Origin of the sequence: Streptococcus sp. SC1 (genome assembly GCF_030272855.1) — a bacterium.
Classification (GTDB): Bacteria; Bacillota; Bacilli; order Lactobacillales; family Streptococcaceae; genus Streptococcus.
The window spans coordinates 1-57671 of the sequence record NZ_JAQCMU010000002.1 but is presented as its reverse complement, the minus strand read 5'-3'; the positions used below and the strand labels follow the sequence as shown (position 1 = coordinate 57671).

Below are 57671 nucleotides of genomic sequence, written 5' to 3'. Positions count from 1 at the left end.
TAGGTTTTAAGACCGTTGGATTTCTGGGTGGCAAAATAGTCTATGGGCATCTCATAAGGCACTACTTCAACCACTGATTTCTCCCTTCTATTTTTAAACTGGTAAAGAGTCAGTAAAAACATGAAAATGAAGGAAAAAAGTAAAGGGAACAAACCTCGTACAGTCAAATTCTCCGTTAATGCATACAAGGCATAAGATAAACCAGCACTTGGTAGAAAAATCATTGGAAAAGGCACACTTTTCCCTACAAAAAGCTTATTTCGCTTAATATCATAAAGCACAGTCCTTTGGACATTTCCTTGATCTGCTCCAAATTCGATAAAATCAGACAACTTCCTAGTAACTACCAATGCTGACTTTGGTTCTTCATGCAGCTCATCTTCAATGACCTCCAACTGACCAAAAGCGTCCAGTTTCCACAAATCTTCCTTAGGCAGATGTGGTATTTTCCCTTCAAGATGTTCTTGAATAAATTGCTGGAATTGACAGTTCTTCCGCTTACTTCCAATTAATTTCAAAGTCACTTTTTGACTTCCGCCGTTTTTAGTCAAGGCTTCCCCTACAATAAATAAAGGCCATTCATAATTCCCACGATAAGCGTGTCTATTCTTGCCGAAGTAAAATGTAACCGAAGAAAGAGGAAAGCGATAGTATTTAAAATTTCGGAAAACAAGCAAGTATTGACCATCAAGCTGAATTTTTCCCATGAAAGCAAAGGCCATCCAACCTACTGTGAACAATAAAGCAACTGTTCCTAAGAAATAGAAAAGATTTGCTGACCGATTTTCTTCTAGAAAGATATTAAAAAAACTGGTCACCACCATTAAACTAAATAGACTAAGCAATCCTAGTGCTGATCTTTTATAGATAACAATCGATGGTTTTTTTATCAATTCGCATCCTCCTCTACCGCCTCGGCAAACACCACTTTCCCCTGCTCATACTTCCGCACGGCTAACAACCAGCGGATGGGGTTGTTTTGGAATAAGAGTAAGTAAGAAACAGCAGGAAAGAGACCTCCTAAAGGCGAGAAAACGATTTGTATATCAAAAGGCTCTTGCTTATTGAATGAGTCAATAATACCTGGGATGACAGCAGCAAATATTAGTATAGTAGCCATAAAAACTAGTAGCATAACAATCATAAAAGCCAACATTTTCGCAAACGTCGCTTTTTTATCGCTGAAATTGTCCCAGATCAAATTTGAATAAACTGCTTTTTCAAATTGTTGTTTTGTTGCGCCTCGAACTTGCTTCACTTCTTTGTATAAGGCGACTTCCATCATCCATACAAATCCAAATATAATAAATGAAAGACAAAGAATAAAAATAGGAACCATCGCACTATTATAACGAAAGCCTGAGAAAATTGGTATAGCAAGAAATCCTCCAAGCAAACCTAACAAAGAGAATATTGCAATTAAAGGAGCAATCGACCTATTCGACCTTCTTGCACCTTCTGTATCTAAGAGGGCACTTTTGTTCGCCACTAAGGCTTCTTTTGTCCTCGTATTATAGTAGATAGCCTCGTCACCGCTCTGTCCGATAAAAATTATTTTTCTCATTTCTCTTCTTTTTTAATAATTTACAACTAAGGCTTCTTCATTCTTTAGCAGCTTCGTCTTTATCTTCGTACATACTGAACCAAGCGGAACATCATGAAGGCAAATAGAATTCCTGCAACGATCCAAATCGTTCGTAAAGCGTAAAATTGGAGCAGATAGGTCGAAATAATGGCTCCGATGACAAAGCTTCCTAACAAAGCAACAAAGAAAATGCCCTCTTTCAAGTATGGTTTTTCCTGCGTTCGCACAAAATTTCCAAAAGCCACCATCGTTTTCTTGATATTTCCTGTCATAAAAGAATTGTTGTAGACTATACCATCTACTTCGCCAAAAGCTGTCGCAACGACTCCCATACAGAAAGCAATCGGAGGAACGATCAGCATATTTGGCACAGTACTTGGCATAAAACCTACCAGAGTACAAATGAGCACCATTGGTGAAATGCTACTTACTCGCCATATTGACTGCTCAAAAAAAGGACGGAAAACTGTTATCAGAAAAATTCCCAGCATAAAGGCTAGCATGGTAGCTAGTTTGACTTCAATCTCTCCAGTCTTGTGATGAATCAGCTCAACGGACAAAAAGACGACGTTTCCTGTCTGGCCCGCAACCAATGTACCCCCGCGCTCCATGAAAGTGTAAGCATCCACGAAACCTGCGCAAAAGGTCAGCAAACAAGCAAAAAACTTTGATCGAGAATGGAATTCCCTTTTGACGAACTTTCTCATAATTTACCCAAAAAGCCCAGTGTAACACCAGACTTCCTTTCTATCCTTCTCTAGCTTCCTCCAAAATCTTTTCAATCTTTGTGGTAATCAAATCAATTGCAACTTTGTTCGAAGCGCCCTCTGGAATGATGACATCCGCATAACGCTTGGTCGGCTCGATAAACTGATGGTACATAGGCTTAACGACACCCAGATACTGCTCAATGACACTATCCAAACTGCGCCCACGCTCTTCCATATCCCGCTTAATCCGACGAATAATCCGCACATCATCATCAGTGTCGACAAAAATCTTGATGTCCATCAAATCGCGGAGGCGTTGGTCTTCCAATACCAAAATTCCCTCTACAATGAAGACATCCTGCGGTTCTTGACGATAGGTTTTATTACTGCGCGTGTGCTCTGTATAGTCATAGGTCGGGATGTCCACTGGACGGCCAGCCAAAAGCTCCTTGATCTGCTCAATCATGAGGTCTGTATCAAAAGCAAAAGGATGGTCATAGTTGGTCTTGACCCGCTCCTCAAAGGTCAAATGCGACTGATCCTTGTAGTAAGAATCATGCTCAATCATGGAAATCTTTTCGTTTGGAAAATTATCTAAAATCGCCCGAGAAACACTGGTTTTTCCCCCACCAGAGCCACCTGTAACACCGATAATAATAGGTCTGTTTTGCATTGTTTTCTCCATTACTTGTTATCTTATCTATTTTACCTCAATTCATGATATAATGAAAGGGTGAATCAAGAAAAATTCAGGAAAATCATTTTAAAGGAGAAAGTATGTTACGACTCGGTATTATCGGTACAGGAACCATTTCCCACGAGTTTATCAAGGCAGCCCAACTGAGTGGCGAGTATCAGTTAACAGCTGTTTACTCGCGCACCTTGAGTTCCGCGGAGCGTTTTGCGCAAGCTTATAAAAACGTCGCACTCTACACCGATATGATTGAATTCTTATCTGCCGACCTAGATGTGGTTTACATCGCCAGTCCCAATAGCCTCCACTTCAACCATGCCAAGGTAGCCATTTTGGCTCGAAAACACGTCATTGTTGAAAAGCCGGCTGTATCAAGGCCTGAAGAATGGCAAGAATTGGTCAAGCTGGCAGCTGAACATCAGGTTTATATCTTTGAGGCAGCCAGAAACTACCATGAAGCAGCCTTTGCAGTCATTCGTGACTTCCTAAAAGACAAGAAAATCTGGGGAGCCAATTTCACTTATGCAAAATACTCCTCCAAGATGGGAGCCCTGCTGAGTGGACAAGAGCCCAATGTTTTTTCTGCTAAATTCTCAGGCGGTGCTCTAATGGATCTGGGAATTTATACGCTTTATGCAGCTGTCCGTCTGTTTGGTGCTCCACAAAGCGTTTGCTATACAGCTCAACAACTGCCAAATAGCGTTGACCTCAACGGTTCAGGCAGTCTGATTTATCCTGATTTTCAGGTTCGTATCCAAACTGGAAAAAATATTCATAGCCAGTTGCCAGCTGAAATCTATACGGACCAAGGCACTCTGACCCTAGATGGTATCGAGTTTATCCGCTCTGCCATTTTCCAAAAGCTGACTGGAGAGACGGAAAGTCTAGCTATCCACCAAGCAGAGCACCAAATGCTGGAAGAGGTTCAGGCTTTTGCTCGTGTGCTTAAAGGCGACCAGGAAGAGCTTTATAGCGACTACCTGCAGGCTACTACTACTGTGCATGAGTGTCTGTTTGCCATGAGAAAAGATGCTGGCATTAGATTTGAGGTTGATCATGATTAAAGAAACATTTCCAACAGTCTGGCAGGAACAGCTAAATCAGCTCGGTTTTGCTGAACTAACTGCCATCCAAGAAAAGATATTCCAGCCCATTTCTCAGGGAGAAACGGTGCTAGGCATCAGTCCGACCGGTACGGGCAAGACATTGGCCTATCTCTTTCCTAGTTTATTGAAATTAAAGCCTGAAAAAGCGCAGCAGCTTTTGATTTTAGCTCCAAATACAGAGCTGGCGGGACAGATTTTTGATGTTTGTAAATCTTGGGCGGAGCCTTTGGGCTTGAGCAGCCAACTCCTCCTCTCTGGTAATAGCCAGAAAAGGCAGATTGAGCGACTCAAGAAAGGTCCTGAGATACTGATTGGTACACCTGGTCGGATTTTTGAGCTCATTAAGCTCAAGAAAATCAAGATGATGAATGTTGACACTATTATTCTGGATGAATTTGACCAGCTTCTTAGTGATTCCCAGTATGCGTTTGTTGATAAGATTCTGCATTATGCACCGCGTGACCACCAGCTGATTTACATGAGTGCTACGGCAAAGTTCGACCAAGAGAAGATCGCCGAAAATACCTTGCGCATCAGCATTGACGACCAGACTTTGGACAATATCCAGCACTTCTATATGCAGGTGGAGAAACGTGATAAGGTTGAACTCTTGCGCAAACTATCCAATGTAGAAGAATTTCGTGGACTAGTTTTTTTCAACAGCTTGTCAGATTTGGGCAGCGCCGAAGAAAAGCTTCAGTATCGAGGAGCTAGTGCGGTCTCTCTAGCCAGCGATGTCAATGTAAAATTCCGCAAGATCATTCTTGAGAAATTTAAAGATTACGGTATCACACTCTTGCTGGCGACTGACATAGTTGCACGTGGCATTGATATTGATTCTCTAGAGTGCGTGGTCAACTACGAAGTGCCGCGCGATTTGGAAACCTACACCCACCGTTCTGGCCGAACAGGTCGCATGGGCAAGGAAGGCTATGTCATCACCTTCATCAGCCACCCAGAAGAATTAAAAGCTCTCAAAAAATATGCCTCTGTTCGAGAAATTATCCTGAAAAAACAAGAACTGTATGTGTGTCCTTAAGCAAGAATTATGGTCATCAATATTTTTATTTGATGGTAGCAAAGCAAAAAGCATTGGAAATATTAAATTTCCAATGCTTTTTTTAATTTCTGCTGTAGTAAATCTGATGTGGTTGAAGCTGATTTTCTAGTAGTTCATCAACTGTCACCAAAGTATAGCCGTTGTTCTTCAGATAGTCAAGGACGCTTGGCAGAGCATCGATGGACGTCTGATGGATATCGTGCATGAGGATAATAGATCCTGGCTGGGTCTTCACGATCTCCTGCATAATAGCCTTTGTATTACGCGTTTTCCAGTCGAGACTGTCCACGCTCCACATAATAAAGGACTGATCGACAGCATTTTGAACCGTAGAGTTGATGGCTCCGTAAGGCGGTCTTGTGATCATAGGTCGGATACCAGTCGCCTTATAAATGGCTTCCTGAGTGTCTAAGATTTCCTTTTTGGATTGATTCAGAGGTAACTTGGTCAAATCTGGATGGCTCCATGTATGGATGCCGAGTTGATGGCCTTCATCAAGGACACGTTTAGCCAGTTCTGGATTGGCAGCAACATTTTGTCCCACCATAAAGAAGGTTGCTTTAGCATTGTAGCGTTTCAGAATTTCCAAGGCCTGAGGAGTCGTTTTACTGTCGGGACCGTCATCAAAGGTCAGGGCAACCATTTTCTCATGCCGCTTGGTTTCATACTGCTGATAAGCTTCCAAATCAGCTCCCTGCAAATATTCTGGACGGATTAGGTCATAAAAACTAGACAGAGGCACTGTCAAGCTCGTCACACCGTTGATTTCTTTGGTCAGACGAATGGAAAATAAACTTTCCTCATAGTGAAAATTCCACTGGCTCAGCTCTATTTCACGGAGGGCGTTTAAAGCTGCTGTTTGCTGACTTTCCTCCACCTGTCTAAAGGTTAGCTGACTGGTCAACTCCTTCAGGAAAATTTCTTTGGCAGCTTCTGGATTTTGAAACAGCTTGTCTAAAGTGACCGCTGCCCCTTCTTGATTGATATAAGTCGAGGCTACTTCTCTTGCCTCCTCAGACTTGATGTCTCTTTTTGAGATGCTGTAATCTTTTCGCTGAATGACTACTTCCTTGGTATTGGCCAGACTAGTTGACTTTTCTTCCGTGTAGTAAAAGGTCAAAGCCGTCAAGTTTTCCTTTTGCTTCTTATCATCTGAAATGCTCTGACTGTCCTGCAACATTTTATCTTTGACACTTTGAAGAGGCTGTCCATTCATAAGAGGATAAAAAGCTGCCACATAATGGCTGCCAATCCTACCGGCCTGCTTCTCAGCATTGTCAGCATGTCTTTGCTCTTCCTTGGCAATCACTTCTGTAATCTTTTTCTGGAATTCCTGCTCCTGAAACATTTCATAGATTCGCAGTCCACCAAAAATAAGAAATCCTAAGAGAAGCAGATTCAGAAGACTGAGAACCAGTCTGTATTTTCGTCTACGCTTCCTTTTATGTTGTCTTTTCATTTATTATCCCCTAAGCTATTGTCATAAAATGATTCTAATGTTAAAAAACTTGTATCTTACAAGTGCTAAAATACAAGTTTAATTATTTTTAAAGACTTTTTTCTCGAATCACTTCAACCTTGTAGCCATCAGGATCTTTGATAAAATAATAATTCGATGGATTTCCAGGCAGCCCTTTTGGCTCAGTCACTTCATAGCCCTTAGCAGCATGCTCAGCGTGCAAACCTTCCAAATCAGGCGTGCTAAGAGCAATATGAGCAAAGCCATCACCGATTACATAAGGTCCGTGGTCATAATTATAAGTCAATTCAAGCTCATAATCATCGCCATCCAAACCAAGATAAACAATGGTAAAAGCATGCTCTGGAAAGTCCTTGCGGCGCAATTCCTTAAAACCAAACGCATCTTCATAAAAGGCAATCGAAGCCTCTAAATTTTCCACTCGTAAACAAGTATGCAACATTTTTGATATCATAGTTTTACCTCTCTCATTTCTTTCTTTTATTATACCGCAAAAGCAGTCAAATTTGAAATAATATGAAAAGTTTTTCAGCTTTTGCTAATTCGTTTTCTAATATCTGACCTAAGGGGAACTTTGATTTCAAAGATGGTTCCACGCGGTTTGTTGTCTTTGACTGTAATGGTTCCTTTTAAGGCGTCTACAATTTGTTTTGCCAAGGATAGGCCTAGTCCAAAACCACCCTTTTGACGAGTCCGAGCCTTGTCCACCCGATAAAAACGATCGAAGACTTTTTTCTTATCATCGCCCGCAATCCCTGGACCATTGTCAGAGATCCGCAAGGTCAAGCTCCGATCATTGGCGGAAGCCACGAAATAGATCTCTCCATCTTCTTCCGTGTATTTGATGGCATTATCAAAAAGGATGGTCATAACCTGCTTAAGCAAGACCTTGTCTGTCGTGATTGATTTTGAAACAAGATTTTTGAAATCAAAGACCTTGTCGCTCTCCTCTGCAATAATAGCATAGTTAGAAAAAGCTGTCGTGAAGAAGTCTGGGGTGACTTCACCGTATTCTGGCTTGATACCGTCATCGCGCCGAGCTAGGTTAAGTAAGTTGGTCGTCAACAGACGCATATTTCGCACTTCCTCTAAACTAGATGCGATGCTCTCACTAGACTCCATAATCGTGGCCTCAGGCTTACGGAAGAGAGATTCCAGACGATTTTGCAGCACAGCTAGAGGCGTCCGCAATTCGTGGCTGGCATTCTCAACAAAAGACTTCTGCTTTTGCATGCTGTCCAAAAGAGGCTTGACACTCATCCGCGCCAGATAGATACTAGCAATCAAAGAAATACCCCAGAAGCTAATCATGACAATGGCAATCAGCTTTTCATGCTTTTCGCTAGTCTGCTCCAGCTGGCTGATACTGGTCATGACAACCGCGTATTTGACATTTTCAATTTCATCATCTGGATCAATATCAAACATATAGGCCCGATAACTCTCGACCTGTCCGTAGCTATTGGTCAGCTGAATTTGCTTGATTTGATTAAGAAATCGTTTATTAAATTTAATCGCATCAAAGTTCAAAAAGCTATTTTTTGCCGATACATTCTGATAATCATCATTCAAAAGAATAGCTGAAGTATTGGCGCTAACATTTACCCTACCCGGTTCCTCAATCTTGATATCATGAGCTTGCACAGACTCTGAATCTCTGTTCTCTGAATCCTTATTCTCTGGCTCTTGGTATTGCCGGCCTGTCGTCCGATAGGCTAGATTGGCTACCCAGGCGGGATTTTGACTGAGACTTTTGAGATTATCATCAACTGTCGTGTAAAGGCTAGAGCGCATGACTTGGATAATAATGAGCGTCATGGCCGAGAAAATCAGGGTGAATACACCAAAATAGCGAATGAAATAAGAAAAATCATCCGCATATAAGGTTTTTTTGAGTTTATTCAGCATTCTTTAAAATGTAACCGACACTGCGAAGGGTTTGAAGATTATTCGCAAAAGCCGTTCCTTTCAATTTTTTCCGAATCTTAGATACGTAGACTTCCACCACAGAAATCGTCGTATCGCTGTCAAAGCCCCATAAACGATCGAAGATCTGAGTCTTAGGCAAAATAACATTTTGATTCTGAAGGAAGTATACCAACAAATCAAACTCTTTACCCAGTAGCTCAACTTCCTTTCCATCTACCAAGGTCGAATTGGTCGAAAGATTGACCATCACATCGCCATAGGAAAGGGTGTTTTCATTAAACTTACCAGAGCGTTTAAGCAAGGCCTGAATCCGCATCTTCAGCTCTTCCAGATAAAAAGGCTTAGTCAAGTAATCGTCAGCACCGAGTTCAAAACCATGGCCTTTATCATCGATGCTTTCCTTGGCAGTCATGATGAGGACAGGAGTGGTTACCCCTTTTTCACGCAATTCTTTGAGTACTTGGAAGCCGTCCTTTTCAGGAAGCATCAAGTCCAGTAGAATCAGGTCATACACGCCGCTTTCTGCCTCGTATAGTCCTTCTTCGCCATCAAAGACCTGCATGACATCTGCAAAATCATCTAAAAAATCAAATACTGAATTTGACAGACCAAGGTCATCCTCCACTAATAGAATCTTAATCATCCTGTTCCTCCCTTTCTAGAAAAAGCTTATGCTGTGTAGTTTAAATAGAGACATGGTAAACACTCTCATTCTATCTTCACTTATCTTTTTCTATTATATCATGACTTGTCGAAAATGCTTTAAGAATTTGTTGTATTCGAGTTATTTTCGCTATTCTTATCATCTTTTGTTGTGCCATCAGCGTTTGATGGCTTCTTTTTTGATTGATTTCCTTCTTGGGGTCCCCCTGGCTGACCATTTCCTTGTGGTGGCTGACCTCCGCCTCCAGGACCGCCTTGGCCATCTTGACCGTTTTGTCCCCCCATCTGTGGTGGCATACCATTTTCATTTCCCTGTCCCTGACCTTGAGGAGGTTGACCACCTTGACCTGGCATCCTGCCATCTTGCTTGTTTTGCTGAGGCATAGTGGCTTGCACTGAACTCTGTTGCGGGCTTTTCTGGGTCAAAGCACCAATTCCATAGCCACCAATCGCTCCGACAGTTAAGGAAGCACTAGCTACTGCTGTCATCCACCATTTGGTACTCTTTTTAACTACAATCATTTTTTCCATATCCATTTTAAAGTTTTCCTCTTTCTAAATTTTATGTTTTCATGGATTTTAACACTATGAAGCAATATAAATTTTGATTACACAAGTTCACATCTTTTCACGTGCTAGAGTTATTATAGGGAGTTTTGCTTAAACGAGACTGAATTTTTTCTTAAAGAAGGCTGAAATTATGGGATTCTAAGCAACAAAAAAGACCAGACTTTATAATCTGATCTTTTCATTAGGCTAAACTGATGCCTTGATTGCATTTTCCACCGCTGCTTTTTCACGGGCAATCAAGTCAACACGCGCTGCGATTTCCTTAATTCCCATGCTGATATTACGGCTGATAGCCATATCGTCCAGCTGTGGCTCAAAGAAGGCCTTGTATTCTGCTAGTCTTTCTTCTGTCTTGAAAGCATTAGCTGGATAAATGACGAATTTGTCGAAGCTCATGTCGCCACCCAGAGCAGCCTTAATCCAATCCCAATTCTCACGCGCCCAAGTCCAAGAAGTAGCTTGAGTAAATTGGTGATTCAAGAGAGGGAAATACCAACTCATGGCCAAATCTTGTGGTTTCACAATATCCTTGTTTTTCAAAGATTCCAAGATACGAGCAAGTGTCTCTGCGTCCTTAGTGTAAGCCAAAGCAGATGCCAATTGGCGTTTGAAACTGCCGTCAACTGTTGAAACATAATCATTCAAGTATTGGTCAGCCAATTCTTTGCTCTCATAATGCTTGATTTGATTGATGAGAATATGCAAGCGAATAGCTGCAGGCAATTTCTCCAAGTTCTCTTGATGAGCAGCAAAAATGCGACTTGCTTCTTGACTTGCTGCTTGATCGTCAGCTGCAATCAGACTTCCTACAACAATCTGACGAACCAAATCATCTTCATCACTTTCGCCTTCTTTTGCCTCAAAGCCTAGGCGGTCAAAGTTGAATTTGCTAAGTTTAACTACCAATTCATGATAGGCTGTCTCGCACTCGCTTCCTTCGTCCACAAACAGCTTGAGACCATTTAGAACGGCTTTGATTCCTGAGACAACCAAATAAGAGGTTTCTTCTGTTAGTTTTTCAATAACTGGAACCAAATCAGCAAATGAAATGCTGCCTGCTTCAGCCAAAAGACGGCGCTCTTGCACCACCTGAAGCTTGCTGGTGCTATCCAAGTCTGTAATGGTATCTAAAATCTGCTCAAGCAAGACACCTTGATAGTCCGTGATATAGTGGGCTGTATTTTCAGTATTAAAGCGCAGGGCACCTTGGTTTTGAGCAGCCAAGGCAGAATAATTTGGAATTTCCAGGGTTTCTGTTTCCAGCGTATCTGGCAAACCTTTCCAGTTGCTATTTAAAGGCAAGACCCAAGTGCGTTTCTTATCTTCGTGCTCTCCGATAAAGAATTGTTTTTGAGAGAGTTTGAGGGTATCGTTTTCTACTGTAGCTATCAAAACAGGGTAGCCTGGCTGTTCCAACCAAGAATCCATAAAGGCTGCTACATCGCGACCAGAAGCAGCTCCCAAGGCGTTCCAAAGGTCACGACCGATAGTATTTCCATACTGGTGTTTAGCAAAGTAAGCATTCAAGCCTTTGGCAAAGGCCACATCTCCCAACCAACGACGAAGCATGTGCATAAGGCGGCTTCCCTTGGCGTAAACGATAGCCGGATCAAACAAAGTATTGATTTCGTCGGGGTGCTTCACCTCTACATGGACAGACTGAACTCCGTCTGTCGCATCGCGCTTAAGGGCCAAAGGCACACCTGTGGTTTGGAAATTCTCAAAGATATTCCAGCTTGGTTCAATCGCATTGACACAGACATACTCCATCATGTTGGCAAAACTTTCGTTGAGCCAAAGGTCATCCCACCACTTCATAGTGACCAAGTTCCCAAACCATTGGTGAGCCAACTCATGAGCAACGACAAGTGCTACATCTTGACGGCTGGATACCGTAGAATTTTCATCTACTAAGAGATAAATCTCACGGTAGGTCACCAGACCCCAGTTTTCCATAGCACCAGATGAAAAGTCTGGCAAGGCAACATGCAGTGACTGAGGAATCGGATAGTTGACACCGTAATATTCTTCGTAAAATTCAATAGAGCGAACCGCAATGTCCAAAGCAAATTCTAAGTTGCTAGCTGGGTGAGCCTTAGTTGCATAAACACCAACCAAAGTACCGTTTTTAGTTTTAGCAGTAATACCTTGCATATCACCAGCAGCAAAGGCCAAAAGATAGGAAGACATGCGAGGTGTTCTTTCAAACTTCCAAATGCCAGTCGCTTTCCGGTTTTCAACGTCGATTTCAGGCATGTTAGACAAGGCAAGTTCACCTTCTGCTTGGTCAAATTTCAAGGCCAGATCAAAAGTTGCCTTAGCTTCTGGCTCATCCACGCTAGGAAAGGCTTCACGAGCAAAATGGCTCTCAAACTGCGTAGAAATGATCTCTTTTTTCACTCCATCTACTGTATAGTAAGATGGGTAAATCCCTGTCATATTATCTGTAATCTTACCTGTATAGGTCAAGGTTACTTCCACAGGGCCTGCTGCTTCCAACTCAACATAAAGAGCTTCATTGTCATTATCAAGAGTGAAGGGACGAGCTTGTCCATCTACTTCTACGGCCTCAATCGTCAAATCCTTTTGGTGCAAGGAAATTTTCTCAGCTTTAGCTTCACCGGTAATGGTAACTTTCCCTGAGAAAGTCTTATCCGCACGATTTAAATCCAAAAAGAGATCATAGTGCTCTGGAACAAAAGTATCAATAAAATGTGCAACTGCTTGCATGTTTTTCTCCTCATCTAATTGAAGGGGCTGGTATTAAACCAACCTCCATTCAAAATTCATCTCTTACTATTCTACCATATTTAGTGACTTTATACTCATTCCAACTGACCCAAAATTGATTTTTGACTTCAAACATAAAGTAATCATTTTAAAGCCATCCTGTCATTAGCTTTTCTTCTCCTCAAAACAAAAAAGACAAGCTTAGCCTGTCTCTTTAACATATATTATAATTCAATAATTTTACCCGTTTCAAAGTAAACGACCCATTCGCAGATGTTTTTGGCATAATCGCCGATACGTTCCAAGAAAGAAATAACCTGGAAATAATCACGGCCTGTAACGATGGCTTCAGGATTTTTCTTGATTTCTTCCGTAGCCAGATCACGAATGCTATCAAAATAATGGTTGATTTTTTCATCCATGGCTGCTACTTCATAGGCTTGATCTACAGAACCATTCAGGTAGAGATCAAGGGCAGCTTCAACGAAATTTTTCACATCGCGACCCATCTTTTTAATTTCTTCCTCGACAGCTGGAATACGCTGCTCGCCCTTCATACGAATGGCTGCTTTTGCAATGGATACCGCATGGTCTCCCATACGCTCTAAGTCTGAAACAGCCTTGAGAACAGTCAAGACAGTGCGAAGGTCTTGAGAAACAGGTTGTTGGAGGGCAATCATTTCAAATGATTTCTTTTCCAATTTCACTTCATATTCATTTACTTCTGCATCATCTTCGATGACTTCCTTTGCCAAGTCACGGTCATGCGTGACAAAAGCACGCACCGTGCGGTTGATTTGTGAGAGCACTTCTTGTCCCATTGCATAGAACTGATTGTGCAATTTCTCCAAATCTTCTTCAAATTGTGATCGTAACATCATTCAACTCCTTATCCAAATTTTCCTGTAATATAATCTTCTGTTTCCTTATTTTGTGGGTTGAGGAACATCTCCTTAGTATCATTAAACTCCATCAAATCACCACCTAAGAAGAAGCCTGTTTTATCCGAAAGCCGAGAAGCCTGCTGCATGGAGCGCGTCACCAAGAGCATGGTATAGGTGTCCTTAAGTCCATAGAGAGTTTCCTCAATTTTACCCGCAGAGATTGGATCTAGCGCTGACGTTGGCTCATCCAAGAGGATAATTTTCGGACTGGTAGCCAAAACGCGTGCTACACAAATCCGCTGCTGTTGACCACCAGAGAGACCAATAGCGGAATCATGTAAACGGTCTTTCACTTCATCCCAGATAGAAGCCCCAATCAAGGATCGCTCTACCGCTTCATCTAAAACCTGTTTATCCTTGACACCGTTGATGCGCAGTCCATAGACAACATTTTCATAAATGGTCATTGGGAAGGGATTAGGCTGCTGGAAAACCATGCCAATCTCTTTGCGCAACTCCACCGTATCTGTCCGAGGGCTGTAGATATTGTGGCCGTTATAGATGACTGTGCCTGTCGTAGTGACTTCAGGATTCAAATCTCCCATGCGGTTGATAGCCTTAAGCAAGGTAGATTTCCCTGAACCGGACGGTCCAATCAAGGCAGTGATTTCATTAGGCATAAAGTCCAAGGAGACACTATTGAGTGCTTTCTTTTTATTATAATAAACCGACAAGTCCTTGACTTGCAAAATAGGTTCTGTCATAAGTTCATTCCTTTAGTTTCTTCACCTCTAACCAAAATGACCAGAAACATAGTCATTGGTCGACTGCAGTTTGGCATTTTGGAAGATATTGGCAGTCTTGTCGTACTCAATCAAATCTCCCAGATAAAAGAAGCCGGTGTAGTCACTGGCCCGGGCAGCCTGCTGCATATTGTGCGTCACGATGATAATCGTATAGTCCTTTTTGAGCTCAAACATGGTTTCTTCTAGCTGCATGGTCGCAATCGGATCCAGCGCAGAAGCCGGCTCGTCCATAAGCAAGATATCAGGCTTGACCGAAATAGCTCGGGCAATACAGAGCCTTTGCTGCTGGCCGCCTGACAAGGTCAAGGCTGATTTATGAAGATCGTCCTTGACTTGGTCCCAAAGCGCGGCTTGCTTGAGCGAAGTTTCAACAAGCTCATCCAAGATCTTTTTATCTTTTACACCTGCACGTTCATGGGCAAAGGTAATGTTACGATATATAGACTTGGCAAATGGATTGGGCCGTTGAAAGACCATGCCGATGTGCTTACGCATTTCGTAAACGTTGATATCAGGACGATTGACGTCTATTCCTTGGTAAAGAATTTGCCCTGTTACCTTAGCAATATCAATCGTATCATTCATACGATTAAGACTGCGGAGATAGGTCGATTTCCCTGAGCCAGACGGACCAATCAGAGCTGTGATTTTATTCTTTTCAAACTGCATATCAATGCCCTTGATGGATTCTTTTTTACCGTAGTAAACATGTAAATCCTTGGTCGAAAGGGCTACCTTTTCTTCAGGAAAAGTAATGATATGTTTTTCATTCCAATTATATTCTGTCATTGCTTCTCCTTTATGCAGAGGTTAGTTTCTTGTGCAAGTAGGAACCGAGTTTGCGGGCTCCAAAGTTGAAAATCAAGATGAAAATCAGAAGCACCGCTGCTGATCCTGCTGACACCACAGTGCCATCAGGAATGGTTCCTTCACTATTGACCTTCCAGATATGGACAGCAAGAGTCTCCGCCTGCCGAAAAATCGAAATCGGGCTGGTAATGCTAAAAATGTTCCAGTTAGACCAATCCAGAGCTGGCGCAGATTGACCCGCAGTGTAAATCAGGGCAGCTGCTTCACCGAAAATCCGACCAGAAGCAAGGACAATCCCTGTCACAATCCCTGGCAGAGCCTCTGGAATAACCACATGCAGTACCGTTTCCCAGCGGGAAATTCCCAGAGCCAGTCCTGCTTCACGCTGTGTATGGTGAACGTGGCGTAAGCTATCCTCGACGTTACGAGTCATCTGAGGCAAATTGAAGACAGTCAGCGCCAAGGCACCAGAGATGATAGAAAAACCATACTCAAACTGGACAACGAAAATCAAATAGCCAAAGAGTCCGACTACTACCGAAGGCAGTGAAGACAGAATTTCAATACAGGTACGGACAAAGTTGGTCACTGGTCCTTTCTTAGCATACTCTGACAGATAAACCCCAGCACCCATAGAGAGAGGAACAGAGATAATCAAAGTAATCACCAATAAGAAGAAGGAATTGTAGAGCTGAATCCCAATACCACCTCCAGCCTGATAGGAAGAAGATTTTCCAGTCAGGAAAGACCAAGAAATATGCGGCAAGCCTCTTACCAGAATATAAAGAATCAGAGAGGCAAGGATGGCAACAATGATACCAGCTATCGTGTAGAGGATACCAGTCGCCAATTTATCTAATTTCTTAGCGTGCATAGTTTTTCTTACCTCTTTCTTTTGTAATCAGTTTAATGACACTGTTAAAGGCCAAGCTCATCATCAAGAGCACCAAAGCCAGAGACCAGAGAACGTTATTGTCTACTGTTCCCATAACGGTATTTCCGATCCCCATGGTTAAGACAGAGGTTAGTGTAGCTGCTGGCGTTGTCAGAGAGGTTGGGACCACTGCAGAGTTACCAACAACCATCTGAATAGCCAGGGCTTCACCGAAGGCACGTGCCATTCCAAAGACCACTGCTGTAAAAATACCTGAGCGAGCAGCCTTGAGTGTTACCCGCCAAATGGTCTGCCAGCGCGTTGCGCCCATAGCTAGACTAGCTTCACGGTAGTGACGCGGCACAGCACGAAGACTGTCCGTCGTCATAAAGGTTACTGTCGGCAAAATCATGACAAAGAGCACAAAAATACCAGACAAAATCCCAAATCCGGTACCACCAAAAACAGTCCGAACAAAGGGAACAACAACCTGCAAGCCGATAAATCCGTACACAACAGACGGAATCCCGACCAAGAGCTCGATCGCAGGCTGAAGAATCTTAGCTCCTTTAGGCGATACTTCAGTCATAAAGACGGCTGCTCCAATAGCAAAGGGAGTTGCAATCAATGCTGACAGGATCGTAACAATGAAAGACCCCAATATCATCGGCAGGGCACCGAATTCCTTACCTGACGGATTCCAAGTGGAGCCAAATAAAAATTCAAACACATTGACTCCGTTGACAAAGAAGGTCGACAGCCCTTTTTGTGCTACGAAGATTAAAATCATGGCTACAATCAGGACGATTAAAGACAGGCAGGCAAAGGTGATATATTTACCAAATTTTTCCAGACGAGAGTTTTTCGAAGGGGATAGTAATTTTTTTGCTAATTCTTCATTTCTCATTTGCTATCTCCTTTTAAGCTCGTAACATTTCCATCAGCATCCTTGCTAACCTGCATTTCCTTGATGGAAATATAGCCCATTCCTGAGACGATTCCATCCTGAACCTCATCTGACAGCATGTAGTCCAAAAACTCTGCTGCAAGACCAGTCGGCTTACCCAATGTATACATATGCTCATAAGACCAGAGTGGCCAAGCATTGGTCGCAACATTCTTAGTCGTAGGCTCGTAGCCATTGAGCTTCAAAGTCTTGACAGAATCATCCACATAAGCAAAGGCCAGATAAGAGATGGCTCCCGGTGTTTGAGAAACAATGGACTTAACCATCCCATTTGAATCCTGCTCCTGACTTTGAACGGCTGATTTACCATTCATGATGACACTGTCAAAAGTAGCTCGGGAACCAGAGCTTGCCGCACGGTTGATGATGGAAATCTCTAGATTTTTCCCGCCCAGCTGCTTCCAGTTGGTCACTTCACCAGTAAAAATCTTCTGCAGCTGCTCTGCCGTTAAATTATTGACGGATACTTCTTTATTGACAATCACGGCAATTCCAGCAACTGCTACTTTGTGGTCAACAAGGGCTGAAGCATTAATCCCTTCTTTTTCCTCAGCAAACACATCTGAGTTGCCAATTTCGACCGCACCAGACTGAACCTGAGACAAACCCGTACCTGATCCGCCACCTTGAACATTGACCGTTTTTCCAATATTGGCTGAACCAAACTCATCTGCTGCTGCTTCAACGAGCGGCTGAAGGGCTGTCGAACCAACGGCAGTCATGGACTCCCCTCGGTCAATCCAGCTGGAGCAAGCAGAGAGGCTGACTGCAGCTAGAACTAGAACCGCTGACAAAATCAGCTTATATTTTTTCTTTACCATTTTTCTCCTCGAAATCTTGAGAATAATAGTGAGATGTCTATCGTAAGAATCTGAAAATCCCACTATATCCACTATAACATAGAAAGAGGGCTTTGCCTAGTCTTTTGAACGAAAGCGAAGCCCCTTTGGGAAATAATTTTTTAAGGTATTTCCAGTAACTTTTGCAAACCCCAGACCGTTGCCTTGGGCAAGCACTTGATACCAGCCATTTGGATAGTTTTGAGAGAGTTGAACGGTCTCTCCTGCTACATATTTGCTAAAGGCCTCATCATCAATCTCAAGGACTGAGACGACTTCACTAGGCCTCAAGGCTAAACCTAAGGCAAAGCTCGGTTCAAAGCGATTTTTCTTAAATTCTCCTAGATGCAGGCCATTGCGAGCAATTTTTAGTTTGGAGATATCTGGCAGTCCAGCTGGCAGCAGATATAGATTGTCCCCAAAAGTATCTAAATGTCCTTCTAGCTCAATTTTCAGATGCTTTTTCTGGAAATCTTGCCAGAGTTTTCTCTGCTCTGGCGTCAATTTATTTTTGGTTGCCTTGATTTTTTTAGCAGACTGACTGCCTGTAAAGCGAAATTTCGCTACAAATTGTCCTTCTCCTTTGAAATGGTGGGGATACATACGAGCTGTTTCTGGGAAATCAATCCCTGCCACCATGCCATTGATCTTAGGTATTTCAAGCAATTCCAAGGGGAAATTCTCTAAAAGCCAAGCAACAATTTCTTCATTTTCTTCTGGCGCCCAAGTGCAAGTTGAATAAACCAACTGCCTGCCTGTCGCCAACATCTTGACAGCGTCCTCTAGAATTTCTCGCTGGAGACGCGCACACTGAGCCGGATATTCCAGACTCCAATACTGAGTAGCATCTGGCTGCTTGCGGAACATCCCTTCGCCAGAGCAAGGAGCATCCAGAACAATGAGATCAAAATAGCCCTGAAAGACCTTAGCCAATCGATCCGCAGATTCATTGGTGACAAGGACATTTCGCGCTCCAAACCGCTCAATATTTTCCACCAAAATTTTACTGCGTTTGGCATTGATTTCGTTAGAAACAAGCACTCCTGTATTTTCTAGATAAGAGAGTAGATGGGTAGATTTCCCACCTGGTGCAGCCGCTAAGTCCAAAACTTTCATGCCCTTTTGCGGTGCTGCAACCTGAGCGACCATTTGCGCAGCTGGCTCCTGGGAATAAACTAACCCCGTGACATGTTCCATCGACTTCCCAGACACTTTTCCGTAATGTCCCCAATCTGTGTTCGGGATAGCATTCACAAAATCTTTCTGATTCTCTTTTAAAGGATTGCTGCGAAAAGCTGAAATCGGATCTTGATCAAAAGTCGCAAAAAAAGCCTCTGCTTCCTGACCCAAGAGCTCCTCATACTTTTCCTTAAAACCTACTGGAAAGTCCATACTAGCCTTTTCCCTTTCGTAAATACTCTTGTAATTCGTCTAATTTACACTTTGGTGCAATCATAATCGGCTCTTGAGTCTGAAAATTTGGCTGATTGCCATCTAGAGTCTGAATGACGAAGCCCAGTTTGTCAGCCATCACATAGGCCGCCGCATAGTCCCAAGGCCAATTATAAGAGAAATAGGCAACTAAACCACCAGCCAAGGTCTTAGCAAAACTAATCCCAGCACTGCCATAGACACGCACTCCCAAGCAATCACGAGCTAAATCAGCTAGTCCCCAGTGATTATGCTCCAGCATACTAGCATTTGAAGCCATAAGATATTGCTGTAAGGGCTTATCGGTAAAAACAGTCAACTTTCTGTCATTGCAGTACACATCAAAAGCCCCGCCTCCATGAAAAAGCTGGTCTCTTGTCACATCGTAAATTAAGCCGAATTTGCCCTCCCCATTTTCAAAATATGCCAACATAATAGCAAAATCAGCCCGCTGTGTAATGAAATTATTGGTGCCATCAATGGGATCAATCACCCAGACATTACCATCCGCAATGTAGTGTCGCAGGTCATTTTCCTCAGCCAAAATCGCATCGTCAGGATACTGAGTTAAAATTTTCCTGACCAAGTCATCCTGGATGATCTGATCCATTTGAGTCACCAAGTCAGTCGGACTGCTCTTTTGTAGGACATCCAAGTCATCATAGAGATGCTCCCTTAAAAAAGCGCCTGCCTGATAAACCATTTCTTTCGCAAAATGAAATTTATTTTCCAAGAGAAATCATTCCTTTCCCTTTCCTTTTTGCCTCCTGAACAGCCCGATAAAGAGAATAGCCACTGACCGTCTCAAACTCACGGCCGAGTCGCTTCTCTTCTCCCTTGCTGGGAACAACTTTCTTGAAGACTGCATAAGACTGGAGCAGTTTCTCCGCTTGAATCTTCTGTTCATAGGCTTGCTCTACATCATTAAAAAAAGAAAGCACTGAAGCAAGCTCTTCAGTGCTCCACGATAAGTCTAGTGGGTAACTATAATTTTTTTCCATATTTAAATATCAGCACGCATAGTTGCGGCTCTGAGTTCTTCTTTCCGATAGCCTCTAGGCAAGAAGGCACGGATTTCGTCTTCATTAAAGCCGATTTGCATTCGTTTACCATCAAGGATAATTGGGCGACGCAAAAGACTAGGATTTTCCTCAATCAGCTTAATGAGCGTTGAAATCGATAAATCCTCTACATCTAAATCTAGTTTTTGAAAAATTTTTGAGCGGGTTGAGATGATGTCATCAGTGCCATTTTCTGTCAATGAAAGAATGTGTTGCAATTCTGGAGCAGACAGAGGACTCGTCATGATATTATGCTCCGTAAATGGAACTTCATGACCAATCAACCAAGCACGCGCCTTGCGACAGGAAGTGCAGCTAGGCGATAAAAAAAGTGTAATCATGCTGTTCTCTTCTTATTTTTATATAGTAACTAACTCTATTATACTAAATTTTATCTCTCTTGACTAGATATTTTTAAGAATCGGCTCGAAATACTAAGAAAAATATTAAAAACTGACATTTATTCCGAACGTTCCCAATTTCTTGCCACTTCTTCATCACTCTTTAATTGAGTCACTAGCTCCTCGATACCATCAAATTTGACCATATCACGAATCTTATCCAGCCAGATAATTCGAATCGTATCGCCATAGATTTCCTCCGCAAAGTCAAATAGATTGGCCTCAAACCGAAGTTCATCTCCTTCAAAGGTCACATTTTTGCCAACGCTAGCCATGCCACGAAAAATCTTGCCATTTTGCTCAACATCTACCACATAGACACCATCTGCTGGCAAAACCACGCGATCCAATGGTGCTAGATTGGCCGTTGGATAGCCAATGGTGCGCCCTCTAGCATTGCCATGAACCACAATTCCTCGAGTAGAGAGAGAATAGCCTAATAGCTGATGCGCCTTGGCAACATCCCCATTTTGAATGGTCTCTCTAATCCGAGTAGAAGAGATTTTTTCCTCATCTTGATTGACCGATGAGACAATGACAATCTGACCATCGAAATAGTCTGCAAGCTCCTCTGCCTTTCTCTTGTCAGATCCAAAATGGTAATCAAAACCTGCCACAACTGCCTTTGCTTTAAGCGCAGCAACGTACTTATCAAAAAATTCTCGGGCTGTATTTTTAGAAAAATGGCTAGTAAAGTCAATCAAGTAAAGGTAGTCCACACCTAAATTTTCTAAGTGAGCAGCTCGTTCCTCCGGATGATTCAAATGCAACATCAACTCTGGCTGATAACGGACAAAAGCTAATTTTGGTGACTCAGGAAAAGTCAGTACCGCAATCTTCAGTCCTTTCTCATCTGCAATTTTCCTTGCTTCCTTAAAAAGTGTCTGATGTCCCTTATGCAGGCCGTCAAAATAGCCCAAGACCAAGACCGTATCTTCTTCCTGCTTTATCTCTAATTCATTATTAATTCGTCTTATTTTCATCATTTTTCTATTTTACTATGTATCCGCTTTTTTTACAACAAATTAAATCTAAGAAAAAGAACTTTTAACACTCCAAGAAAACATCTTTTTTTAAAAGTAAAACTTCAATAATTTTAGTAAATCTTTACTTAATAAAATGATCACCTAATATTTACTAAAATCCTCTTTGTTATTTACTTGTTTTTGAGGTATAATAGCCCATATAAGACAATAGGAGAAAAAAATGGCTACGATTAAGGATATTGCCCAGGCTGCTGGGGTCTCTCCTACTACAGTTTCCCGCGTACTCAACTACGACCCAGCCATGTCAGTCAGTGATGGCACTCGTAAAAAGATTTTTGACATTGCTGAGCAGCTAAACTATAAAAAATCAAGAAAAACGAAGTCAAGTAAGTCACAGGCCTATCGTATCGGGCTCATTGAATGGTACACTGAGCAGGAAGAGCTTGATGACCTTTACTACTACTCCATTCGTTTGGGCATTGAAAAAAAGGCCCAAGAATTGGGTTATGAGATTCTCAGAGTGTTTCAAAACGATTCTCTTGAGCTATTGAAAGACATTGATGGCTTGATTGCCATCGGCAAATTCAGCCCAGCTCAAATCCAGCAGCTGGAGCAATACAGCAGCCACTTAGTTTTTGTCGACAGTGATACGCTTAATGCAGGCCACAGCTGTGTGACGGTTGATTTTGAGAATGCTGTAAGGAAGGTTCTTGAGCACTTCATGAACGCTGGTTTTGACCAGATTGGCATGATTGCTGGGCAGGAAAGAACCTCTGACCAAACTAGCCTTATCAGTGACCCTCGTTTGGCAAGCTTTCAGCAATATCTATCTGATAAAGGAAGCTTCCAAGCTGACTTGGTTAAGGTAGGCAGCTTTTCTTCGGGATCAGGCTATCAAATGATGACAGAGATTATCAATAAACACAAAGACCAGCTCCCACCCGCCTTCTTCATCTCTAGCGATGCTTTAGCAATTGGTGCCTTGCGGGCTTTGCAAGAACACGGAATTCAGGTTCCCCAAGATGTCAGCATTATTTCCTTTAATGATACCTCTATCGCTAAATACATCTACCCCAGTCTCAGTACGGTCACCGTTTTTACAGAAGAAATGGGCAAGCAGGCTCTGCACATTCTGAATCAAATTTTAACATCCGAAGAGGATTCCATCCCCTATATGGTCAAACTTTCTACCAAGCTGACCATTCGAGAAAGCAGTATTTAACAGAGAAAGAACGAATGAAAACCTACGAACAATTATTTACCATTCTCAGCCAAGCTGACGATTATGTAAACGGAGAAAGTCTGGCTCAGACACTGGGCATTTCCAGGACCTCCATTTGGAAAGCTATTCAACGCTTGGAAAGAGAAGGAATCCAGATTGATTCCGTCAAAAATCGCGGCTATAAGCTCAAAGCAGGGGATTTACTAATCCCAGAAATCATTGAAAAAGAGGCACCCATCAAAGTTTCCTTCAACCCCAACTGCCAATCTACTCAGATGGATGCCAAAGCAGGTCTGGAGGCGGGTGGCGAAGCAAATACCCTCTATCTAGCTGCTGCTCAATCCGCTGGTCGCGGTCGCTTCGGCCGAAACTTTTTCTCTCCAAAACAAGGCGGCTTTTACATGTCCCTCCATCTCAAGCCCAACCTGGCTTTCGATCAAATCCCTGCCTATACTCTCCTGACGGCCGGAGCCATCTATCAAGCTGTAAAAAATTTAACCCTCATAGACATAGATATCAAGTGGGTCAATGATATTTACTACAAGAATAGAAAAATTGCAGGCATTTTAACCGAGGCTACTACTTCAGTCGAGACAGGCTTAGTCACAGATATTATTATCGGGGTCGGGTTTAATTTTTGCGTTAATGATTTTCCAGAAGAATTGGAATCTAAGGCTGGATCACTCTTTACAGAGCGAGCTCCTATCAGCAGAAATGAGCTGATTGCTGAAATCTGGAGATGTTTCTACGAAAGCGATCCCCAAGACCTACTCTATCTTTACAAAAAGCACTCTCTAGTCCTCGGTCGCCAAGTGAGCTTCCAGCAAAATAATCAAACCTATAAGGGAATTGCTAGCGATATCTCGGACAGTGGCCAACTTCTAGTCCAGTTGGAGAACGGCCAAAATATCTGGCTCAACAGCGGGGAAATTTCACTAACTAGCTGGTAGTTTGTACAAAATTACATTCAAAAAGCACTTGATGTTCCATTCAAGCGCTTTTCTTTATAGACGACTGCTTTTCTTCCAGTATGATGTCGCTATTTAATCCCCAATGCAATCCGAGCATAACGACTCATCTTTTCTACTGTCCAAGCGGGGTACCAAACCAATTTGACTTCTGTCTTAGTAACCTCTGGAACATCTGACATAGCATCATAGATCTGGTCAGTCAGAAGATCCGCCAGAGGGCATCCCATAGTGGTCAAGGTCATATCGATTTCCGTTTCTCCAGTGGTCTCATCAAAACGGATCTCATAAATCAAGCCGAGATTGACAATATCAATTCCCAGCTCTGGGTCGATGACCTGCTCCAAGCTCTCCAAAATACGCGTTTTAATCTTTTCAACTTCTTCAGGGCTGTATTTTTTTTCTGACATGCATATCCTCCTTATAGATATAGCAGAAAGTTCAAGTTAGCTCGAGGGGGCTTTTGTTTTCAGCTAGGATTGCCTACTTGACACTTCCTACTGAAAGATTCCTGCCCCTTCTTGCTCTTCAGTTCTTAATCTTCGATAAAGTCTCTGAGTGGTTTGCTGCGGCTTGGGTGGCGAAGTTTACGTAGGGCCTTGGCTTCAATCTGGCGAATCCGCTCACGAGTCACATTGAAGACCTTGCCGACATCTTCCAGCGTCCGCATTTTTCCATCGTCCAGACCAAAGCGCAGACGCAAGACATTTTCCTCGCGGTCTGTCAGCGTATCCAAGACCTCATCCAGCTGCTCACGAAGAACGACACGAGTTGTATAGTCGACTGGATTCTCAATCACTTCGTCTTCGATAAAGTCACCCAAATGACTGTCATCTTCCTCACCGATAGGGGTCTCCAGAGAAACCGGCTCCTGAGCAATCTTGAGAATCTCACGAACCTTATCCGGTGTCATATCCATACGCTCAGCAATTTGCTCTGGTGTTGGGTCTTGACCCAATTCCTGCAAGAGATTGCGTTGCTCGCGGACCAGCTTGTTAATGGTTTCCACCATGTGGACTGGAATCCGAATAGTCCGAGCTTGGTCAGCAATCGCACGGGTAATGGCCTGACGAATCCACCAAGTCGCATAAGTTGAGAACTTAAATCCTTTGGTGTAATCAAACTTATCAACGGCCTTCATCAGCCCCATGTTTCCTTCTTGAATCAAATCAAGGAACTGCATACCACGGCCGACATAGCGCTTAGCAATGGAAACAACTAGACGAAGGTTGGCCTCAGCCAGACGCCGCTTGGCTTCCAAGTCTCCCTGCTCTACCAAGATAGCCAGCTCCTGCTCTTCTTCATTGCTAAGAAGCGGCACAACCCCGATTTCCTTCAGATACATGCGAACTGGGTCATTGACCTTGGCTGAATTGCTACCCAAGAGCTCTTCATCGGTCAGTTCTACTTCTTCCTCTTCAGTATTCAAGACACGCGCGCTGGGATTTCCTTCCTTATCCGTGATAGAAATGCCCGCATCCTGAATGCGTTGCAGCAAATCCTCAATCCCATCAGCGTCCAAAGTGAAAGGAATGACCAGCTGGTCATTGATTTCATCGTCTGTCGCTACACCTGTCTGCTTGTGATTGCGGATGAATTCTGCAATTTGAACGTCTAATGTTGTTACTTCTTTTTGTTTTGTAGCCATACCTACTCCATTCTTCTTTTTTGTGCGATTAAGCGCTCCACTTCTAATATAGCGGCATTCTCATCTCCAGTATGCAAAGCTTCTCGAATCTTTTTGCTAATCAGCTGATTATTCTTACGAAGCAATTCGCGTTCTCTGGTCAGCTCAACTTCTGCTAACTCTCCGTCTTCCATCTCCTCTGGCAAATCTTCCTCCAACATCCGATACCAAAGTTGCTGGACTCTTTCCGGTAAGCTAGATAAATCCTGCGAAGTCACTTCACCATTGGTCAGTAAAAGCTCGTATAACTCCTGCAGTTCCGCCGTATCAAAGGCAAAATCTGTGCGAAGCCGATAGCTATTTAAAACCAGCGGATTGTGTACCATACGATAAAGGATATGGATTTCTGCCTTTATCAACCGTGATAGCTGTTTAGACAGTGGAAGATCTACCAGTACAGGTCTTCTTAGAGATTCTGACTGCTGTCCGCTTCGACTACTTCGTTCAGCCAAACGACTATTGTTAACCGTATTCTCTACCTGCTGGTAATCAAAATCTGGCAGTAACTCAGCCAACATATAAATATAGGAATTCTGAGCTGTAATAGACTGCGTTTGAGCAATGATTGGTGCCATTCGCTCCACGAATTCAATCTGAGCCTGCAAATTTTCAATATTATCCGGTTTGAGATAACGCAAAAGGAACTCTACATCACTAATTCGCGTTTTAGTCAGAAATTGTTTCAATTCCTCGGCAGAATTTTTAGCAATAAATTCGTCTGGATCCATATTGTCAGGAAAGGAGACAATCTCTACCGACATATCCCGTAGCTCCTCTAAAGCTTTGGCTGTCGCAGCCTGACCAGCCCTATCTCCATCATAAGTCAGAATTATTTTCTTGCAATACCTACGCAGATGCTGGACATGCTCAGACGTCAGAGCTGTTCCCATAGATGCGACTGCATTTTCAACTCCAGCCCGATAAGCCGCGATCACGTCCATAAAGCCTTCCATCAGATAGACTTCATGGCTCTTCTTGATAACCGGCTTGGCCTTATCCAGATGATAAAGCTCATAGCTTTTATTAAAAATAGGGGTGCTGCGACTATTCTTATACTTGGCAGTCTGTGAACCAGCCTCCGAATCTTGCCAGATCCGACCAGAAAAGGCGACAACCTGACCCTTGTCGTTGGTCAAGGGATACATAATCCGGTTCTGAAAAGCATCATAGACCAGATTATTCTCTGCTAGATTAAAAAGTCCTGAGTTCATGATGGTAGACTCATCAAACTTAGCAGCCATGCTCTTATGAAGATAGTTGCCTTCATTGGGAGCCAGGCCGATTTGAAAATGCTTAATGACTTCATCCGTCAGCCCACGCTTGTAGAGATAAGCGCGTGCTTCTTCTCCTATCTTGGTCGTCATCAGAACTGCATGGTAGAACTTCGCTGCTTCTGTATGAATATCATAGAGCGCCTGATGCGGATGAGACTGTCTCGGTCGATCAGCGCTCGCTCTCTCCATCCCTAAGGAAATGCCCGCTCTGTCTGCGACAATCTGCACAGCATCCATAAAGGATACGCCTCGATAATCCTCAATAAACTTGAAAACATCTCCCGACTTGCCACAGCCAAAACAGTGATAAAACTGCTTGTCCTCTACAACGTTGAAGGAAGGCGTCTTTTCACCATGAAAGGGACAAAGTCCCAGAAAGTTTCTGCCAGCCTTGGTTAAGGCTACCGTTTCTCCTATGACATCGACGATATTGACACTATTTTTTATTTCAGAAATCATTTCTTTATCCAATAGACAATACCTCCAATTCATCACAGAATATCACTCTATATTTTATAATAATTTGACGCAAATGTAAAACATTTGATAGGCAAGTAACTTGAAATAATTGCTTCTTTAAGCTATAATATAATCTCAAATATTAAATTATTTTTTGAAAGGAAAAGAAAATGTTAAAGGATCTTAAAGAATTTTTGCTACGCGGTAACGTGATTGACTTGGCAGTCGGGGTTATCATTGCGAACGCTTTCGGAGCAATCGTCAACTCATTGATTACTGACGTTATCACTCCTCTCTTCCTCAACCCAATTTTGAAAGCTGCACAATTAGAGCAAATTTCTCAATTGAAATGGAACGGGGTAGCTTATGGTAACTTCTTGAGCGCCGTGATTAACTTCTTGGTAGTCGGTACCGTTCTCTTCTTCATCGTGAAGTCTGCTGAAAAAGCACAAAGCCTTGCTAAAAAGAACGAAGAAGCTGCTGAAGAAGCACCAGCTGGACCAACAGAACTTGAAGTTCTGCAAGAAATCAAGAGCTTGCTTGAAAAACAAAACTAGTATCCAAACAGCACTGAAAAAATCAGTGCTGTTTTTATTATGTGCTTCCCATTCAAAAGAAAAAAACAGCCAAATCGGCTGTTTTCTCATTCTATTGATTAGAATTTTTTACGTTTACGAGCTGCTTCTGATTTACGTTTGCGTTTTACAGAAGGTTTTTCATAGAATTCACGTTTGCGTGTTTCTTGAAGAGTACCAGCTTTAGTAACCGCACGTTTGAAACGACGAAGAGCATCGTCAAGAGATTCATTCTTACGTACTACTGTTTTTGACATTTTTTTCACTCCCTTCAAGTCCAAAATCTATATAATGATACCATACATAGAAAGCCGTGTCAAGTATTTTATGTCATTCGTATGTGTCTGGATTTTTGAGGTTTCAAAAAATATTGCTAGCGGAAATACTTAACTATCAGGCTTTATCCAATTTTTGAAAAGTTACAAAAACCAACTGTCTCAAAAAACAGTTGGTTTTTACCTTACAAGGTCTTTCGTTTTTTTGCTTCTTTCGAGAGGGAAATGTTCTTAATCTTTTCATAGCGTAAGAAGCGTTGGATGAGGCGCTGGTCGCTTACATCTGGTTTCAAATCAACCACATAGTCCAACTTGATAAACTTATTGTCAACTGACTGGACAGAGGTCAACTCAAAGCTTTTGCAGGCTGTTTCAAAGATTGCCTCAAAAAGAACTTCATAGTCTAATTCAGCAGGAATCTGAATTTGAACATAACGTCTGGTTTGGCTAACCGAACTAAAGCCCATCTTTTCAAAGAGCAACCAAAAGAAGGAAATGAGGAGTGTGAAAAAAACTCCTAGAGCTAAGAAACCCATTCCTGTCGTAATCCCAATCGCTGTCGCCATGAAGATGGCCAAAAGTTCCTTGGAACCTCCTGCAGCTGATCGGAAACGAATCAAACTGAATGTTCCTGCTACAGCGACACTGGTTCCCAGATTTCCATTTACCAAGAAAATGATAATGGAGATAATGGCCGGCAAGAGAGACAGTGTGATGACAAACCCCTTGGTGTAAATAGTTTGGTGCTTATAAACCTTGGCCAAAATGATTCCCAAAATCAAGCCCGTCACGAGGGAGGCTATTAGGGCTAGAGGGTTGACTTTGATTTCAGCCGAAGAATAGATACTGTTAAATAGTTGTGTAATCATTGTTTCTCTCCTTAAACCTTGACGGCTTGAGGAACCAATTCTTTAGATTTTAGGTAGGCTTTGCCGTATTTTGAGAAGGACTGATCTTCAAGGCCGTATTTGTTCAAAATTTCAGACATCCACTGAGGATATTCCCCTGGAATCTTGATTTCCATAATTACCATATCGTCCTCTAATAGAGGATAGCCGTGGCGTCCTGAGGTCAGGTCTACATCATAATCACGGAAGCGGATATTGGAATCAACCGTCACACGAACTTTTTTGTCCTCCAAGCCTTTCATCGAGTAACGGTCGTAGCTAATTACCATTTTAGCTTTTAAGCCTGCATAACGCTCCTGCAACAGCTCCACTTCTGTCTTGACCCGCTCATCAGAAATAGTCTGGTCTGCAAATCCTTTCTCAATATAATTAACTACCGAAGTCAGATTTGAAACTAGCCGATACTTGAAGCCAACGTCCTCCGACTTTTTCTTGATTTCCAAAAATACCTGACTATCCTTTGTCGGCTCCGCTGCATAAGTCCGCATCCGTAGCTTTTCACGGCCGCCTCTTCTAGCAATCGAGTCTTGGATCATTTGAAAATCATCATTGTCAAAATAGACATTTGAAATGGTCGAAGTTGCGTAATCATCCGGAATGAGGTAAGCATGCATTTCAGCTTCTAAACGAGCCAAGGTCGCACGGTCTAAAATGTACTTTGTTTCAACACGTCGGAAGTTCGTTTGGATTTGTTTTTGTTTCATTTGTATGCTCCTCTTTCTACAAATGTAGTTTTTGGTTTTAAAAGAAAGAGAGCCCTTGCTCTACTACTCTCATACTTTCCGGACAGTATTTTCAAAACTTTATTCTACACTTGTAGTTTTTAAAAGTCAAGAGGAAAATTACTAAAATTTAAAAAAACTTTAAAATTAACCTCAATTTATGAGTTGAAGACTAGATTCTACAAAAAATAAAGATAAAAAAATTCTACCAATCGCTGCTTCTATCAAGAAACCTCAATTGGTAGAATCTTTTATCTAATCGTCATCGTCATCATCATCGTCGTCATCGTCTCTGTCATCATCACGATCTTTATCCTTACTCTTTGAGGAGCTAGTTTGAGCAGGAGGTTGGACAGGTGCTGTACTAGTGTTTGTATTTGAATTTGTCACAGTATTGGTCGCAGGAGTCGGCGAGCTAACACTTCCCGTCTGACCTGCATTCCCATTCCCACTTCCACTATCAGCTGGAGTCGCTGCAGAAGACGATGATGGCGGAACTTCTTTTTCAACTGTCACTGTCTTTTCGACATGGTATGCTGCTTGGATTGGACGACTTTTCCAGTCTTGGCATTGACAAGCATCTTATGCGCCGTCTGTCCATGTGAAAAGAGAATCTTATAATTGCCTTTCTCACGTGAAATCTGCACATCCTTAATGTCCTTTTCAGCAAGAGAAAGTTCCTTCAAAACTGTTTCTAAAACCTGACGCTGACTAAGTCCTTCCGCTTTCTTCGACTCTGAGACAAGTTTACTATCTTGTGCGACTGGATTTTCTAAGGCAAAGACCGAGCTAGTCAAGAGTAAAAGTAGAGGAACTGCTACTACGAAAGAAGCAGACAGAAACTTTTTCGGCAGGCGGCTGTCCATGATACCAATAATCCGTCGCTTAAGATTAAACTTATCCAAGTAAAAACAAGTTGTCAAAGCAATCGGAGTCTTCTTACTCCGATCAATCATCGTCAGAATAGTCTCACCATAAAAAGTGCGATAAGCTGTGTCTTTTCTACTCAAAACATCGTAGTCGCAGTACATTTCTCCTGCTTCCTGAGTTTCCCGACAAGCAAAACGAACCACTGGATTAAACCAATGTAGGCTCTTGGCAAGAATCGCGAAAAGATTAATCAAGACATCATAGTGCTGATAATGGGTCAACTCATGCTGAAAAATCAGCTGCAGCTCCTCCTCCGTGTAGTCCAGCTCCGGTAGCACAATAAAAACATCCCTGAATCCCAGCAACATTGGACTCTGTGTCATAGGATAGTGGAGCAGACGAATCTTACTTTTAACGCCCATCTTTTCTTTGATCAAATGCAACTGGAACAAAGTCTCTTCGTCCTCAACCTCTGTCCCCCAACGTTGCAACATCTTTTTGAAACGAATATAAGAATAAGCATATTTGCCTAGGTTAAATGCACAACCAAGCAGCCAAATGACAAAGAATATTTCAAACTAAGGTAGGCCTAGAAAAGCCTCCCAGAGATTTGCCTGGCTAGCTTTTTCAGCTACTTGAGAAACAGTCTGCCCTCCACTTGTCTGGCCAGCTCTAACAGCTGTCTGAACAGTCGCCCCAGTACTCAGCCGAATCAAACCAGAGCCAAATTGAGGACGAATTGGGAATAGAAAGCTCAGCAAGATTAAAAACCAGATAAAATACTTGACCTTGACTGAAATCCTGGTCTTAAGGGCTGCAAAAAGAAGGCTCAAAAACAGAACCAAGATCGAGGTTGAGAAACTGGTTAAGAGGAAAGACAAAAGGAACTGTTTCATGGGTACTACCTCATCTTACTCTTTCTGATTCAGTAAATTACGCAACTCATCCAGTTCATTTTCTGAAAAAGAATTAGATGAAAAGAGAGTCTTGACAAATCCTCCTATGGAATGTCCATTGTAGCGCTTCAAAAAGTCTGACGTCTCTACTTCTAAGTATTCCTCTTCAGAAATTAAAGCTGTATACTGTCTTTCACGCCCCTTTCGAACACTTTCTAAAAACCCCTTTTCCGTCAAGCGAGCCAGAACTGTCAACAAAGTCTGAGGCTTCCAATGGTTATCTTCGCCCAGCTTTTCCATGATTTGGGCTGAAGTCGTTGGATTTGGCAAGTGCCAAATAATCTTTAAGATAGCAAATTCACCATCTGGTAAACGTTTAATTGAATGATTCATTATATTTCCATACTTTCTAAAGTCTTCTTCTGATTTTATTCTACACATGTCTAATAAAAAAGTCAATCATTATGTAAAAAAAGAGCGGGAAATCACTATTTCCCGCTCCTTTTTAGAAAAACAAACTCAGCAAAGTCAACATCGCTAGTCCGCCCTGCTTGAACAAAATTTTCGGATCGCTAGTCACTGCACCGTAAGCAGCTACCAAGATGATATAAACCATAAAAATCCCCAGCCAGACTGGATTAGGCTGCACAAAGGTCGCAATTAAAACCAAAATACCCAGCAGAGCATTATAAACTCCTTGGTTTTTAAAAAGGGTATTGACCGACTTCTGCTCCAACTCCTCTTGAGACATACCAAAGACCCGTGCTGTCGCTGCAGAAGTCGTTGCGATGGTCTCCAAGTACATAATATAAAAAAATTCCAAGGCAACCAAACTTGCCAAAATCAGTGTAAAAACAGACATTTTCTTCTCCTTATAGAAATTTATGACGAAAAAAAGTATAACATAGTGCAAGAAAAAGCGCTAAAATTTAGTTCCAATAAAATGGACGAAGTGTATTAAAATGTTTTAGATTGCATTTTTAAAATAGGCGTAGCAAAACTCAGCATTTTCCGACTAGATGTGATACAATCTTTTTTGAAAAATGGAGGTAAGTTATGTTAACCTATGATTTAATTGTCATCGGCTTTGGTAAGGCCGGTAAAACATTGGCAGCCAAAATGGCGGCTCAAGGAAAAAAAGTTGCTTTGATTGAGCGAAGCAAGGCTATGTACGGGGGAACCTGTATCAATATCGCCTGCATCCCAACCAAGACCCTGCTTGTTGCAGCTGAAAAAGGCCTGGCTTTCGACCAAGTCATGGCTGAGAAGAATGCTGTAACCAGCCGTCTCAACGGGAAGAACTACGCAGCAATCAGTGGAGCTGGTGTTGACATCATCGATGCGGAAGCTCATTTCCTTTCCAATAAGGTCATCGAAATCACAGCTGGCGATGAGAAAGAGGAACTGACTGCTGAGACTATTGTCATCAATACTGGTGCTGTTTCCAATGTCCTGCCGATTCCAGGACTGACTGAAACCGAACATGTCTATGACTCAACTGGCATCCAAAATCTGAAAGAACTTCCTAAACGCTTGGGAGTTCTGGGTGGCGGTAACATCGGCCTAGAGTTTGCTGGGCTCTACAACAAATTGGGCAGCCAGGTGACTGTGCTAGATGCTGCTCCTGTCTTTCTCCCTCGAGTAGAGCCTTCTATCGCTGCTCTAGCTAAGCAATACATGGAAGAAGACGGAATCCAACTCCTGCAAAATGTGCAAACCAAGCAGATTAAAAATGATGGTGACGAAGTTGTGGTTGTGACAGAGGATGGAGAATTCCGCTTTGATGCCCTGCTCTATGCTACTGGCCGCAAGCCAAATGTTGAGCCACTGCAGTTGGAAAATACAGATATCGAGCTGACAGAGCGCGGAGCTATCAAGGTCAACAAGCACTTGGAAACATCTGTACCTGGTGTATTTGCAGCTGGCGATGTCAATGGCGGTCTGCAGTTCACTTATATCTCACTGGATGACTTCCGTATCCTTTATAGCTATCTGGCTGGCGATGGTAGCTACACACTGGAAGACCGTAAAAACGTCCCTACCAGCATGTTTATTACACCGCCTTTGGCTCAAATCGGATTGACTGAAAAGGAAGCCCAAGAGCAAGGACTGCCGATTGCAGTTAAGGAGATTCCTGTCGCAGCAATGCCTCGCGGACATGTCAATGCTGACTTACGCGGTGCCTTCAAGGCCGTTGTCAACACTGAAACCAAGGAAATCGTCGGGGCAACTATTTTCTCAGCGGGAGCTCAGGAAATTATCAATATCCTGACTGTAGCCATGGATAATAAGATTCCTTACACTTACTTGAGCAAGCAAATCTTCACCCACCCGACTTTGGCTGAAAACCTCAATGATTTATTTGCTATTTAATTTGAAGCCCCCGACGGGGCTTTTACAATCCCTACGAAATTTAACTACATTTCAACCTCTTTTTGTGGTACAATAATGCTAGTTTATTTTAAAAAGATTGAGGAAAATTATGTCTGAACTGTATGATATTACGATTGTCGGCGGCGGTCCAGTTGGCTTATTCGCTGCATTTTACGCTCATTTGCGCCAAGCCAAGGTTAAAATCATCGATTCCCTGCCTCAGCTGGGTGGCCAGCCAGCCATTCTCTATCCAGAGAAGAAGATTCTGGATGTACCGGGCTTTACTAATTTGACTGGCGAAGAGTTGTCTCAGCGTCTGATTGAGCAGCTGGAGACTTTCCAGACTGAGATTTGCCTCAATGAAACAGTGCTGGATATCGTCAAATCTGATGAAGGCTTCACCATCACGACTTCTCAAGCCCAGCATCAGACCAAAACCATTATCATCGCCATGGGAGGCGGCGCCTTCAAACCTAGGGCTTTGGAGCTAGACGATGCTGAATCTTACAGTAACCTCCACTATCACGTTTCAAACATCAGCCAGTACGCTGGTAAAAAAGTTGTTGTTCTGGGAGGCGGCGATTCGGCTGTTGACTGGGCACTAGCTTTTGAAAAGATTGCAGAAACCAGCCTAGTCCACCGTCGGGATAACTTCCGAGCTTTGGAGCATAGTGTGGAAGAACTCAAGGCTTCTAGTGTTGAAATTAAGACACCCTTTGTACCTCATCTATTAATCGGCGAAAATGGCAAGATTACCCACTTGGAAATCAGCCAAGTCAAGGGAGAGGATAGTCAGCTTTTGCCTCTGGATCATCTCTTTGTCAACTACGGTTTTAAATCCTCTGTCGGCAATCTCAAAGATTGGGGCTTGGAGCTTAACCGTCACAAGATTTTGGTCAATAGCAAGCAAGAAACTTCCGTGCCAGGTATCTATGCAGCTGGAGACTGCTGTAGCTACGAGGGGAAGATTGATTTGATTGCGACCGGGCTAGGTGAGGCACCTACTGCTGTCAACAATGCCATTAACCATATTTATCCTGAGCAAAAAGTCCAACCCAAACATTCTACAAGCCTATAAAAAAACAGCTGCCGAGCTCAAGCTCAGCAGCTTTTATAATTCATCTGCAATTTTATTGATTTTTCTCAAGCGATGATTGACACCGCTCTTAGTTAGAGGTCGGCTCAGACTATCAGCTAGCTGCTGGATGGAGTAGTCCGGATGCTGGATACGAAGTTGAGCAACCTCCTGCAGGTCTACAGGTAAACTCTCAATGCCAATATTATCATTGATTTTGGCAATATTGTTGATGGTTTTCATACTTGCTGTAACTGTGCGAGCGATGTTCGCTGTCTCCGCATTATTGGCGCGATTGAGATCATTGCGCGCTTCCCGCATAAGCTTAAGAGACTCAAACTCAGCCATGGCTTCCATAGCACCGATGACAATGAGAAAATCCATGATATCCTCAGCCCGCTGCAGATAAGTGACAGCCCCCTTCTTACGCTCGATGGTCTTGGCATCCAGTAGGAAACGACGCATCAAGGCAGCCAAATCCTCAGCATGATCCAGATAAACGGATAAGATTTCTAGCTGGTACTTGCCTGAGTCTGGCTCCCGCATGCTGCCATTCGAGAGAAAGGCTCCCCGAAGATAGGAACGACTGGCTTCATCATCTGATAAAATGGCCTGGTCAATCCCGGCCTCGATACCAAAAAAGGAGTCAGCCAAGTGCAGGTCAGATAGGATTTCTTCCACTTTTTGATCTAGAAATACTGTATAAACGCGATTCTTGCGCAGATTAGTCTTCTGATGGTGGCGGATTTCTGATTTGACCTGATAAAGGTCCGACAGCAATTCATAGAGATGGCGAGCAATCTTGGCATTTTCTGTTGAAATGGATAAGGTGAGGCCGGTCGAAGAAATTCCTAAACTACCAGCCATCTTGATCATGGCAGCCAACTCGTTTTTGTCTTTTACAGATAAGCTTAAAAGCTCTTCTTTTACTTTTACTGTGAAGCTCATTTGCGCACCTGTATAATCTGCATCAATTCATCCACAAGTAACTCTCCATCATGGAAAGCTCCGCCATTTTCCAATCGAAGGAAATTCGATGAAATGACACGCGGAACTTGCTCTTGCAGCCCTCGAAAATTATGCTCAACTTGAACCAGATATTCATCAAATTTATTGCTATTCATATACTCGCGCGGAACTGGCTCGATATTGACCAAGACAGTATCAATGAACTTTTTGCCCAGATGACGATGCAATACTTGAACGTGGTCGCTATCTGAAAAGTGCTCGGTTTCGCCACGTTGAGTCATAATATTGCAAACATAGGCTACTTCTGCCTTAGTATCTAAAATAGCTTGTCCGATTTCTTCAATTACGAGGTTTGGCAAGATGGAGGTGAAGAGAGAACCCGGTCCCAGCACCACCATATCGCTATCCAAAATGCTCTGGACCACCTTTCTACTAGCAACAGGCTTTTCATCATCATAGGTATTGGTCACATAGACCCGCTCAATCATACCAGCCTTACTAGCTAGATTGCTCTCACCGACAACTTCTGTTCCATCTGTAAACACAGCATGCAGAGTCAGCGGAGTATCGCTTGAAGGGTAGATTTTACCTGTTGTATGGAAGAACTTGGTCAGAAGCTGCATGGCATTATAGGTCGAACCCTGCATTTCGGAAATGCCTGCAATAATCAGATTCCCAAGGGGATGACCTGCTAGAACGCCGTCTCCTTTGGCAAAGCGATACTGGAAGACCTTCTCATAAAACTTTGGCATATCAGACATAGCCACCAAAACATTTCGCAAGTCACCCGGCGGCGTCAGCTGCTGGATGTTCTTACGCAGCTCACCAGAACTGCCGCCATCATCTGCAACTGTGACAATGGCTGTGATCTCCACATCCTTTTTCCGCAGGCTGTTTAAAATAACTGAAATTCCTGTACCGCCGCCGATAACTGTAATTCTCGGTTTTCTCATGAGCGGTTCACCGTTTCCTTCCGGCGATTTTTGTCACGATGACTGGCATTGACTGGCCAGTTTTTCGCTAAATCATCCGCCAAACGCTGTGCAAAAGCCACACTGCGGTGCTGTCCGCCCGTGCAGCCAACTGCGATAGTCAGCACAGACTTTCCTTCCTTTTGATAGCCGGGCAAAATCGGCTCAATCAGGCCCAGCAAATGCTGGTAAAACTCTTCTGACTCCGCATGGTTCATGACATAATCAAAGACATCCTTGTCCAATCCTGTCTGATTGCGCAGCTCAGGTTTATAGTAGGGATTAGGCAAAAAACGTACATCAAAAACCAAGTCCGCATCCAGAGGCAAACCGTATTTGAAACCAAAACTCATAACCTCGATGCGGAAACTGTGCAGATCAGCCTGGTTTGAAAATTGTTCAGAGATGGTCTTTCTGAGCTCCCGTGGTGTCAGTTCCGTCGTATCTACAACATTTTGACTGAGATTTTTCAGAGGAGCTAAAAGTTCGCGCTCCAGTTTAATACCATCTAAAATTCGCCCGTCGGCGGCCAAGGGATGACTGCGTCTAGTTTCCTTATAGCGAGCCACCAACTCCTTGTCGGCCGCATCCAAAAATAGAATTTTAAAATCAATTTCCGTGCTTCTTTCTAGCTCATCCAGAATATCCTGAATCTCCAAAAAGAAGGAGCGACTCCTCATATCAACAACCAGAGCCAACTTATCATTGTCCTTTGTTCCTTCGACCAACTGCAAAAACTTTGGTACTAGGGTCGGCGGCATGTTATCAATGGTAAAATAACCCAAATCCTCAAAAGACTGGATAGCGACAGTCTTTCCGGCACCGCTCATTCCTGTCACAATCACTAATTGAATCTTGTGTTCAGCCATTCTTTCTCCCTTCGTCTAACATTTTATTTCTAAAAAAGGACGGGAAACTTCTCCCGGTCCCAATCATTTATTCTACGATCTCAGCAATGACTTCGATTTCGATTTTTACATCACGAGGCAAGCGAGCCACTTCTACTGCCGAACGAGCTGGAAACTCGCTTTTAAAGGCCGTTTTGTAGACCTCATTAAATGGCACAAAATCATTGATATCACTTAGGAAACAGGTTGCCTTGATCACATGGTCAAAATCTGTTCCAGCTGCTTCCAAAATAGCTCCTACATTTTTTAAAACTTGCTGGGTCTGCTCTTCAATCGTTGCACCTACAATTTCTCCCGTCTCTGGTGACAAAGGAATCTGACCACTTGCAAATAAAAGGTTGCCAACGATTTTTCCTTGGACATAAGGTCCGATTGCTGCTGGTGCTTTATCTGTTTGTACTATTTTTGCCATTGTATTCTCCTCATTTCTTTTATCTTACTTATTATATCATAAAGTCAAAAGACTGACTATTCTTGTCCTCCTTCCCATTGACTTTTAGGAAATTTTTCTTTATGATAGTAAATGCATAATTCAAAACACTTGTTTTGGACTGGTTCGCAAACTTCCCAGTATAAAAAACTAAGTACCCTTATATTCTAAAGTAATGTAATTGCGCATAGTTTTTTCTGGTGTCCTGCCACTTTGGCAGAACTAACTGAGAGGTTGAGACGGAGGTTTCAGCCTTATTTTATTTCTCAAAAGGAGGACCTATGAAAAGAAAAGTTATTATTGACTGCGACCCTGGCATAGACGACAGCCTAGCCCTACTCTATGCCCTGCAACACCCTGACTTAGAGGTCGTTGCTTTGACCATAGTCGCTGGAAATGTCCCAGTGGAACTTGGTCTTGAAAATGCCTTTAAGATCCTAGAAAGGCTGAATAGGCTGGATATTCCAGTTTATGTAGGAGCCGACAAGCCCTTGGTTCGTGACTTTCTCTCCGCCCAGGATACCCACGGTATGGATGGACTAGGGGAAAGTGGGATAACAAGAAATAGTTCCACCCAAGCCCAGCCACAAGCAGCTTATGATTTTCTAGCTGACTATTTCCAGAAAAATAGTGATACTTCCATCATTGCACTAGGACCTTTGACCAATATTGCCTTGGCTCTTAGGAAAAATCCTACACTTGGGCAACATCTAGACCGATTTGTCAGCATGGGCGGCAATTACAAATCGCACGGCAACTGTTCGCCCGTAGCTGAGTACAACTACTGGTGCGATCCACATGCAGCCCAAGAAACCTACGAAAAACTTGGAAAAAAGATTGAAATGGTCGGTCTAGATGTCACGCGAAAGATTGTCTTGACACCCAATCTATTGGAATATATGCGTTTTATCAATCCTGAAGTCGCTGACTTTGTCGGAAAAATCACTCGTTTTTACTGGGATTTTCATTGGGAGTATGAACATATCATCGGTTGTGTCATCAACGATCCCTTGGCCGTTGCCCATTTCCTGCATGAGGACCTTTGCCAAGGCTTTGACTCCTTCGTCGATCTTGCAACGGAAGGTATTGCCGTGGGACAAACACTAGTTGATGCCTATCATTTTTATGGTAAGCAAGCCAATGCTAAGGTGCTGACCCAAGTAAACACCCACCTCTTCTTTCAGGATTTTCTCTCCGTGATACTCAACACGTCAAAGGAAATTATCTGCCAAGATCTGGAAACTTTAAATTTAGGATAAAATTATGAAAAAAACAACACCATTTACCATCACATTTACAGCTATCTGCATCGCTCTAAACTATATCGGGGCCAACATCGCACTTTTTCTAAAACTTCCTGTTTATTTGGATACTTTTGGAACGATATTGGCCAGCCTCATTTTAGGACCTATTTGGGGAGTAGGAACAGCGGTTGCCAGTGCTCTTATTAGCGCTTTTACAACAGACATTTCTGCTATTTATTTCTCTCCAGTAGCCATTCTTTTGGCTCTGCTTGTCTCAGTCTTTTTCACTTCTGCTTCAAAACCAAGACTAAACCTTCTCTGGAAAACGGTTCTAGTTTCACTACCAGCTACTGCTTTGGCCTCTCTGATTACCGTCATTGTCTTCAAAGGAATTACCCCAAGCGGCTCTAGTATTATCGTTCAAGGTTTACACGGTTTAGGCTTAGATTTGGTCACCAGCACCATCATCGTCCAAGCGCTAACCGACTATGCAGACCGCCTCATCGTTATCGGAGTCAGTCTGGTCTTCATTCCACAACTCAAAAAAGTCAGCCCAAGAATCTTTGCAAAATCCAACAATGCATAAATCAAAAGAACTACTCAGAAACAGTGATTTCGAGTAGTTCTTTTTAGTTTAACATTTGTCTTTTATCCGTCTTTAATGTTAAGTTATAAAAAAGGAGTAGGCAGACCCTTCTAGAGTCCAATCCTACTCCCGAGCTACATTTGAGATTAGTTTCGTCCTTTGAGAACAGCCTCAATGATAGCCATTCTGACAAAGACGCCATTTGTCATTTGTTCTACAATCCGAGATTTTGGAGCTTCAACCAAATGGTCTGCAATTTCTACATCGCGATTGACAGGCGCTGGGTGCATCAGGATAGCGGTATCCTTCATACGATCATAGCGCTCTTGCGTCAAACCATGAAGTTTATGATAATTTTCCTTAGAGAAAATAGAGTTGTAGTCATGGCGCTCATGCTGTACGCGCAGGAACATCATCACGTCCACTTGGTCAATCACTTCATCAATGGTTACGAACTTACCATAGTCAGCAAACTCCGCACTTCTCCACTCATCTGGACCAGCAAAGAAGAGCTCGGCACCAAGACGTTTCAAGATTTGCATATTAGACTTGGCTACACGAGAGTGATCAAGGTCACCAGCGATAGCTACTTTCAAACCATCAAAATGACCGAATTCTTGGTAAATTGTCATCAAGTCAAGCAAACTTTGACTCGGATGCTGACCAGAACCATCACCACCATTTACGATAGAAGTTGTAATTGTTGGGCTTTCGATCAATTCTTTATAGTAATCCACCTCAGGGTGACGGATGACACAGACATCTACACCGAGAGCTGACATAGTCAAAATCGTGTCATACAAAGTTTCTCCCTTGTTGACTGAGCTTGTCTTGACATCAAAGTCAAGCAGGTCGCATCCAAGTTTTAATTCTGCTACTTCAAAAGCCTTGTGAGTCCGAGTTGAAGATTCAAAGAAGAGATTTGCAACGATATGCTGCTCATCATAATGAACCTTTGCGCCGTTTTTAAATTCAATCCCGCGCTTGATCAAAGCCATTACTTCTTCGTTCGTGAGGTGTTCCATAGATACAAGATTTTTAAGTGCGATTTGATTTGATGACATGATGTTATACTCCTTTTTTATTAAAAACTTTGGACAAATGTAGCAATCTCGTCAGCCTAATTTTTAGGTTCTGGCAGGATGAGGTAGAGGGCAATTCCGAGAACAGTTGACAAGGCAACTCCTGAAACTTGCAGACCTGATAGTTGCAGGGTCAGACCACCGATACCAGATACCAGAACGACACTAGCAATCAGCAGGTTCTTTTTGTTGTCAAAATTGGTTTGCGCTTCAATCAGAATTTTCAAACCACTGGAAGCAATTACCCCGAAGAGGGCGATGGAAATGCCTCCCAAAACTGGACTTGGAATCGATTGGAGCAGGGCGGATACTTTCCCAACAAAACTCATGATAATCGCCAATATAGCAGCACCAGCAATCACATAAACGCTGTAGATTTTATTGAGCGCCATAACCCCGATATTCTCACCGTAGCTGGTCACTGGCGGAGCACCAAAGATACCCGCGATGACCTGAGCCAGACCATCCCCAGCCAAAGTCTTATCCAAACCAGGCTCTTTAAAGAAATCCTTGCCTGTCAAGCTATTCAGAACCATCACATGCCCAAAGTGCTCTGTCATCGTTACAAAGGCGATCGGTGCCATTGTTAGAATTGCACTTGGATACAATTTAAAATCATAATCTATAAACGGAAGATTCATCGGCGGAACGTGGAACCAAGAAGCTTTTGTCACGTTGGCAAAAGAGATAATCTCCTGACCTGTCACCGCTCCGACAATCAGAGCGAAGATATAGCCAACAATCAAGCCCAGCAGTACTGGAATAATACCAACGATTTTCTTACCGTAGATGTTAAAGAGAATGACACAGAGGAGGGTTACCACCCCGATAGCAAAGTAGGTGATGTCGTAGACCTTCTGGTCTCCAACGGTCTTATACATCACATCGCCAACGGCTGTGCCCGCCAGACTCAGACCAATCACCATGATGATCGGCCCCACCACTACTGGCGGCAAAATCTTATCAATCCAGGCGTTTCCTGCGAATTTCACGATGAGGGCTACGATGAAGTAGACCAAACCTCCCGTGATAGCACCTTGCGCAACCGCAGCAATCCCATCTGTCTTCATTAGAATTTGCATGGCAGCGATATAAGCAAAGCTGGAGCCCATATAAGCAGGGATTTTGTACTTGGTCACTGTCAAGTGAGCCAGCGTTCCCAAACCACTTGAAAACAGGGCTACCGCTGGGTCAATTCCCACCAGAATCGGAACCAACACTGTCGCCCCAAACATGGCGAATAAATGCTGGAATGAAAGTCCTAAGAGTAAGCCAGGATTTGGCATATCATGGACATCGTATTTAACTTCTTGAATCATCTTGTCTCCTCCTCTACAATCAGAACTCGGTCCTGACCATCTTTTTCAGTCATTTCAACAATAATCTCTTCGCGGCGGCTCGTTGGAATATTTTTGCCAACATAGTCTGATCGAATCGGTAGCTCACGGTGCCCACGGTCCACTAGAACGGCAAGACTGACGCGTGATGGCCGCCCATTGCTGACAAGATTATCAATGGCTGCACGGATGGTCCGACCTGTATAGAGCACATCGTCAACGAGAATCACTTCACGATCAGTAATGTCAACTGGAATCACTGTCGTGTCTTCCTTGACCTTGATGTCGTCTCGGAAGGGCTTTGTATCCACTTCGCAAACTGGAATCTCAATTTTCTCTAGCTGAGCCAGTCTTTGCTGGATCCGCTTGGCAATGAAAACCCCTCTGGTCTTAATGCCTGCCAAAACGATTTGGCTTAAATCCTTGTTGCGCTCGATGATTTCATAGGTGATTCGCGTGATGGCACGATTCATAGTGATCTCATCGACAACTTCCTTTGTCTTCATCTAAACCTCCTAAAAACATTAAAAAAGCCTCCTTTTGCAAGGAGACCTCAGAAAATAGAGACAGGCTGAAACAAGACGCACTTGTCACACTCCACCCATCATTTTTACTTTGCTCCTTGCCTATCTCTCTGGATAGAATTAAAGGACTATTTAATTGTTTATAACTATACCACAATTTCAATTCCATTTCAAGAAAAAAATGAACTTTTTTCATGAGAAATTACTAGCTTTTTTAACAAAATAAAAAACAGAGAACATCTGTTTTCTATTTCCTACTATAGTACTCTAAGCTTTCTTCTTTGAAAATGAGATAGATTTGATTCCGTAGAAAACATAACCAAAGACTAGATAAGCCACAAAGATAATCAAGCACATCTTGATAACATAAGGCCAACCGTGCTTATAGACATTAAGGAAAAAGTAGGGAAAGGGTTTATCCTTAGCATTCGGAATATCAATTTTCAAGAAAAAACCGTTAATAAGAGCAAAAATCATGTAAATCAGCGGAACACTTGTCCAAGAAATGGGATCAAACCAACGATACTGCCGAGTTTTATCAAATACAAGAGTATCAAAGAAAAACATGAGAGGCACAATGTAATGGCAAAGGAAATTTTCCAAACGATAAAAATCTGTCGCAATCGGAGCTAGGAGCAGGTGATAGACGACGCAGGTAATCATGATACACATGGTCACACCGCCCTTCACGCGCAACAGCTTGGAACTCTCCCAATTATTGTCCGTCCACATTCTAAAAATGAGATAGGCGGTGAATAATAGAACCAGAAGATTAGACAAGACCGTGTAGTACATCAGCATTCCCACGCCAAGTTTAGCAATTTCCAGATAGACTCCTACAAAAGCCAAAACCAGAAGAAGAAGGCGATAAGCAAGAATTACTTTTTTATTCATAGCGCTTCTCAGATTTTCTTGACAAATTCCGACTTGAGCTTCATAGCGCCAAATCCGTCAATCTTACAGTCAATATTGTGGTCGCCTTCAACGATGCGGATATTTTTCACGCGCGTTCCTTGTTTGAGGTCCTTAGGAGCACCCTTGACTTTCAAGTCCTTGATTAAGGTAACTGTATCCCCATCGGCCAACTGGTTTCCGTTCGCATCAATAGCCACTGGACCAGCTTCTCCTGCCGCAACTTCTGCTGGATCCCATTCGTAGGCACATTCTGGGCAAACTAAAAGAACACCATCTTCATAAACGTATTCTGAGTTACATTTTGGGCAATTTGGCAAATTATTCATTAAATCATTTCTCCTTATAGATGGACAGACATTCAGAAAAAGAACAGAACCTGAATGACATCCATATTTTACCGTCTTATTATACGATATTTTATCTTATTTGACAAATGTGTAAAAAAATCACTTGTTTTCAAAAAACTTTCTTGACTTTTATGACAAAACAATGTACTATTCTAGTGTATATACAGTAGATAAAAGGAGTTTATTATGAAACCAACATCTAAAAATCAGTTTATGACCTTAACTGCTTTTTTGACAGCCCTAGCCATCGTCATCCCGCTGGTCATGCCGATTAAGATTGTCATCCCGCCTGCTTCCTTCACTCTAGCCAGCCACGTTGCAATCTTTCTGGCCATGTTCATCTCACCACTCATGACAGTCATTGTCGTTCTCGGCTCTACCATCGGATTTTTCATGTCCGGCCTTCCTTTCATCATCACCCTGAGAGCCCTGTCTCATCTGCTCTTCGGGACTATCGGCGCTCTTTACCTGCAAAAGCATCCTGGTATATTGGACAATCAGAAAACGGCCTGGATCTTTAATTTCGTGCTGGCCTTGATTCATGCCTTTGGTGAGGTAGTGGTCTGCATTCTCTTTTACACAACAACAGCCTATCCGGCTAATGCCTTCTATATCCTCTTCGGTTTAGTTGGATTTGGTACAATTGTCCATAGTATGGTGGACTTTGTCATTGCCAAATTTGTCTATCAGGCTCTGAAAAAGATTCGTTAAACCTTGAATCTTCTAGAGATTTGATTTACAATGAAGTTATGACAAAAAAACGAAGAAATGATCTATTAGAGCTTTTAAAAGAAGCTCGCCAACCTTTAAACGGACAATTTTTGGCGGAACAATTTCATGTCACTCGCCAGATTATCGTTCAGGATATTGCCCTGCTGCGAGCCGATGGCACTCCCATTATCAGTACCAATAGGGGCTATCTCTATAAAGAAAGTAATCAACCTGCTCATTTTCACCGTCTTTTTAAACTCAAGCATAAGGCGGACGATATCGAAGCCGAACTTTTGGCTATCGTTGATAATGGCGGACGGGTGAAAAATATCATGATTGAGCATCCTGTCTATGGGGAAATCCAAACCTATCTGAAATTAACCTGCCGTCGTGATGTGCAGCAATTTTTAGAGCAAGTCTCAGAGAGCGATTTTCGTGCCTTATCCGAGCTGACAAATGGAATTCACTATCATTTAATCGAGGCAGATTCTCAGCAGGACTTAGACTATATCGAGGAAGCCTTAGCGACACTGGGCTTTCTGCAAGAATAGGCACGGCGCAAATGTTCTAGATTGAACCAGTTTTGAAGGAAATTCAAGGCTGGTTTTTATATTTTGAATGAACAAGAAACTTTGTCAACTTCCTAGAAATAAGGTAAAATAAGAGAAAGAAATCTGTGGGGGGACAGAATGACAGCAAAAGCTAAATACCAAGTCATCATGGATAGAATTATCAGGGATATTGACAAGGGAAGACTTACTACGGGGCAAAAGATTCCTTCCGTCCGCAAGCTGGCAGACCGCTACCATTGTAGCAAAGATACTGCTCAGAAGGCCTTGATTGAGCTTCGTTATCAGAAGTACATTTATGCCGTGCCTAAGAGCGGCTACTATGTCTTGGAAAATGACCAAAATAAAAAGGAAGATATGGAGCTGGCTGTGACAGACGACCGCCACCAAGCCTACGAAGACTTCCGCCTGTGTGTCAATGAAACACTGATTGGTCGAGAAAACTATCTTTTCAACTACTATTCCCAACAAGAAGGACTGGAGGAGCTGCGACAGTCAGTCCAGCGCTTGCTTTTGGACTCTGCCGTCTACACTTCTGCAGACAATCTGATTCTGACTTCTGGTACCCAACAAGCCCTCTATATTCTCTCTCAGATTGATTTCCCAAATGGCAAAGAGACCATTCTGGTTGAGCAGCCCACTTACCACCGAATCAATAATTTACTTCTAAATCAGAAACTGTCTTATGAGACCATTGAGCGTAAACCGACTGGGATTGACCTGAAAGAGTTAGAGAGGATTTTTAAAACAAGGCGGATTAAGTTTTTCTATACGATTCCCCGTTTCCACTATCCACTAGGACATTCCTATAGCCGTCAGGAAAAGGAAGAAATCCTTGCCCTTGCTGAGCGTTATGATGTTTATATTGTTGAAGACGACTATCTGGCCGACTTTGATAGCAAGCGAGAACTGCCTTTTTACTATCTAGATGACAGCCAACAAGTTCTCTATATCAAGTCTTTTTCCACCAGCCTTTTTCCCGCCCTGCGCATCACTGCTTTGGCTCTGCCACCACAGATTCGAGAAACCTTTCTTTCCTATAAAAAAGCGGTTGACTACGACAGCAACCTCATCATGCAAAAAGCTCTTTCCCTCTATATTGACAATCTGATGTTTGAAAAAAATCGTCTGGCATTATTGAACCAACTGGAAGTTGAAAAGAATAAGACACAATTCCTCTTGGACGACCTTCATTTCCCTCTACCCCACCAGTTAACAACCGATGGCGTGATTTTTGACCTTCAATCCCTCCCATCAGTCAGCTCCCTCAAACATAGCAAGCTTCCGCTGGACTTTTTTGAAAGTAGCTACATTCAGACCTGCCCCTACCACTATGCTAAGCTAGGGTTTGATGATTTAAAGGAAAATCTGGAAAAATTGAGAGACTATCTAAAAAAGTTGTAGGCATATTGTCCTACAACTTTTGTTTGAATTTCTCCTTGTTTATCAAGCATCTAACATCCCAGCCTGTAACTGGTACATTTTCTTATACGTCCCATTTTGTGCTAGAAGCTCTTCATGGCTACCAGACTCAATAATGCGCCCTTTATCTAAAACGTAGATGCAATTGGCATCCTGAATCGTGGACAACCGATGGGCGATGGCAATAGTGGTTCGACCTTGCCGCATTTTCCGGAGAGAATGCTGGATCAGCTCCTCAGTTTCCGAATCGATATTGGCAGTGGCCTCGTCTAAAATCAAGATTTTAGGCTTGGTTGCGATGGTTCTGGCAAAAGCCAAAAGCTGTCGTTGGCCACTAGAGAAGGTGGACCCGCGTTCAGTAACCGGACTATCATAGCCCTGAGCTAGATGGCTGATAAAGTCATGGGCATCGACAAAGCGAGCTGCTTCTTCGACCTCTGCTTGCGATAGATTTTCCTGATACATGCGGATATTGGAGGCAATGGTGCCGTGGTAGAGAAAGGGATCCTGCAAGACAAGACCGATATTGCGGCGTAACTCTGCTTGACTATAGTCTCTGATGTCTCTGCCATCGATAAGAATCTTCCCTATCTCAAATTCATAAAAACGCAGGAAAAGGTTAATAATGGAGGATTTGCCCGAACCCGTTGATCCGACAAAGGCAATCGTCTCACCTTGCTTGACGCTAAAAGAGATATCCTTTAAAATCTCTCTCTTTCCGTCATAGGAAAAGCTCACGTGCTGAAAGTCAATATTTCCTGCCTGAATCTCAGGTCCCTCTTCAGCTTGTTCAGGCTCAAAGTCTCGACGATCCATGAGTTCAAAGACGCGCTCCGCAGCCACCATAGACGTCTGAAGAACAGAGTAATTTTGCATGACATCAATCAAGGGATTGAAAAGCTGATTGACATACTGGATAAAGGCATACATGACACCTGCAGTTACTCCAGCTACTTGCCAACTCAAGCCAAAATAAGTCAGAATAAGAGCATAAGCCAAGATTTTCAGCAAGGACATAGCTGGGCGCAGAAAGAGACTGTTCACATTCAGATAGCGATTGCTAAAGTCTAGGTGTTCCCCATTGATTGCTTCAAATTCCTCGATTAGCCGCTTTTCCTGACTAAAAGCTTGAATGATCCGCATCCCTTCAATGCTCTCAGAAAGTTTGACATTGAGGTCGCTCAGTCTGGCTCGAACTTGCTTGAGCAGGCGATTGGACAGCCGCTGATACAGGATAATCGAGCCAAGCATGATAGGCAAAAAGAGGACAATCAGCAGAGTCAGCCGCCAATTCAGAGCCAGCATAGTTGCAATTGTGACCACCAAGATAAGCATGGAGCTGAGGAAGTTCGAAAAAATACTGCTAAACATATCAGCCACTGACTGGGTATCGTTGGTCAAGCGGGAAACAATAGCTCCTCCTGCAGTCTGATCAAAATACGCCATCCCTAATTGCTGCATATTCGCAAAAGTCTCCTGACGGAGATCGCGGACAATGCTATAAGCCACTCGTGCAAAAGCATACTGCCCCAGAAAAGTAAGGAGCACCCGCAAAAGAAAGAGACCATAGTAAATTGCCAGCAGATAGAGACCACTTTGGGCTGCCTCTCGGCTGACAAACTGGTCAATATAAGAACGAGCCAAAAGTGGCAAGGCCGTTGTCACCAGAGTTGTCGCAAAAATAAAGACTAGAGCCAGTAGACTAATCCATTTGTAGCGCCACATATAACCTAGGAGGCGTCCAAAAGTTGATTGTTTTGTCATTTTGCAGACTCCTCCTTGAAACGTTCATATAGTTGTTGATTTTGATAGGTTTGAGCATACCAGCCCTGTGCTGCCAGAAGTTCTTGGTGGCTACCTCGTTCCTTAATACGGCCATTCTCCAGCACTAGGATCAAATCTGCATGGACAATGGCTGACAGACGATGGGCAGTGATAATGGTCGTCTTGTCAGCTCGTTCCTGCTTGAGATTTTCTAAAATCATATGTTCGGTCTTGGCATCCACTGCCGACAAGGAATCATCCAAAATCAAAATTTCTGGATTGGTGATGAGGGCTCTACTCATAGCCAAACGCTGCTTTTGACCGCCAGAAAGCGAGACGCCACGCTCACCAAGCAGCGTATCCAAACCATCTGGCATAGCCTTAATATCCTCATAAACACCACACAGCTGGGCTGCTCGGATGACTTGCTCTTCTGATAGTTCTGGATTGGCAAAGCGGATATTGTCCCGAATGGACAGGGCAAAGAGTATCTGATCCTGAGGCACATAACCAATCAGACCACGCAGATCCTTAAGAGCATACTCTCGGATATCGTGGCCATTCAGATAAATTACTCCTTCCTGAATATCCTGCTCCCGAAGCAAGAGGCGCAACAAGGTGGTCTTCCCAGATCCAGTCGGTCCGACAATCCCCAAGGTCTGCCCTTTTTCTAATGTAAAGTGAATATCCTTCAAAGTGGCTTCATTCTCATAAGCAAAGTAATCTATCTCATAGTCCAGTCGGCCATTTTGAATACTAGCAAGTGGCTGCTTGGCTTCCTCTACATCCGACTCCTCAGCCAGCAAGTTCTCAATCCGTTCATAGGAAACGGCTCCCCGCTGGCTGATATTCACTAGATAACCCATCGCCTGCAGCGGCCAAACCAGCATATCCAGATAAGTCATAAAGGTAACCAGCTCACCGACTGTAAATTGACCTTGAGAGATAAATATTCCCCCAAAAATCAGGGTTAAAACATATGATAAGCCAACAAAAATCAGCACCATCGGGTCAAACAGGGAATTGTACTTGGCAGCCAAGATGTTCTTTTGGTAGACTTCTTGATTGATAGCTGCAAAGGACTGAGTCTCTGCATTCTGATAGCCAAAAGACTTGGTCACTTTAATCCCCGCTACGCTCTCCTGAACTTTGTTGTTGAGATCAGAAAAAGCCTCCTGAGCCGCTTTAAAGCTCTCGTGATTCTTCCGACCAATCAAGCTGGTCCCCCAAGACAGAAAGGGCAGAGGGAGAATAGCAATCAGAGTCAACCGCCAGTCCAAGACCAAAAACATGGTGATGAGGGTCACCAAGGCCGTAATAGAAGCATCTACCGCTGACATAACACCACCACCAGCCACGCTGACTACCGCATTGATATCATTGGTCGCATGAGCCATAAGGTCACCCGTTCGGTATTTTTGATAAAATCTTGGCGACATCCGTGTAAAATGCTCAAAAAGCCGAAAGCGTAAGATGCGTCCCAGATTATTTGCTGTACCAAAGATATAGAGCCGCCAGACATACCGCAAACCATACATAATAAAAGCGGACAAAATCAAAAGAAGAAGATTATAAATAAGTTCTTCAGTAGTCAGACTTTGCCTAGCAATTCTATCTATGACCTGCCCAATGACTCGTGGCGGAATCAGATTAAAAACACTGACCAGAGACAAGGCCAAGATGCCGATCATATAGCGCCGCTTCTCCAGTTTAAAAAACCAGTCCAGTTTTCTGATAAGATTCATTCCGTTTCCTCATTCCAAACAAAGGACGGACAGCCCTTAATCCGACTGTCCGTTTCTCACTATCTCTATTATACGCCATTTCAGATAAAAATGAAACTCAGGCAAACTATGCTCATTTTTTCTTAGTTAGAGCAAAACTGGTGTCCAGCAAATCAAAAAGTTGCTGGTCCGACAAGGTTCCATCCAAAGGCAAGCTAAGCCAGTATTTTTTATTCATATGAAAGGCGGGATAAATTCCCTTTTGCTGAATAAGTTCCGCAACTCGGTCACTCTTGACATTTAGGACCTCAATCAGACCACTGCGCTCCTTTTCAAACTTAGTCCAATCGGTCGTCAAAAAAGCTCCGTACCATTTCTTGCTATCCTGATGGCGAAAAACAGCGGCTCTATTAGTGCTTTTCCGAGAAGAATTCTCCCAAAGATACTCCAACTGCCCCTGATAAGTAGTCGCCACATAGCTACTCAGTCGCTGACTTTGCTCATAAAGAAAGCCTACTTCCTCAAAGCAATGCTGCCGAATATCCAGCAAAACCTCCTGACAGGCCGCCCTGACTTGTCCGACAAATTCTCCAGCCATACTTTCCATCTTGACTTGTCGATATTCATCACCTGTATCCAAGTCAAGCACCTGAAAATCCAGCTTTCTATCGGAAATCAGCACATCTATCTGGAAGTCACCAGCCATGATCTCAGTCGAATAACTGTATCCTGCACCAGACCTGACAAAACCATAATCCAGCAAACTTTCTTCCTTCAGCCTGTATTTTTCAAATAAATCCAGCATGAGCTTTCCTGCTAAAATACTACTTTGGTGCCGTGCAATTGATCAACACCCAAAGTGTTAGCAATCTCAGCACGATTTTCTAGGTTAATCCCACCACCAGGTAAAATCTCTATCCGCCCTGCCGCATGCTCAATCAACTCATCCAGCCAAGCCAAATGCTCTAGAATAGACTCTGACGCTGACCCGCCATGAGTCAAAATCCGCTTAACACCGTGTTCAACCAGCCAGTCTAGCTCTCCGAACTGATATTCAGCAGGAATAGCGTCAAAAGCCATATGGAAGACTACATCCAGCCCCTGAGCCGCTTCAAGCAGCCGCTCCATCTTAGGATAATCAATCTCATTATTTTCCGATAAGACACCAAAAACGAGGCCATGGCTCCCTGCCTCACGTGCCTTCTGAATGTCCGAGAGCATTATCTCGATTTCCATATCTGAATAGACAAAATTTCCACCACGAGGACGAATCATGGTCATCACAGTCGCATTATAAGGCTTGACCATTCGTACTGCAGCCTCGATGACACCGTAGCTAGGCGTTGTTCCACCAACTGTTAGATTATCACACAGCTCAACCCGCTTCGCTCCGGCCTCTAAAGCCTTGTCTAGCAAGGTAACATTCTCTGCACAAAACTCATAAATCATGGTACTACCTCTTATTTACTATATTGATTTTCTACTTTTTATTATATCACAAAATTTCCTTTAGCATACACCTCTAGCATATTTGCCACTGTATTTTCTCAATCATTTTATATTCATAGGCTTGCAAAAAATCCTATTCTTCAAGCTTATAAGGCTTATTTTCAACTATTTCCATTGCGCTCATCTTCCAAGCCTTTTCAACTATAGAAATGGTGACTTACGGATGTCTTTTGTTCAAGATTGTGCTAAAATAGACTTAACCTATGAAAACAAGGAGCTTTTATGAAATACCCTAATCTTTTAGATCGTTTCCTGACCTATGTCAAAGTTAACACACGCTCAGACGAGACATCTACTACTACACCCAGTACCCAAAGTCAGGTGGACTTTGCTAACAATGTCCTCATTCCTGAGATGAAGCGAGTTGGCTTGGAAAATGTCTACTACCTGCCAAATGGCTTTGCGATTGGAACTCTGCCAGCCAACGACCCTAGCTTTACCCGCAAGATTGGCTTTATTTCCCACATGGATACGGCAGACTTCAACGCAGAAAACATCCAGCCACAGGTCATTGAGAATTATGATGGCGGTGTGATACCGCTTGGGCAATCTGGCTTTAACTTAGATCCTGCAGACTTCGCCAGTCTCCATAAATACAAGGGCCAAACTCTGATTACGACTGACGGAACAACCCTTTTGGGAGCAGACGACAAGTCAGGTATTGCTGAAATCATGACTGCTATCGAATACCTGTCTGCCCACCCAGAGATCAAGCATGGAGAAATCCGAGTGGGCTTTGGTCCAGACGAGGAAATCGGTATCGGAGCTGATAAGTTTGACGCGGAAGACTTCGATGTGGACTTTGCCTACACAGTGGATGGCGGACCTCTAGGTGAGCTCCAGTACGAAACCTTTAGCGCTGCTGGCGCAGAATTGACCTTCCAAGGTCGCAATGTCCATCCAGGAACTGCTAAGGACCAGATGGTCAATGCACTTCAGCTGGCTATTGACTTCCACAACCAGCTGCCAGAAGACGACCGACCAGAGAAGACCGATGGCTACCAAGGCTTCTACCACCTGATGAACTTGACCGGTACTGTCGAAGAAGCTCAAGCCAGCTACATTATTCGTGACTTTGAGACAGAGGCTTTTGAAAATCGCAAAGCTGCTATGCAGGCTATCGCTGATAAGATGAACCAAGAGCTAGGCAGCGAGCGTGTTATTTTGACCCTTAAAGACCAGTATTACAACATGAAGCAGGTCATAGAAAAAGACATGACACCTATCCATATCGCCAAAGCAGTCATGGAAAGTCTGGACATCCAGCCTGTCATCGAGCCTATCCGTGGCGGAACTGATGGCTCTAAAATTTCCTTTATGGGCATTCCGACACCTAACCTCTTTGCCGGCGGCGAAAACATGCACGGCCGCTTCGAATATGTCAGCCTAGAAACCATGGAACGCGCTGTCGATACCATCATTGGCATCGTCTCTTATCAAGAATAAATAAAAAACAGAAATTCATAACGAATTTCTGTTTTTTTATGACTTTAAAAACTAAGAGCCAAGCTAATACCAACTGCTCCAAGAGCAAAAAAGGAGAAGACCAATTGGTCCTCTCCAAAGTTTGGCATGTATCAGGCCGTTATACTCGACAAAAACTGTATTGACAGATTCAATTAAGCTTCTGTACCGTTAATGACTTCTATAATCTTCTCAATAATCTCATTATCTAGATACTGTTCGAACTGAGGTAAGTATTCATAATAGTTCTTATAAGTATCGGCCTGACCTGCCAGAATTAAAGCTCTGAAGCCTTGGTAGGCAACTTCAAAATTCCCTATTTTGACACCATTTTCTAACAATTCAAATGGAATCCAATAGTCATAAACCCTGTTCCAGCTGAAAAGACTATCCGGATTCAATTCTAAATCCTTAGCCATATAAGCATAAGCAAAAGCAATGTGATGCTGCCCTGCCTCTCTATATAATTTAGCTAATTGAGACCATGCTTCAGCGCGATTAGGGTTAATCTGGATGGCTTTTTCCAAATACTCCCGTCCTTCAAGAGCTTTCCCTTCATTTTCATAAATTTGCGCTATTTCTAGACAAGAATAATAAGCTTCCTCTGACCATCCATCCGTCATAACTGCACGTTTTTTGAACCAAGACAAGGCCTCCTGGTATAAACCTGCATCACGATAAGATCTCGCGCAATAAAAGGTATATCTAGGCTCTAAATCAGGGTCTTGATTATTATAAACAGCATTTGCAAGTACAGTTGCATCATGATAATATTTATCATCGTCTAGACTTCGTGCGCCTCTTGTTCTTGCAATGACTGAATAAGGTCCTACAAGATTTCCATAACTGGCACCTTCAGGCAATTCAATAAATTCATGCACGACTCCTCGCCAATAAATTTCTGGATTATTTTTAACAAGAGCTACACGACGAAATGAAAGAACTCCACTCTCATCTGAAAAATTGAGATAATAGGCATCTGCTTCAAGATCAGTAGAGATTTTTAAACTACCTTCAACGAAATCATCTGCATCAAAGATTAGAATATAGTCTCCCTTTCCTCTTGCATAATTTAGGGCTAAATTTCTATTATGTGCAAAGTTTTGCCATTCATCTTTGTGCAATTCTCCTGGAATCCCCACCTCACTAAAAAAGTTCAAGATGAGGTTTTCCGTTCCATCTGTGGAGCCAGTGTCAGAAATGACCCAGTAGTCAAATGTGATTGAATTGACCAAATTTTGGAGTGTTTCCAAAATTATATGGGCTTCATTTTTTACAATCATATTCAATACAATTGATGACATTCAATTCCTCCAAAACATTAATACAACAAAACTAGAGGCTAGTAGAATTTTAATAATCCTAATAGCCTCTGTTTTACTCTAAACTTGATATTGCTTAAATTTTATAAATAGAATATCTTAGAGTTCTTCTTCTTTTCGCTTAGAAACACCTAAGGCAGCTAGAAGTGCAGCTGATAGAAGTCCTGCGCCTACCAGACCTACTTCATGGTTGCTATTATCACCAGTCTTAGGAAGGGTTCCTGACTTAGCTACTACTTTGGTTGTTCCTGCAGGTTTTGTTGGCTTAGCTGGAACTGTTGGAGCTGTTGGAACTACTGGTTTTATTGGATTAGTAGGGCCAGTTGGACCTGTAGGACCGGTTGGACCAGTTGGGCCTGTAGGACCGGTTGGACCTGTAGGACCAGTTGGACCGGTTGGGCCGGTTGGACCAGTTGGACCTGTAGGACCAGTTGGACCGGTTGGGCCGGTTGGACCTGTAGGACCAGTTGGACCTGTAGGACCAGTTGGACCTGTAGGACCAGTTGGACCTGTAGGGCCGGTTGGGCCGGTTGGACCTGTAGGGCCGGTTGGACCTGTAGGACCGGTTGGACCGGTTGGGCCGGTTGGACCGGTTACACCCTTGCCATCTTTACCGTCCTTACCGTCCTTACCATCTTTACCATCTTTTCCGTCTTTGCCGTCCTTACCATCTTTACCATTTCTGATAATTGTAGAAGATGTTACTTCATCAGAATCAACCTTACCATTGTTATTCTTATCAATTCCAACAAGAATAGTAACACTACCATCTTCATTTTCAACGAGCGTTACAAGTGAGCTTTGACCATCTTTACCGTCTTTGCCGTCCTTGCCATCTTTACCGTCTTTTCCATCTTTAACGATTGTAGCAGAGGTTACTTCATCTGGATCAAGCTTACCATTACCATTTGTATCAAAACCAATCTTAATGGTGTGTGTTCCATTTTGGTTGTCAACTACTTCTGCTAATGGTGTCTTACCATCTTTACCGTCTTTCACGATAGTTGTTGAAGTCACTTCGCTTGGATCAAGTTTACCGTCACCGTTCTTATCGAGTCCAACTTTAACAGTATGAGTACCGTCGTTGTTGTTAACTACTTCAGTTAATGATGATTTACCATCTTTTCCATCTGCACCAGTTGCACCTGTCGCTCCTGTAGCACCAGTTGCGCCATCTTTCACGATAGTCGTTGAAGTTACTTCACTTGGATCAAGCTTACCGTCGCCGTTCTTATCGAGACCGACCTTAACAGTGTGCGTACCATCGTTGTTGTTAACTACTTCAGTTAATGATGATTTACCATCTTCACCCTTAGCTCCTGTGGCACCTGTTGCCCCAGCTTTGCCATCCTTACCATCTTTGATGATAGTTGAAGATGTCACTTCGTCTGGATCAAGCTGACCGTTGCCGTTCTTATCAAGTCCGACTTGAACAGTGTGAGTGCCATCGTTATTGTCTACAACCTTAGCCAATGATGGTTTACCATCCGCTCCTGTTGCACCGTCTTTAACGATAGTCGTTGACGTTACTTCACTTGGATCAAGTTTACCATCACCATTCTTATCAAGACCAACTTTAACAGTATGCGTACCGTCGTTGTTGTTAACTACCTCAGTTAATGATGATTTACCATCTTCACCCTTGGCTCCGGTCGCTCCTGTAGCTCCAGTTGCGCCGTCTTTAACGATAGTTGTTGACGTTACTTCACTTGAATCAAGTTTACCATCGCCATTCTTATCAAGTCCGACCTTAACAGTATGCGTACCGTCGTGGTTATCAACTACTTCAGTTAATGATGATTTACCATCTTCACCTTTATCGCCTTTAGCTCCGGTCGCTCCTGTAGCACCAGTTGCGCCGTCTTTAACGATAGTCGTTGAAGTTACTTCACTTGGATCAAGTTTACCGTCGCCGTTCTTATCAAGACCAACTTTAACAGTATGCGTACCGTCGTTGTTGTTAACTACTTCAGCTAATGGAGATTTACCATCCTTACCGTCTTTAACGATGGTAGATGAGGTCACTTCGTCTGAATCCAACTGACCGTTGCCGTTCTTATCAAGTCCGACTTGAACAGTATGAGTGCCATCGTTGTTGTCTACAACCTTAGCCAATGATGGCTTGCCATCTTCACCCTTAGCTCCAGTTGCGCCTGTAGCACCAGTTGCGCCATCTTTCACGATAGTCGTTGACGTTACTTCACTTGGATCAAGCTTACCGTCGCCATTCTTATCAAGTCCAACTTTAACAGTATGAGTACCGTCGTTGTTGTTAACTACTTCAGCTAATGGAGATTTACCATCCTTACCGTCTTTAACGATGGTAGATGAGGTTACTTCGTCTGAATCCAACTGACCGTTATTGTTCTTATCGAGGCCGACTTGAACAGTATGGGTGCCGTTGTTGTTGTCAACAACCTTAGCCAATGATGGTTTACCATCCGCTCCTGTTGCACCGTCTTTAACGATAGTCGTTGACGTTACTTCACTTGGATCAAGCTTACCGTCGCCATTCTTATCAAGACCGACCTTAACAGTGTGCGTACCGTCGTTGTTGTTAACTACTTCAGTTAATGATGATTTACCATCCGCACCAGTTGCACCAGTTGCACCGGTCGCTCCTGTAGCACCAGTTGCGCCGTCTTTAACGATAGTCGTTGACGTTACTTCGCTTGGATCAAGCTTACCGTCGCCGTTCTTATCGATTCCAACTTTAACAGTATGAGTACCATCGTGGTTATCAACTACTTCAGTTAATGATGATTTACCATCTTCGCCCTTAGCTCCGGTCGCTCCTGTAGCACCAGTTGCGCCATCTTTGACGATAGTTGTTGAAGTTACTTCACTTGGATCAAGCTGACCATTGTTGTTCTTATCGAGGCCGACTTGAACTGTGTGTGTGCCATTATTATTGTCGACAACTTTAGCTAGTGGAGATTTACCATCCTTACCGTCTTTGACGATTGTTGAAGATGTTACTTCA

Annotated in this window: 57 protein-coding genes, 1 pseudogene and 1 riboswitch (1 of these 59 running past the window's edge); of the genes and pseudogenes, 13 read left to right on the top strand and 45 right to left on the bottom strand. The window is 43.0% G+C overall.

Annotated features, from left to right (window positions below):
- From PAN94_RS03085 to udk, 4 genes are all read right to left on the bottom strand, one after another.
- A protein-coding gene (locus PAN94_RS03085) for a hypothetical protein (RefSeq protein ID WP_285874998.1) crosses the window boundary here: on the bottom strand, positions 1 to 824 show its 5' portion. Its footprint begins 178 nt before the window's first position; only the first 824 of its 1002 coding nucleotides appear in the window; the start codon lies at positions 822 to 824; the stop codon falls past the left edge of the window.
- A 65-nt stretch (positions 825 to 889) separates the two neighbouring features.
- Complete coding sequence (locus PAN94_RS03080) at positions 890 to 1564, bottom strand: hypothetical protein (RefSeq protein WP_285874549.1); 675 nt, start codon at positions 1562 to 1564, stop codon at positions 890 to 892.
- A 59-nt stretch (positions 1565 to 1623) separates the two neighbouring features.
- Entirely contained in the window at positions 1624 to 2292 is a 669-nt protein-coding gene (locus PAN94_RS03075) for a YoaK family protein (RefSeq protein ID WP_005590272.1), read from the bottom strand.
- A 40-nt stretch (positions 2293 to 2332) separates the two neighbouring features.
- Positions 2333 to 2968, bottom strand: a complete 636-nt coding sequence (udk, locus tag PAN94_RS03070) for a uridine kinase (RefSeq protein ID WP_185758389.1) — start codon at positions 2966 to 2968, stop codon at positions 2333 to 2335.
- 104 nt (positions 2969 to 3072) lie between these two features.
- Between udk and PAN94_RS03065 the strand changes: the two genes are divergently transcribed.
- Both PAN94_RS03065 and PAN94_RS03060 read left to right on the top strand, forming a co-directional pair.
- Complete coding sequence (locus PAN94_RS03065) at positions 3073 to 4053, top strand: Gfo/Idh/MocA family protein (RefSeq protein WP_285874546.1); 981 nt, start codon at positions 3073 to 3075, stop codon at positions 4051 to 4053.
- Entirely contained in the window at positions 4043 to 5134 is a 1092-nt protein-coding gene (locus PAN94_RS03060) for a DEAD/DEAH box helicase (protein ID WP_285874997.1), read from the top strand. Before PAN94_RS03065 ends, PAN94_RS03060 begins: the two co-directional genes overlap by 11 nt.
- A gap of 82 nt (positions 5135 to 5216) precedes the next feature.
- On the opposite strand, the gene PAN94_RS03055 is transcribed toward PAN94_RS03060, so the two are convergent.
- The 17 genes from PAN94_RS03055 to PAN94_RS02975 all read right to left on the bottom strand — a co-directional run bounded on the left by PAN94_RS03055 (position 5217) and on the right by PAN94_RS02975 (position 21583).
- On the bottom strand, positions 5217 to 6614 hold the full coding sequence (locus PAN94_RS03055; protein WP_285874545.1) for a polysaccharide deacetylase family protein: 1398 nt from the start codon (positions 6612 to 6614) through the stop codon (positions 5217 to 5219).
- 88 nt (positions 6615 to 6702) lie between these two features.
- Positions 6703 to 7089, bottom strand: coding sequence for a lactoylglutathione lyase (gene gloA, locus PAN94_RS03050; protein ID WP_285874544.1), 387 nt, complete (start codon positions 7087 to 7089; stop codon positions 6703 to 6705).
- 74 nt (positions 7090 to 7163) lie between these two features.
- A complete protein-coding gene (locus tag PAN94_RS03045; RefSeq protein WP_285874543.1) occupies positions 7164 to 8543 on the bottom strand; it encodes a sensor histidine kinase in 1380 nt (459 codons plus the stop codon).
- Positions 8533 to 9207, bottom strand: a complete 675-nt coding sequence (locus PAN94_RS03040) for a response regulator transcription factor (protein ID WP_061422883.1) — start codon at positions 9205 to 9207, stop codon at positions 8533 to 8535. The genes PAN94_RS03045 and PAN94_RS03040 overlap by 11 nt, the downstream gene beginning before the upstream one ends.
- Positions 9208 to 9326: 119 nt before the next feature.
- A complete protein-coding gene (locus tag PAN94_RS03035) occupies positions 9327 to 9764 on the bottom strand; it encodes a hypothetical protein (RefSeq protein ID WP_285874542.1) in 438 nt (145 codons plus the stop codon).
- 219 nt (positions 9765 to 9983) lie between these two features.
- Positions 9984 to 12527 carry a M1 family metallopeptidase gene (locus PAN94_RS03030; RefSeq protein WP_285874541.1) on the bottom strand — a complete coding sequence of 848 codons (2544 nt, stop codon included), beginning with the start codon at positions 12525 to 12527 and terminating at the stop codon, positions 9984 to 9986.
- 224 nt (positions 12528 to 12751) lie between these two features.
- Positions 12752 to 13405, bottom strand: coding sequence for a phosphate signaling complex protein PhoU (gene phoU / locus PAN94_RS03025; RefSeq protein WP_061422891.1), 654 nt, complete (start codon positions 13403 to 13405; stop codon positions 12752 to 12754).
- 11 nt (positions 13406 to 13416) lie between these two features.
- Positions 13417 to 14175: a phosphate ABC transporter ATP-binding protein PstB gene (pstB, locus tag PAN94_RS03020; protein WP_045497249.1), complete on the bottom strand. Its 759-nt coding sequence runs from the start codon at positions 14173 to 14175 to the stop codon at positions 13417 to 13419.
- 27 nt (positions 14176 to 14202) lie between these two features.
- Entirely contained in the window at positions 14203 to 15006 is an 804-nt protein-coding gene (gene pstB, locus PAN94_RS03015) for a phosphate ABC transporter ATP-binding protein PstB (RefSeq protein ID WP_061909075.1), read from the bottom strand.
- A gap of 10 nt (positions 15007 to 15016) precedes the next feature.
- Positions 15017 to 15901: a phosphate ABC transporter permease PstA gene (gene pstA / locus PAN94_RS03010; protein ID WP_045497245.1), complete on the bottom strand. Its 885-nt coding sequence runs from the start codon at positions 15899 to 15901 to the stop codon at positions 15017 to 15019.
- Positions 15891 to 16808 carry a phosphate ABC transporter permease subunit PstC gene (pstC, locus tag PAN94_RS03005; RefSeq protein WP_062004417.1) on the bottom strand — a complete coding sequence of 306 codons (918 nt, stop codon included), beginning with the start codon at positions 16806 to 16808 and terminating at the stop codon, positions 15891 to 15893. The genes pstA and pstC overlap by 11 nt, the downstream gene beginning before the upstream one ends.
- Positions 16805 to 17689: a phosphate ABC transporter substrate-binding protein PstS family protein gene (locus PAN94_RS03000; RefSeq protein ID WP_285874538.1), complete on the bottom strand. Its 885-nt coding sequence runs from the start codon at positions 17687 to 17689 to the stop codon at positions 16805 to 16807. Before PAN94_RS03000 ends, pstC begins: the two co-directional genes overlap by 4 nt.
- A 96-nt stretch (positions 17690 to 17785) precedes the next feature.
- A complete protein-coding gene (locus PAN94_RS02995) occupies positions 17786 to 19099 on the bottom strand; it encodes an RsmF rRNA methyltransferase first C-terminal domain-containing protein (RefSeq protein WP_285874536.1) in 1314 nt (437 codons plus the stop codon).
- Between the two features lies 1 nt (position 19100).
- Positions 19101 to 19871 carry an inositol monophosphatase family protein gene (locus tag PAN94_RS02990; RefSeq protein ID WP_285874535.1) on the bottom strand — a complete coding sequence of 257 codons (771 nt, stop codon included), beginning with the start codon at positions 19869 to 19871 and terminating at the stop codon, positions 19101 to 19103.
- Entirely contained in the window at positions 19861 to 20139 is a 279-nt protein-coding gene (locus PAN94_RS02985; protein WP_005590249.1) for a UPF0223 family protein, read from the bottom strand. The genes PAN94_RS02990 and PAN94_RS02985 overlap by 11 nt, the downstream gene beginning before the upstream one ends.
- Positions 20140 to 20141: 2 nt before the next feature.
- The gene (locus tag PAN94_RS02980) at positions 20142 to 20540 is read right to left on the bottom strand and encodes a Spx/MgsR family RNA polymerase-binding regulatory protein (RefSeq protein WP_005590248.1); all 399 of its coding nucleotides are present in this window, start codon (positions 20538 to 20540) and stop codon (positions 20142 to 20144) included.
- Positions 20541 to 20659: 119 nt separating this feature from the next.
- Positions 20660 to 21583, bottom strand: coding sequence for a bifunctional riboflavin kinase/FAD synthetase (locus tag PAN94_RS02975; protein WP_285874995.1), 924 nt, complete (start codon positions 21581 to 21583; stop codon positions 20660 to 20662).
- Between the two features lie 223 nt (positions 21584 to 21806).
- Between PAN94_RS02975 and PAN94_RS02970 the strand changes: the two genes are divergently transcribed.
- Positions 21807 to 22808, top strand: a complete 1002-nt coding sequence (locus tag PAN94_RS02970) for a LacI family DNA-binding transcriptional regulator (protein WP_285874534.1) — start codon at positions 21807 to 21809, stop codon at positions 22806 to 22808.
- Positions 22809 to 22822: 14 nt separating this feature from the next.
- Positions 22823 to 23758, top strand: a complete 936-nt coding sequence (birA, locus tag PAN94_RS02965) for a bifunctional biotin--[acetyl-CoA-carboxylase] ligase/biotin operon repressor BirA (protein WP_285874533.1) — start codon at positions 22823 to 22825, stop codon at positions 23756 to 23758.
- A gap of 89 nt (positions 23759 to 23847) precedes the next feature.
- Here the strand turns inward: birA and PAN94_RS02960 are convergent, their stop codons facing one another.
- The 3 genes from PAN94_RS02960 to dnaG form a co-directional block, all read right to left on the bottom strand.
- Complete coding sequence (locus tag PAN94_RS02960) at positions 23848 to 24186, bottom strand: metal-sulfur cluster assembly factor (RefSeq protein WP_005590236.1); 339 nt, start codon at positions 24184 to 24186, stop codon at positions 23848 to 23850.
- 125 nt (positions 24187 to 24311) lie between these two features.
- Positions 24312 to 25424 carry an RNA polymerase sigma factor RpoD gene (gene rpoD, locus PAN94_RS02955; protein WP_285874532.1) on the bottom strand — a complete coding sequence of 371 codons (1113 nt, stop codon included), beginning with the start codon at positions 25422 to 25424 and terminating at the stop codon, positions 24312 to 24314.
- Positions 25425 to 25426: 2 nt separating this feature from the next.
- Complete coding sequence (gene dnaG, locus PAN94_RS02950; RefSeq protein ID WP_285874531.1) at positions 25427 to 27229, bottom strand: DNA primase; 1803 nt, start codon at positions 27227 to 27229, stop codon at positions 25427 to 25429.
- A gap of 137 nt (positions 27230 to 27366) precedes the next feature.
- On the opposite strand from dnaG, the gene mscL reads away from it, so the two are divergent.
- Positions 27367 to 27753, top strand: a complete 387-nt coding sequence (mscL, locus tag PAN94_RS02945; protein ID WP_149517375.1) for a large conductance mechanosensitive channel protein MscL — start codon at positions 27367 to 27369, stop codon at positions 27751 to 27753.
- Between the two features lie 98 nt (positions 27754 to 27851).
- Here mscL and rpsU read toward each other — a convergent pair whose 3' ends face one another.
- From rpsU to PAN94_RS02915, 6 genes and pseudogenes are all read right to left on the bottom strand, one after another.
- Positions 27852 to 28028 carry a 30S ribosomal protein S21 gene (gene rpsU / locus PAN94_RS02940; protein WP_000048054.1) on the bottom strand — a complete coding sequence of 59 codons (177 nt, stop codon included), beginning with the start codon at positions 28026 to 28028 and terminating at the stop codon, positions 27852 to 27854.
- A gap of 203 nt (positions 28029 to 28231) precedes the next feature.
- A complete protein-coding gene (locus PAN94_RS02935) occupies positions 28232 to 28915 on the bottom strand; it encodes a DUF4956 domain-containing protein (protein ID WP_285874530.1) in 684 nt (227 codons plus the stop codon).
- 11 nt (positions 28916 to 28926) lie between these two features.
- The gene (locus PAN94_RS02930) at positions 28927 to 29658 is read right to left on the bottom strand and encodes a polyphosphate polymerase domain-containing protein (RefSeq protein WP_285874529.1); all 732 of its coding nucleotides are present in this window, start codon (positions 29656 to 29658) and stop codon (positions 28927 to 28929) included.
- Between the two features lie 273 nt (positions 29659 to 29931).
- Positions 29932 to 31442 (bottom strand): annotated as a pseudogene (locus tag PAN94_RS02925) (M56 family metallopeptidase).
- Between the two features lie 15 nt (positions 31443 to 31457).
- Positions 31458 to 31835: a BlaI/MecI/CopY family transcriptional regulator gene (locus tag PAN94_RS02920; protein WP_285874528.1), complete on the bottom strand. Its 378-nt coding sequence runs from the start codon at positions 31833 to 31835 to the stop codon at positions 31458 to 31460.
- Between the two features lie 112 nt (positions 31836 to 31947).
- On the bottom strand, positions 31948 to 32304 hold the full coding sequence (locus PAN94_RS02915) for a DUF1304 domain-containing protein (RefSeq protein ID WP_285874527.1): 357 nt from the start codon (positions 32302 to 32304) through the stop codon (positions 31948 to 31950).
- 194 nt (positions 32305 to 32498) lie between these two features.
- Here PAN94_RS02915 and PAN94_RS02910 point away from each other — a divergent pair, with 194 nt between their 5' ends.
- Complete coding sequence (locus PAN94_RS02910; protein ID WP_285874526.1) at positions 32499 to 33815, top strand: FAD-containing oxidoreductase; 1317 nt, start codon at positions 32499 to 32501, stop codon at positions 33813 to 33815.
- Between the two features lie 109 nt (positions 33816 to 33924).
- Positions 33925 to 34893: an NAD(P)/FAD-dependent oxidoreductase gene (locus tag PAN94_RS02905; protein ID WP_285874525.1), complete on the top strand. Its 969-nt coding sequence runs from the start codon at positions 33925 to 33927 to the stop codon at positions 34891 to 34893.
- Positions 34894 to 34926: 33 nt separating this feature from the next.
- Here PAN94_RS02905 and whiA read toward each other — a convergent pair whose 3' ends face one another.
- The 4 genes from whiA to PAN94_RS02885 all read right to left on the bottom strand — a co-directional run bounded on the left by whiA (position 34927) and on the right by PAN94_RS02885 (position 38150).
- On the bottom strand, positions 34927 to 35838 hold the full coding sequence (whiA, locus tag PAN94_RS02900; RefSeq protein ID WP_285874524.1) for a DNA-binding protein WhiA: 912 nt from the start codon (positions 35836 to 35838) through the stop codon (positions 34927 to 34929).
- On the bottom strand, positions 35835 to 36812 hold the full coding sequence (locus PAN94_RS02895; RefSeq protein WP_048792125.1) for a YvcK family protein: 978 nt from the start codon (positions 36810 to 36812) through the stop codon (positions 35835 to 35837). Before PAN94_RS02895 ends, whiA begins: the two co-directional genes overlap by 4 nt.
- Complete coding sequence (rapZ, locus tag PAN94_RS02890; RefSeq protein WP_045497166.1) at positions 36809 to 37699, bottom strand: RNase adapter RapZ; 891 nt, start codon at positions 37697 to 37699, stop codon at positions 36809 to 36811. Before rapZ ends, PAN94_RS02895 begins: the two co-directional genes overlap by 4 nt.
- 67 nt (positions 37700 to 37766) lie before the next feature.
- Positions 37767 to 38150, bottom strand: a complete 384-nt coding sequence (locus PAN94_RS02885) for a RidA family protein (RefSeq protein ID WP_005590207.1) — start codon at positions 38148 to 38150, stop codon at positions 37767 to 37769.
- Positions 38151 to 38283: 133 nt separating this feature from the next.
- Positions 38284 to 38328, top strand: a riboswitch (PreQ1 riboswitch).
- Positions 38329 to 38449: 121 nt separating this feature from the next.
- Here PAN94_RS02885 and PAN94_RS02880 point away from each other — a divergent pair.
- Entirely contained in the window at positions 38450 to 39427 is a 978-nt protein-coding gene (locus tag PAN94_RS02880) for a nucleoside hydrolase (protein ID WP_285874522.1), read from the top strand.
- A 4-nt stretch (positions 39428 to 39431) separates the two neighbouring features.
- The gene (locus PAN94_RS02875) at positions 39432 to 39998 is read left to right on the top strand and encodes a LytS/YhcK type 5TM receptor domain-containing protein (protein ID WP_285874521.1); all 567 of its coding nucleotides are present in this window, start codon (positions 39432 to 39434) and stop codon (positions 39996 to 39998) included.
- Positions 39999 to 40144: 146 nt separating this feature from the next.
- Here PAN94_RS02875 and PAN94_RS02870 read toward each other — a convergent pair whose 3' ends face one another.
- The 5 genes from PAN94_RS02870 to PAN94_RS02850 form a co-directional block, all read right to left on the bottom strand.
- Positions 40145 to 41062, bottom strand: a complete 918-nt coding sequence (locus tag PAN94_RS02870) for an aspartate carbamoyltransferase catalytic subunit (RefSeq protein WP_045497159.1) — start codon at positions 41060 to 41062, stop codon at positions 40145 to 40147.
- Positions 41063 to 41118: 56 nt separating this feature from the next.
- Positions 41119 to 42399 (bottom strand): uracil-xanthine permease family protein, encoded by a 1281-nt coding sequence (locus PAN94_RS02865; RefSeq protein ID WP_285874519.1) that lies wholly within the window; start codon positions 42397 to 42399, stop codon positions 41119 to 41121.
- Positions 42396 to 42923 (bottom strand): bifunctional pyr operon transcriptional regulator/uracil phosphoribosyltransferase PyrR, encoded by a 528-nt coding sequence (gene pyrR / locus PAN94_RS02860; RefSeq protein ID WP_285874518.1) that lies wholly within the window; start codon positions 42921 to 42923, stop codon positions 42396 to 42398. The genes PAN94_RS02865 and pyrR overlap by 4 nt, the downstream gene beginning before the upstream one ends.
- A gap of 285 nt (positions 42924 to 43208) precedes the next feature.
- Complete coding sequence (locus tag PAN94_RS02855) at positions 43209 to 43835, bottom strand: Pr6Pr family membrane protein (protein ID WP_125381786.1); 627 nt, start codon at positions 43833 to 43835, stop codon at positions 43209 to 43211.
- Between the two features lie 8 nt (positions 43836 to 43843).
- Positions 43844 to 44182 (bottom strand): zinc ribbon domain-containing protein YjdM, encoded by a 339-nt coding sequence (locus PAN94_RS02850; RefSeq protein WP_005590197.1) that lies wholly within the window; start codon positions 44180 to 44182, stop codon positions 43844 to 43846.
- Positions 44183 to 44389: 207 nt separating this feature from the next.
- Between PAN94_RS02850 and PAN94_RS02845 the strand changes: the two genes are divergently transcribed.
- The 3 genes from PAN94_RS02845 to PAN94_RS02835 all read left to right on the top strand — a co-directional run bounded on the left by PAN94_RS02845 (position 44390) and on the right by PAN94_RS02835 (position 46887).
- Complete coding sequence (locus PAN94_RS02845; protein WP_285874516.1) at positions 44390 to 44914, top strand: hypothetical protein; 525 nt, start codon at positions 44390 to 44392, stop codon at positions 44912 to 44914.
- A 38-nt stretch (positions 44915 to 44952) separates the two neighbouring features.
- Entirely contained in the window at positions 44953 to 45465 is a 513-nt protein-coding gene (locus PAN94_RS02840) for a transcription repressor NadR (RefSeq protein ID WP_285874515.1), read from the top strand.
- Positions 45466 to 45603: 138 nt separating this feature from the next.
- Entirely contained in the window at positions 45604 to 46887 is a 1284-nt protein-coding gene (locus tag PAN94_RS02835; protein WP_285874514.1) for an aminotransferase-like domain-containing protein, read from the top strand.
- A 42-nt stretch (positions 46888 to 46929) separates the two neighbouring features.
- On the opposite strand, the gene PAN94_RS02830 is transcribed toward PAN94_RS02835, so the two are convergent.
- From PAN94_RS02830 to PAN94_RS02815, 4 genes are all read right to left on the bottom strand, one after another.
- Positions 46930 to 48669, bottom strand: coding sequence for an ABC transporter ATP-binding protein (locus tag PAN94_RS02830; protein WP_285874513.1), 1740 nt, complete (start codon positions 48667 to 48669; stop codon positions 46930 to 46932).
- Positions 48666 to 50414, bottom strand: coding sequence for an ABC transporter ATP-binding protein (locus tag PAN94_RS02825; protein ID WP_285874512.1), 1749 nt, complete (start codon positions 50412 to 50414; stop codon positions 48666 to 48668). The genes PAN94_RS02830 and PAN94_RS02825 overlap by 4 nt, the downstream gene beginning before the upstream one ends.
- Before the next feature lie 112 nt (positions 50415 to 50526).
- Positions 50527 to 51198 carry an MmcQ/YjbR family DNA-binding protein gene (locus PAN94_RS02820; protein ID WP_285874509.1) on the bottom strand — a complete coding sequence of 224 codons (672 nt, stop codon included), beginning with the start codon at positions 51196 to 51198 and terminating at the stop codon, positions 50527 to 50529.
- Positions 51199 to 51209: 11 nt separating this feature from the next.
- Positions 51210 to 51842 carry a copper homeostasis protein CutC gene (locus PAN94_RS02815; RefSeq protein ID WP_285874507.1) on the bottom strand — a complete coding sequence of 211 codons (633 nt, stop codon included), beginning with the start codon at positions 51840 to 51842 and terminating at the stop codon, positions 51210 to 51212.
- Between the two features lie 282 nt (positions 51843 to 52124).
- Between PAN94_RS02815 and pepT the strand changes: the two genes are divergently transcribed.
- Positions 52125 to 53348 carry a peptidase T gene (gene pepT, locus PAN94_RS02810; RefSeq protein ID WP_125381778.1) on the top strand — a complete coding sequence of 408 codons (1224 nt, stop codon included), beginning with the start codon at positions 52125 to 52127 and terminating at the stop codon, positions 53346 to 53348.
- Between the two features lie 173 nt (positions 53349 to 53521).
- Here the strand turns inward: pepT and PAN94_RS02805 are convergent, their stop codons facing one another.
- Positions 53522 to 54670: a glycosyltransferase gene (locus PAN94_RS02805; RefSeq protein ID WP_005590182.1), complete on the bottom strand. Its 1149-nt coding sequence runs from the start codon at positions 54668 to 54670 to the stop codon at positions 53522 to 53524.
- Between the two features lie 117 nt (positions 54671 to 54787).
- Positions 54788 to 57671: collagen-flanked surface repeat-containing protein (locus tag PAN94_RS02800; protein WP_285874505.1), on the bottom strand; the 2884-nt coding region annotated here is incomplete at its 5' end.

Excerpts from the sequence above, each read along its gene's own strand:
- PAN94_RS03080 (WP_285874549.1), bottom strand. The coding sequence starts at position 1,564 with ATGAGAAAAATAATTTTTATCGGACAGAGCGGTGACGAGGCTATCTAC.
- PAN94_RS03075 (WP_005590272.1), bottom strand. The coding sequence starts at position 2,292 with ATGAGAAAGTTCGTCAAAAGGGAATTCCATTCTCGATCAAAGTTTTTT.
- udk (WP_185758389.1), bottom strand. The coding sequence starts at position 2,968 with ATGCAAAACAGACCTATTATTATCGGTGTTACAGGTGGCTCTGGTGGG.
- PAN94_RS03065 (WP_285874546.1), top strand. The coding sequence starts at position 3,073 with ATGTTACGACTCGGTATTATCGGTACAGGAACCATTTCCCACGAGTTT.
- PAN94_RS03055 (WP_285874545.1), bottom strand. The coding sequence starts at position 6,614 with ATGAAAAGACAACATAAAAGGAAGCGTAGACGAAAATACAGACTGGTT.
- gloA (WP_285874544.1), bottom strand. The coding sequence starts at position 7,089 with ATGATATCAAAAATGTTGCATACTTGTTTACGAGTGGAAAATTTAGAG.
- PAN94_RS03045 (WP_285874543.1), bottom strand. The coding sequence starts at position 8,543 with ATGCTGAATAAACTCAAAAAAACCTTATATGCGGATGATTTTTCTTAT.
- PAN94_RS03040 (WP_061422883.1), bottom strand. The coding sequence starts at position 9,207 with ATGATTAAGATTCTATTAGTGGAGGATGACCTTGGTCTGTCAAATTCA.
- PAN94_RS03035 (WP_285874542.1), bottom strand. The coding sequence starts at position 9,764 with ATGGATATGGAAAAAATGATTGTAGTTAAAAAGAGTACCAAATGGTGG.
- PAN94_RS03030 (WP_285874541.1), bottom strand. The coding sequence starts at position 12,527 with ATGCAAGCAGTTGCACATTTTATTGATACTTTTGTTCCAGAGCACTAT.
- phoU (WP_061422891.1), bottom strand. The coding sequence starts at position 13,405 with ATGTTACGATCACAATTTGAAGAAGATTTGGAGAAATTGCACAATCAG.
- pstB (WP_045497249.1), bottom strand. The coding sequence starts at position 14,175 with ATGACAGAACCTATTTTGCAAGTCAAGGACTTGTCGGTTTATTATAAT.
- pstB (WP_061909075.1), bottom strand. The coding sequence starts at position 15,006 with ATGACAGAATATAATTGGAATGAAAAACATATCATTACTTTTCCTGAA.
- pstA (WP_045497245.1), bottom strand. The coding sequence starts at position 15,901 with ATGCACGCTAAGAAATTAGATAAATTGGCGACTGGTATCCTCTACACG.
- pstC (WP_062004417.1), bottom strand. The coding sequence starts at position 16,808 with ATGAGAAATGAAGAATTAGCAAAAAAATTACTATCCCCTTCGAAAAAC.
- PAN94_RS03000 (WP_285874538.1), bottom strand. The coding sequence starts at position 17,689 with ATGGTAAAGAAAAAATATAAGCTGATTTTGTCAGCGGTTCTAGTTCTA.
- PAN94_RS02995 (WP_285874536.1), bottom strand. The coding sequence starts at position 19,099 with ATGGACTTTCCAGTAGGTTTTAAGGAAAAGTATGAGGAGCTCTTGGGT.
- PAN94_RS02985 (WP_005590249.1), bottom strand. The coding sequence starts at position 20,139 with ATGGAAAAAAATTATAGTTACCCACTAGACTTATCGTGGAGCACTGAA.
- PAN94_RS02980 (WP_005590248.1), bottom strand. The coding sequence starts at position 20,540 with ATGATTACACTTTTTTTATCGCCTAGCTGCACTTCCTGTCGCAAGGCG.
- PAN94_RS02975 (WP_285874995.1), bottom strand. The coding sequence starts at position 21,583 with ATGAAAATAAGACGAATTAATAATGAATTAGAGATAAAGCAGGAAGAA.
- PAN94_RS02970 (WP_285874534.1), top strand. The coding sequence starts at position 21,807 with ATGGCTACGATTAAGGATATTGCCCAGGCTGCTGGGGTCTCTCCTACT.
- birA (WP_285874533.1), top strand. The coding sequence starts at position 22,823 with ATGAAAACCTACGAACAATTATTTACCATTCTCAGCCAAGCTGACGAT.
- PAN94_RS02960 (WP_005590236.1), bottom strand. The coding sequence starts at position 24,186 with ATGTCAGAAAAAAAATACAGCCCTGAAGAAGTTGAAAAGATTAAAACG.
- rpoD (WP_285874532.1), bottom strand. The coding sequence starts at position 25,424 with ATGGCTACAAAACAAAAAGAAGTAACAACATTAGACGTTCAAATTGCA.
- dnaG (WP_285874531.1), bottom strand. The coding sequence starts at position 27,229 with ATGAATTGGAGGTATTGTCTATTGGATAAAGAAATGATTTCTGAAATA.
- mscL (WP_149517375.1), top strand. The coding sequence starts at position 27,367 with ATGTTAAAGGATCTTAAAGAATTTTTGCTACGCGGTAACGTGATTGAC.
- rpsU (WP_000048054.1), bottom strand. The coding sequence starts at position 28,028 with ATGTCAAAAACAGTAGTACGTAAGAATGAATCTCTTGACGATGCTCTT.
- PAN94_RS02935 (WP_285874530.1), bottom strand. The coding sequence starts at position 28,915 with ATGATTACACAACTATTTAACAGTATCTATTCTTCGGCTGAAATCAAA.
- PAN94_RS02930 (WP_285874529.1), bottom strand. The coding sequence starts at position 29,658 with ATGAAACAAAAACAAATCCAAACGAACTTCCGACGTGTTGAAACAAAG.
- PAN94_RS02920 (WP_285874528.1), bottom strand. The coding sequence starts at position 31,835 with ATGAATCATTCAATTAAACGTTTACCAGATGGTGAATTTGCTATCTTA.
- PAN94_RS02915 (WP_285874527.1), bottom strand. The coding sequence starts at position 32,304 with ATGTCTGTTTTTACACTGATTTTGGCAAGTTTGGTTGCCTTGGAATTT.
- PAN94_RS02910 (WP_285874526.1), top strand. The coding sequence starts at position 32,499 with ATGTTAACCTATGATTTAATTGTCATCGGCTTTGGTAAGGCCGGTAAA.
- PAN94_RS02905 (WP_285874525.1), top strand. The coding sequence starts at position 33,925 with ATGTCTGAACTGTATGATATTACGATTGTCGGCGGCGGTCCAGTTGGC.
- whiA (WP_285874524.1), bottom strand. The coding sequence starts at position 35,838 with ATGAGCTTCACAGTAAAAGTAAAAGAAGAGCTTTTAAGCTTATCTGTA.
- PAN94_RS02895 (WP_048792125.1), bottom strand. The coding sequence starts at position 36,812 with ATGAGAAAACCGAGAATTACAGTTATCGGCGGCGGTACAGGAATTTCA.
- rapZ (WP_045497166.1), bottom strand. The coding sequence starts at position 37,699 with ATGGCTGAACACAAGATTCAATTAGTGATTGTGACAGGAATGAGCGGT.
- PAN94_RS02885 (WP_005590207.1), bottom strand. The coding sequence starts at position 38,150 with ATGGCAAAAATAGTACAAACAGATAAAGCACCAGCAGCAATCGGACCT.
- PAN94_RS02880 (WP_285874522.1), top strand. The coding sequence starts at position 38,450 with ATGAAAAGAAAAGTTATTATTGACTGCGACCCTGGCATAGACGACAGC.
- PAN94_RS02875 (WP_285874521.1), top strand. The coding sequence starts at position 39,432 with ATGAAAAAAACAACACCATTTACCATCACATTTACAGCTATCTGCATC.
- PAN94_RS02870 (WP_045497159.1), bottom strand. The coding sequence starts at position 41,062 with ATGTCATCAAATCAAATCGCACTTAAAAATCTTGTATCTATGGAACAC.
- PAN94_RS02865 (WP_285874519.1), bottom strand. The coding sequence starts at position 42,399 with ATGATTCAAGAAGTTAAATACGATGTCCATGATATGCCAAATCCTGGC.
- pyrR (WP_285874518.1), bottom strand. The coding sequence starts at position 42,923 with ATGAAGACAAAGGAAGTTGTCGATGAGATCACTATGAATCGTGCCATC.
- PAN94_RS02855 (WP_125381786.1), bottom strand. The coding sequence starts at position 43,835 with ATGAATAAAAAAGTAATTCTTGCTTATCGCCTTCTTCTTCTGGTTTTG.
- PAN94_RS02850 (WP_005590197.1), bottom strand. The coding sequence starts at position 44,182 with ATGAATAATTTGCCAAATTGCCCAAAATGTAACTCAGAATACGTTTAT.
- PAN94_RS02845 (WP_285874516.1), top strand. The coding sequence starts at position 44,390 with ATGAAACCAACATCTAAAAATCAGTTTATGACCTTAACTGCTTTTTTG.
- PAN94_RS02840 (WP_285874515.1), top strand. The coding sequence starts at position 44,953 with ATGACAAAAAAACGAAGAAATGATCTATTAGAGCTTTTAAAAGAAGCT.
- PAN94_RS02835 (WP_285874514.1), top strand. The coding sequence starts at position 45,604 with ATGACAGCAAAAGCTAAATACCAAGTCATCATGGATAGAATTATCAGG.
- PAN94_RS02830 (WP_285874513.1), bottom strand. The coding sequence starts at position 48,669 with ATGACAAAACAATCAACTTTTGGACGCCTCCTAGGTTATATGTGGCGC.
- PAN94_RS02825 (WP_285874512.1), bottom strand. The coding sequence starts at position 50,414 with ATGAATCTTATCAGAAAACTGGACTGGTTTTTTAAACTGGAGAAGCGG.
- PAN94_RS02820 (WP_285874509.1), bottom strand. The coding sequence starts at position 51,198 with ATGCTGGATTTATTTGAAAAATACAGGCTGAAGGAAGAAAGTTTGCTG.
- PAN94_RS02815 (WP_285874507.1), bottom strand. The coding sequence starts at position 51,842 with ATGATTTATGAGTTTTGTGCAGAGAATGTTACCTTGCTAGACAAGGCT.
- pepT (WP_125381778.1), top strand. The coding sequence starts at position 52,125 with ATGAAATACCCTAATCTTTTAGATCGTTTCCTGACCTATGTCAAAGTT.
- PAN94_RS02805 (WP_005590182.1), bottom strand. The coding sequence starts at position 54,670 with ATGTCATCAATTGTATTGAATATGATTGTAAAAAATGAAGCCCATATA.